43 protein-coding genes (1 of these 43 running past the window's edge) are annotated in these 57671 nt (G+C 58.5%); 32 read left to right on the plus strand and 11 right to left on the minus strand.

Going from position 1 to position 57671, the window contains the following annotated elements:
* On the plus strand, window positions 1-201 hold a 201-nt coding region (locus tag HMPREF2894_RS05860), incomplete at its 5' end, for an IS3 family transposase (protein ID WP_141754532.1).
* Window positions 202-282: 81 nt separating this feature from the next.
* Here HMPREF2894_RS05860 and HMPREF2894_RS05865 read toward each other — a convergent pair.
* From HMPREF2894_RS05865 to HMPREF2894_RS05875, 3 genes are all read right to left on the minus strand, one after another.
* A complete protein-coding gene (locus HMPREF2894_RS05865) occupies window positions 283-861 on the minus strand; it encodes an excalibur calcium-binding domain-containing protein (RefSeq protein ID WP_083309912.1) in 579 nt (192 codons plus the stop codon).
* Window positions 862-1130: 269 nt separating this feature from the next.
* On the minus strand, window positions 1131-1871 hold the full coding sequence (locus HMPREF2894_RS05870) for a DsbA family oxidoreductase (protein WP_049343015.1): 741 nt from the start codon (window positions 1869-1871) through the stop codon (window positions 1131-1133).
* 192 nt (window positions 1872-2063) lie between these two features.
* A complete protein-coding gene (locus HMPREF2894_RS05875) occupies window positions 2064-3191 on the minus strand; it encodes a polysaccharide deacetylase family protein (protein ID WP_070678218.1) in 1128 nt (375 codons plus the stop codon).
* 177 nt (window positions 3192-3368) lie between these two features.
* Here HMPREF2894_RS05875 and HMPREF2894_RS05880 point away from each other — a divergent pair, with 177 nt between their 5' ends.
* The 5 genes from HMPREF2894_RS05880 to nrdF all read left to right on the plus strand — a co-directional run bounded on the left by HMPREF2894_RS05880 (window position 3369) and on the right by nrdF (window position 9361).
* Entirely contained in the window at window positions 3369-4478 is a 1110-nt protein-coding gene (locus HMPREF2894_RS05880; protein ID WP_070678221.1) for an App1 family protein, read from the plus strand.
* A 775-nt stretch (window positions 4479-5253) separates the two neighbouring features.
* Complete coding sequence (nrdH, locus tag HMPREF2894_RS05885) at window positions 5254-5478, plus strand: glutaredoxin-like protein NrdH (protein WP_005505794.1); 225 nt, start codon at window positions 5254-5256, stop codon at window positions 5476-5478.
* Window positions 5479-5552: 74 nt separating this feature from the next.
* Window positions 5553-6083, plus strand: coding sequence for a class Ib ribonucleoside-diphosphate reductase assembly flavoprotein NrdI (nrdI, locus tag HMPREF2894_RS05890; protein ID WP_049338466.1), 531 nt, complete (start codon window positions 5553-5555; stop codon window positions 6081-6083).
* Window positions 6056-8236 (plus strand): class 1b ribonucleoside-diphosphate reductase subunit alpha, encoded by a 2181-nt coding sequence (nrdE, locus tag HMPREF2894_RS05895; protein WP_049342044.1) that lies wholly within the window; start codon window positions 6056-6058, stop codon window positions 8234-8236. Before nrdI ends, nrdE begins: the two co-directional genes overlap by 28 nt.
* A gap of 147 nt (window positions 8237-8383) precedes the next feature.
* The gene (nrdF, locus tag HMPREF2894_RS05900) at window positions 8384-9361 is read left to right on the plus strand and encodes a class 1b ribonucleoside-diphosphate reductase subunit beta (RefSeq protein WP_049338464.1); all 978 of its coding nucleotides are present in this window, start codon (window positions 8384-8386) and stop codon (window positions 9359-9361) included.
* A gap of 256 nt (window positions 9362-9617) precedes the next feature.
* Here nrdF and HMPREF2894_RS09040 read toward each other — a convergent pair whose 3' ends face one another.
* Window positions 9618-10094 (minus strand): hypothetical protein, encoded by a 477-nt coding sequence (locus tag HMPREF2894_RS09040; RefSeq protein ID WP_141749083.1) that lies wholly within the window; start codon window positions 10092-10094, stop codon window positions 9618-9620.
* Between the two features lie 13 nt (window positions 10095-10107).
* Entirely contained in the window at window positions 10108-10422 is a 315-nt protein-coding gene (locus tag HMPREF2894_RS05910) for a hypothetical protein (RefSeq protein ID WP_070604370.1), read from the minus strand.
* 586 nt (window positions 10423-11008) lie between these two features.
* Here HMPREF2894_RS05910 and HMPREF2894_RS05915 point away from each other — a divergent pair.
* The 5 genes from HMPREF2894_RS05915 to HMPREF2894_RS05935 all read left to right on the plus strand — a co-directional run bounded on the left by HMPREF2894_RS05915 (window position 11009) and on the right by HMPREF2894_RS05935 (window position 20231).
* The gene (locus HMPREF2894_RS05915) at window positions 11009-12058 is read left to right on the plus strand and encodes a zinc-binding dehydrogenase (RefSeq protein ID WP_070678224.1); all 1050 of its coding nucleotides are present in this window, start codon (window positions 11009-11011) and stop codon (window positions 12056-12058) included.
* Window positions 12059-12289: 231 nt separating this feature from the next.
* Window positions 12290-14002, plus strand: coding sequence for a formate--tetrahydrofolate ligase (locus HMPREF2894_RS05920; protein ID WP_049345552.1), 1713 nt, complete (start codon window positions 12290-12292; stop codon window positions 14000-14002).
* A gap of 1224 nt (window positions 14003-15226) precedes the next feature.
* The gene (locus HMPREF2894_RS05925) at window positions 15227-16000 is read left to right on the plus strand and encodes an MBL fold metallo-hydrolase (protein WP_049358352.1); all 774 of its coding nucleotides are present in this window, start codon (window positions 15227-15229) and stop codon (window positions 15998-16000) included.
* Window positions 16001-16141: 141 nt separating this feature from the next.
* Complete coding sequence (uvrA, locus tag HMPREF2894_RS05930; RefSeq protein WP_070678227.1) at window positions 16142-19030, plus strand: excinuclease ABC subunit UvrA; 2889 nt, start codon at window positions 16142-16144, stop codon at window positions 19028-19030.
* Window positions 19031-19058: 28 nt separating this feature from the next.
* The gene (locus HMPREF2894_RS05935) at window positions 19059-20231 is read left to right on the plus strand and encodes a GNAT family N-acetyltransferase (protein WP_070593375.1); all 1173 of its coding nucleotides are present in this window, start codon (window positions 19059-19061) and stop codon (window positions 20229-20231) included.
* 186 nt (window positions 20232-20417) lie between these two features.
* Here the strand turns inward: HMPREF2894_RS05935 and HMPREF2894_RS05940 are convergent, their stop codons facing one another.
* Both HMPREF2894_RS05940 and HMPREF2894_RS05945 read right to left on the minus strand, forming a co-directional pair.
* Window positions 20418-21899, minus strand: a complete 1482-nt coding sequence (locus HMPREF2894_RS05940) for a glycoside hydrolase family 1 protein (RefSeq protein WP_070678439.1) — start codon at window positions 21897-21899, stop codon at window positions 20418-20420.
* Window positions 21900-22091: 192 nt separating this feature from the next.
* Window positions 22092-23573, minus strand: a complete 1482-nt coding sequence (locus HMPREF2894_RS05945; RefSeq protein WP_070678230.1) for an anion permease — start codon at window positions 23571-23573, stop codon at window positions 22092-22094.
* Between the two features lie 391 nt (window positions 23574-23964).
* Between HMPREF2894_RS05945 and HMPREF2894_RS05950 the strand changes: the two genes are divergently transcribed.
* The 6 genes from HMPREF2894_RS05950 (at window position 23965) to HMPREF2894_RS05975 (ending at window position 32739) form a co-directional block, all read left to right on the plus strand.
* Complete coding sequence (locus tag HMPREF2894_RS05950; RefSeq protein ID WP_070678231.1) at window positions 23965-24663, plus strand: lipoate--protein ligase family protein; 699 nt, start codon at window positions 23965-23967, stop codon at window positions 24661-24663.
* Window positions 24664-24732: 69 nt separating this feature from the next.
* Window positions 24733-25623 carry a fumarylacetoacetate hydrolase family protein gene (locus HMPREF2894_RS05955; RefSeq protein ID WP_005505816.1) on the plus strand — a complete coding sequence of 297 codons (891 nt, stop codon included), beginning with the start codon at window positions 24733-24735 and terminating at the stop codon, window positions 25621-25623.
* 869 nt (window positions 25624-26492) lie between these two features.
* The gene (locus tag HMPREF2894_RS05960) at window positions 26493-29207 is read left to right on the plus strand and encodes a Rib/alpha-like domain-containing protein (protein ID WP_070678233.1); all 2715 of its coding nucleotides are present in this window, start codon (window positions 26493-26495) and stop codon (window positions 29205-29207) included.
* A gap of 116 nt (window positions 29208-29323) precedes the next feature.
* Entirely contained in the window at window positions 29324-29749 is a 426-nt protein-coding gene (locus HMPREF2894_RS05965; protein ID WP_070678235.1) for an ArsR/SmtB family transcription factor, read from the plus strand.
* Between the two features lie 132 nt (window positions 29750-29881).
* The gene (thrS, locus tag HMPREF2894_RS05970) at window positions 29882-31915 is read left to right on the plus strand and encodes a threonine--tRNA ligase (protein WP_070678237.1); all 2034 of its coding nucleotides are present in this window, start codon (window positions 29882-29884) and stop codon (window positions 31913-31915) included.
* 554 nt (window positions 31916-32469) lie between these two features.
* Window positions 32470-32739 (plus strand): aminotransferase, encoded by a 270-nt coding sequence (locus HMPREF2894_RS05975; RefSeq protein WP_070678239.1) that lies wholly within the window; start codon window positions 32470-32472, stop codon window positions 32737-32739.
* Window positions 32740-32827: 88 nt separating this feature from the next.
* On the opposite strand, the gene HMPREF2894_RS05980 is transcribed toward HMPREF2894_RS05975, so the two are convergent.
* Entirely contained in the window at window positions 32828-33835 is a 1008-nt protein-coding gene (locus HMPREF2894_RS05980; protein ID WP_070678242.1) for a GIY-YIG nuclease family protein, read from the minus strand.
* Between the two features lie 645 nt (window positions 33836-34480).
* On the opposite strand from HMPREF2894_RS05980, the gene HMPREF2894_RS05985 reads away from it, so the two are divergent.
* Window positions 34481-36775 (plus strand): AAA family ATPase, encoded by a 2295-nt coding sequence (locus HMPREF2894_RS05985; protein WP_083309913.1) that lies wholly within the window; start codon window positions 34481-34483, stop codon window positions 36773-36775.
* Window positions 36776-36855: 80 nt separating this feature from the next.
* Here HMPREF2894_RS05985 and HMPREF2894_RS05990 read toward each other — a convergent pair whose 3' ends face one another.
* The 3 genes from HMPREF2894_RS05990 to HMPREF2894_RS09045 all read right to left on the minus strand — a co-directional run bounded on the left by HMPREF2894_RS05990 (window position 36856) and on the right by HMPREF2894_RS09045 (window position 41472).
* A complete protein-coding gene (locus HMPREF2894_RS05990) occupies window positions 36856-39765 on the minus strand; it encodes an FAD-binding and (Fe-S)-binding domain-containing protein (RefSeq protein WP_070678246.1) in 2910 nt (969 codons plus the stop codon).
* Between the two features lie 340 nt (window positions 39766-40105).
* On the minus strand, window positions 40106-41101 hold the full coding sequence (locus HMPREF2894_RS05995) for a restriction endonuclease (RefSeq protein WP_070678251.1): 996 nt from the start codon (window positions 41099-41101) through the stop codon (window positions 40106-40108).
* Window positions 41102-41241: 140 nt separating this feature from the next.
* Entirely contained in the window at window positions 41242-41472 is a 231-nt protein-coding gene (locus tag HMPREF2894_RS09045) for a hypothetical protein (protein ID WP_141744435.1), read from the minus strand.
* A gap of 113 nt (window positions 41473-41585) precedes the next feature.
* Between HMPREF2894_RS09045 and HMPREF2894_RS06000 the strand changes: the two genes are divergently transcribed.
* The 14 genes from HMPREF2894_RS06000 to HMPREF2894_RS06065 form a co-directional block, all read left to right on the plus strand.
* Window positions 41586-43268, plus strand: coding sequence for a potassium channel family protein (locus HMPREF2894_RS06000; protein ID WP_070678254.1), 1683 nt, complete (start codon window positions 41586-41588; stop codon window positions 43266-43268).
* A gap of 493 nt (window positions 43269-43761) precedes the next feature.
* Window positions 43762-44412, plus strand: coding sequence for a hypothetical protein (locus tag HMPREF2894_RS06005; RefSeq protein ID WP_049350128.1), 651 nt, complete (start codon window positions 43762-43764; stop codon window positions 44410-44412).
* Window positions 44413-44499: 87 nt separating this feature from the next.
* A complete protein-coding gene (locus HMPREF2894_RS06010; RefSeq protein WP_070678257.1) occupies window positions 44500-45075 on the plus strand; it encodes an HIT family protein in 576 nt (191 codons plus the stop codon).
* Between the two features lie 547 nt (window positions 45076-45622).
* Window positions 45623-46804 (plus strand): hypothetical protein, encoded by a 1182-nt coding sequence (locus tag HMPREF2894_RS06015; protein ID WP_070678260.1) that lies wholly within the window; start codon window positions 45623-45625, stop codon window positions 46802-46804.
* 187 nt (window positions 46805-46991) lie between these two features.
* Window positions 46992-48275 carry a Mur ligase family protein gene (locus HMPREF2894_RS06020; RefSeq protein WP_070678263.1) on the plus strand — a complete coding sequence of 428 codons (1284 nt, stop codon included), beginning with the start codon at window positions 46992-46994 and terminating at the stop codon, window positions 48273-48275.
* The gene (locus HMPREF2894_RS06025; protein ID WP_049356834.1) at window positions 48275-49042 is read left to right on the plus strand and encodes a type 1 glutamine amidotransferase; all 768 of its coding nucleotides are present in this window, start codon (window positions 48275-48277) and stop codon (window positions 49040-49042) included. The genes HMPREF2894_RS06020 and HMPREF2894_RS06025 overlap by 1 nt, the downstream gene beginning before the upstream one ends.
* A 132-nt stretch (window positions 49043-49174) precedes the next feature.
* Window positions 49175-49933 (plus strand): YebC/PmpR family DNA-binding transcriptional regulator, encoded by a 759-nt coding sequence (locus tag HMPREF2894_RS06030; protein ID WP_049342025.1) that lies wholly within the window; start codon window positions 49175-49177, stop codon window positions 49931-49933.
* Window positions 49934-50247: 314 nt separating this feature from the next.
* Window positions 50248-50904 (plus strand): crossover junction endodeoxyribonuclease RuvC, encoded by a 657-nt coding sequence (gene ruvC / locus HMPREF2894_RS06035; RefSeq protein ID WP_070678442.1) that lies wholly within the window; start codon window positions 50248-50250, stop codon window positions 50902-50904.
* Window positions 50905-51118: 214 nt separating this feature from the next.
* Window positions 51119-51739, plus strand: a complete 621-nt coding sequence (gene ruvA, locus HMPREF2894_RS06040; RefSeq protein WP_070678266.1) for a Holliday junction branch migration protein RuvA — start codon at window positions 51119-51121, stop codon at window positions 51737-51739.
* A 205-nt stretch (window positions 51740-51944) separates the two neighbouring features.
* Window positions 51945-52931: a Holliday junction branch migration DNA helicase RuvB gene (ruvB, locus tag HMPREF2894_RS06045; protein ID WP_172855776.1), complete on the plus strand. Its 987-nt coding sequence runs from the start codon at window positions 51945-51947 to the stop codon at window positions 52929-52931.
* A 276-nt stretch (window positions 52932-53207) separates the two neighbouring features.
* Complete coding sequence (yajC, locus tag HMPREF2894_RS06050) at window positions 53208-53567, plus strand: preprotein translocase subunit YajC (protein ID WP_049345512.1); 360 nt, start codon at window positions 53208-53210, stop codon at window positions 53565-53567.
* Window positions 53568-53666: 99 nt separating this feature from the next.
* Complete coding sequence (gene secD, locus HMPREF2894_RS06055) at window positions 53667-55358, plus strand: protein translocase subunit SecD (protein ID WP_070678272.1); 1692 nt, start codon at window positions 53667-53669, stop codon at window positions 55356-55358.
* A gap of 2 nt (window positions 55359-55360) precedes the next feature.
* Window positions 55361-56557, plus strand: coding sequence for a protein translocase subunit SecF (gene secF / locus HMPREF2894_RS06060; protein ID WP_049342019.1), 1197 nt, complete (start codon window positions 55361-55363; stop codon window positions 56555-56557).
* Between the two features lie 281 nt (window positions 56558-56838).
* Window positions 56839-57671, plus strand: partial view of a RelA/SpoT family protein gene (locus tag HMPREF2894_RS06065; RefSeq protein WP_070593359.1) — the 5' portion only. It continues 1645 nt past the right edge of the window; 833 of the gene's 2478 nt are visible here — the first part of the coding sequence; its start codon is at window positions 56839-56841; the stop codon falls past the right edge of the window.

Raw genomic sequence — 57671 nt, forward strand, 5'->3', positions numbered from 1 at the left:
ATCGATAACGGTGCTACTGAGCAGGTTTTCGGTCACCTGAAGGATGAGTTTTTTCGTGGCCAAGACTGGCAGACCTTTGAGAGTTTCAAGGTTGACCTTGACGCCTATATTACGCATTGGAATACAGTAAGGCGTCAGGTGAAGCTTAGGGGCCTGACCCCGGTGGAGTACCGGGTTCAGGCCCTGCAGGAGGCCGTATAGGGGTTACTATTTATAGCGTCCAAGTTTCGGGGCGCAGTTCAAAATAGTGCGAGGGGGCTTCGCCATATCTGGGGTTGAAACTTAGTGCTTCTTCTTCGGCTCGCACGCCACGCCGTCACCATCAGAATCAAGACCGGGGCGGTAACCCGGCTCGCCACGATGCAACGGCGCCGCACCAGCTGCACGTACCGCATCACAATTCTTGTAATAAACACTCGACTGCGCCGGAGCCTGCTGCACCGGCTGCGCGGGAGCTTGCTGAGCGGGAGCCTCAGCCGCCGGAGCCTGCGCGGGTGCCTGCTGGACGGGCGCCTCCGTAGCTACCGGCGCCTGCTGAACAGGCTCAGCCTGTTGCGCGGGTGCCTCAGAAACTGGAGGTGCCGGAGCCTCCGCGGAAGGTGCCTCAGTAGCCGGCGCCTGCACGGGAGCCTCAGTCGTCGGAACCGGAGACGGGGTTACCGTCGGGGTAGGAGACTCCGAAGGAGACGCAGACGCACTCGGCGTCGGAGAAGAACTAGCAGTAGCCGAAGGGCTAGCAGAGGCAGACGTCGACGACGAGGCAGAAGGCGTCGACTCCGGAGTGCGAACAGACGAAGAGCAACCGGTCAGCAGCAGAGTACCCGCAAGAACACCAGCGGTCGCGGTGTGAATTTTCAACACAATATTCCTTTATAAAGTGAGTGGATAAGCGTGTTCACCGTAGAACACACACTCAAGTGTAAATGAAAACGGCCCCATTCGCAGGTAATATTAAGCCCCCTAAACATTTCTGACAAGGGAAGATGCAACCTGCAGGCATAACGAAGCCCCCTCGTGCCGGTTCACGCAAGAACCGGCACAAGGGGGCTTCGCTCTATTAAGGTTTCTGAATTAATTAGGGGTGCTAGGGGAGTAGCACCCCCTCCGGGACAGCTCTAGCCGGGCTGAGGCTAGGAGCAGTTGCCGTTCATATCGCAGGACGGACCCGCCTCCGCAGCATTGTTACCTGCCGCGTCACCAGCCGCGCCTGCCAGCGGGTTCAAAAACTCAACACGGTGAGTCTCCTCCCACACCTGACGCAGCGCCTGCACCAGCATCTTCGCAGGCTGCGCACCACTGACCGCCCACTTCGACTCAATCAAAAAGAACGGCACACCATTAATGCCCAGCTGGCGCGCCAACTGCTCATCAGCACGCACATCCGCCGCGTAACGGTCACTCTTCAACACCGCCTCAACCTCGGCAGTATCCAGGCCAATCTCAGAAGCAATATCCAGAATCGACTCGTGATCCTGCACCGAACGGCCCTGCGTAAAGTACGCCAGCTTAAACGCCTCCTCCGCCGCCGACGCCAAACCCTGCTCCGCCGCATAGTGAATCACACGGTGCGCATCAAACGTGTTACCGTAGCGTGCCTGACGCCAATTGAAATCCAAACCCACCTCGCGGGCACGCTCCGCCAACGACTCCTGGCTCGCAATCGCCTGCTCCAGCGACATCTGATACTTACCGGCAATCATCTCAGGCAACGAACCGGCAGGATGCTCCGTAGCCGACGGGTCCAGCTCAAAACTATGCCACACCACCTCAACCTCGTCACGGTGCTCAAACTCGGCGAGCGCCTGCTCCAGGTTACGCTTGCCCACGTAGCAGAAGGGGCACACAATATCGGACCAAATATCAATACGCATGTTATCTATTCCTCTCACACTCGGATGGGGCAACTGCCGCAACTGTACGCTCACCTAACACCCCGGTTGCCGCGCTTATTCCCCAGCGTTTATTCCCGCGTGTTTATTCTCGCCGGGTACGGCAAAGCCCCCTCGTACCGGTCCGTAGGGGAACCGGGTCAAGGGGGCTTAGCATACGCGAAATACGCGACCCTATCGGCGGGCAGCCGCCGGTGCGGTCGTGGCAGTAGCCGCGGGAGCAGTCGTAGCCGCAGGTGCGGCGGTAGCACGAGCCGGCGGAGCCGTAGTGGTTGCCGCCGGAGCGGTTGTAGCCTGCTGGCTTGCCGCTGCCTCATCCTCATAGCGGGTAGTCGGCGCCTGAGTCGGAGCCTCAGTAGTCGGCTCCTGGGTAGGGGCCGGTGCCTCCGTAGTCGCCTCGGGGGAGGGGGTGTTCTCCTCCGGGGTGGGGGTCGGCGAAGGAGCCGCCGCCTTAATCTCTTCCTCGGATGCGTCACCGTAGTAGTCACGAACCGTCACCGCAGTCAGGCCGCGGTCATCGAGCAGGCCCTTCACCTTATCCAGAATCGGGATGATCGTCTCGTAGTTCAGGTGACCCAGCACAATCTGCTGCGGCAACATGTAGCGGATACAACGCATGTAAATCACACGGGAGCTGGTCTTCGCCTCGTCGCCGGTAGTGCCGTTCCACATGACCGGGCGGGTAAAACCAATCTCACCGGCAGCCTTCAGCACCGCATCGTTGTAGCGGCCGTAGGGCGGGCGGAAGTACGGCTTCGACGAGACACCGAACATGCTCATAATCTCGTCTTCGTTACGCTGCAGCTCTTCCTTCACGCCCTCAGCATCCAGGGTGGTCAGGTCAGCGTGGCTGTAGGTGTGGTTCGCAACCTGAATCTGGCCGCTCTGAACCAGCGGGCGCAGCAACGACACATGCTCCTTAAAACCGGTGTAAGAAGCGTTAATGAAGAACGTCAGGCGAGTATTCGTACGCTTCGAGAACTCAGCGTAGCCGCGAATCGCCTCCGGGCTTGCGCCGTCATCAACAGTCCACGCAACATACTTGCCGTCACCAATGAGGGAGTTGCCGATGCCGGGCCATTCGCGCGGCTTATCAACCGGGTTGCCAGCAGCGGCAACCGTCGGCGAATTCGTGGGTGCGGGGCGAGTAGCAGTAGCAGAGGTCTCGCCGCCAGCCTGATACGGAGTGAAATTACCGCTGGTGCCGTCGTAGTCATTCGACTTCTTCGAGCAGGCAGCAATCAGCGGAAGCATAGCAGTGCCGAGCACAAAAAGTCGGCGGTTAGGCTGTGAGTGGGTCATACTCTCCAGGATAACGCCCCCACCTGCAAGGAACGAATCTGAACAGCGAATACACCCTAAATAATGTGCACATCACACCCCGCGCTCAGCACCACAGTATTAATAGGTATAAAAACTAGGTATAAGAACACAAAATCCTAAAGCCGCAAGCCGGTAACGCTCCGCTACACTAGTGGGATGGAGAATTTGGGCACTCACGAACTGCGCAACCTTGTGAACGATGCTGCCGACGAGGCTGTCAACATCGGCTACCGTGTTGCAGACCGGCTGCACAGGTGGCGCGAAAAGCGTGCCATCGCCGCCGGTCGCGAGCCTATCCTGGTGCCCACCGAAGGCTACGGACGCGCCGCCTCCGAAGGAAACCCCGGCTGGGTCCGCGTCATCGCCCGCGCACTCTACAAGACGGTCAACCTCGAACGCCTGCTACAGGTCGTAGAAGGCACCCAAGACACCGCCAACCCCATGCGCGGCTGGCGCTCCTTCACCGCCACCGCAATGTCCGACGCGCCCGTCACCATCGTCATCGACGGCACCAAGTACGAGGCGTACACCGACCGCGGTGGCGTACTCGACGTCAAACTCAGCATCGACCTGGAACCCGGCATGCACGAAGTCATCATGTACGTGCCCGGCTCTCGCGCCGTAGCAACCAGCGTCTATATCGTTCCCGAAAGCCAGAAGCTCGGCGTCATCATGGACGTCGACGACACCGTCATGGTCACCATGCTGCCGCGTCCCCTCGTCGCCGCCTGGAACTCCTTCATCCTCGACGAGCACGCACGCATCCCCACCCCCGGCATGGCGGTCATGACCGACCGTATCCGCCGCAGCCACCCGGATGCGCCGTTCATGTACCTATCCACCGGCGCCTGGAACATCACCCCGACCCTGCGCCGCTTCCTCAGCCGCAACGGCTACCCGCGCGGCACGTTCCTGCTCACCGACTGGGGCCCCACCCCCGACCGCTGGTTCCGCTCCGGAACCAACCACAAGGTCGAGTCCCTGCGCCGCCTCGCCGAGGAATTCCCGCAGATGAAGTGGATTCTCGTCGGTGACGACGGGCAGCGCGACCCGTACATCTACAACGGCTTCGCGGTACGCTACCCGGACAACGTGGCGGCAATCGTCATCCGCAACCTGACCGTGGGGGAGACCATGCTCGCCTCCGGCCGAGTGTGGAGCGACTACCGTGCCGAACAGATGATGCGCTCGCCGCTGTGGATTGAAGCCACCGACGGCGTAACGCTGAGCAAGAAGCTGCGCGAGCTGGGCCTGATTGATTTCTAAGCGGTTACTGCTCGCCGGTTGCTAAAACCAGCGCTGATACCCAGTAAACCCACCGCAGATACCGCGAAATGCCGGTATATGCGGTGGGTTTTGGTGTTTCAGCGGAATTAACCAACTTAAACCCACGACACACCGGCTCACCAAAAAGAGTTAAAAATCTTTTCTACAGCCTTAATCACATAGCTTAAAGCCGCTCGAAGGGGGTTAACCTCCGCCTTTAAGAAAGTCCGTTCTGCTTTAAAACCGCGCCGTTCCGCGCAAGAACGGGCGAGAGTTAAGATCTCTTTAAAATCAAGCCCGAATCTGCCGGGTTTTATGCCCCCAAACGCATACATGAGGTTAACTGAACCTCAACTTGGCGGGCGAATGAACCCTTAAAAATCCTGACCAACTTAAACCCCACCTGTGGATAACCCGGCACACCCCGCGAAAATACGGCGAACTAGCCCCGCGGCAGGGTGTGGATAAGCTGTAGGCACCCCCTCTTAAGTGGGTTCAACTGTGGGTTTATCGAACGAAACACGACCCTCGCACCACATCATCTTGTGGTGCAGAAAAATCTCGACACTAGATGTAGTATTAATACTCGGTTCCACCACTACGGCACTTTTAGGCGCCCTGCCCCAGCGCAGGAAACCGCCACACCCCCACTAGGAGGGGGCAGCGGACGGCACAGCGCCCGCCGTAAACAATACGTGGTGAAACACCGACGAAACACGCCAGATTCATTCACGAGATAGCCCCGCCCGAGCGGGAGAAAGTAAGAGGCACTCCCATGGTAGTGACCGTGTACACCAAGCCCCAGTGCGTCCAGTGCAACATGACCTACCGCGCCCTCGACGCGAAGGGTATCAGCTACACCAAGGTTGATATCACCGAAGACGCTCAGGCCCTCGAAATGGTCAAGTCCCTCGGCTACATGCAGGCACCCGTCGTCATCGCAGGCGACGAGCACTGGTCCGGCTTCCAGCCCGACAAGATCAACGCTCTGGCAGCGTAACAACCCTGCCGAAACCCGTACAAACGGAAAATCGGCACGGAACCACACCGGCACACGAGAATAAGGAGTACAGATTGAGTACCGCCCTCACGCCCAACCCCGTCGACGAGCACGCAGAAATCCGCAAGATCCTTCTGGATGCACGCAACGCCTCCGAGGGTCGAGCGACCGAGGTCGGACTGGACGATACGGCGCCACTCATCGTGTACTTCTCCTCTATCTCCGGTAACACCCACAAGTTCGTGGAGAAGATCCGTGCCCGCCGCCTCCGCCTGCCGCTGCGCACCGGCGAAGACACCCTCATTCTTGATGAGCCGTTCGTGCTCATCGTCCCCACCTACGGCAAGCCTGAAGGCGCCGGTAACGTTCCCCCGCAGGTGGTTAAATTCCTGAACGTGGAGCAGAATCGCCACCACATGCTCGGTGTGATTGGCTCCGGCAACACCAACTTTGGTCCGCTCTTCGGTATCGCGGCAGACATTGTCGCCAAGAAGTGCGATGTGCCCGTGCTCTTCAAATTTGAGCTCATGGGCACCGATTCAGATGTAGAAAAAGTCAACGAAGGATTGGAAGCATTTTGGACGCAAAACTGCCCTCAGCACTAGAAACTCTCGGTGCGAGCCACAACGGCAAGAGCGTGCCCGAGAAGTTCAAGGGTATGAGCTACCACGAGCTGAACGCACTGCTGAACCTCTACGATGAGAACGGCCAGATTCAGTTCGATGCAGACCGCCAGGCGGCACGACAGTACTTCCTGCAGCACGTCAACAACAACACCGTCTTCTTCCACGACCTGGAAGAGAAGATTGAGTACCTGATTGAGAACCAGTACTACGAGCCGGAACTCTTCGACAAGTACAACTTCCAGTTCATCAAGAACCTGTTCAAGCGCGCCTACGCCGTGAAGTTCCGCTTCCCGACCTTCCTGGGTGCCTTCAAGTTCTACACCTCCTACGCGCTCAAGACCTTCGACGGTCAGCGCTACCTGGAGCGTTTCGAAGACCGCGTCTGCATGGTCGCACTGCTGCTGGCAGAAGGCAACGAGAAGCTCGCCGAAGACATCGTCGACGAGATCATCTCCGGCCGTTTCCAGCCGGCAACCCCGACCTTCCTCAACGCAGGTAAGAAGCAGCGCGGCGAGCTCGTCTCCTGCTTCCTGCTGCGCATGGAAGACAACATGGAGTCCATCGGCCGCTCCATCAACTCTGCACTGCAGCTCTCCAAGCGCGGCGGCGGCGTGGCATTCGCCCTGACCAACCTGCGCGAGTCCGGTGCGCCCATTAAGAAGATTGAGAACCAGTCCTCGGGCGTTATCCCCGTCATGAAGCTGCTGGAAGACGCCTTCTCCTACGCAAACCAGCTCGGCGCACGTCAGGGTGCCGGTGCCGTGTACCTGCACGCACACCACCCCGACATCTACGCCTTCCTGGACACCAAGCGTGAGAACGCTGACGAGAAGATCCGCATCAAGACCCTCTCCCTGGGCGTTGTCATCCCCGACATCACCTTCGAGCTGGCGAAGAAGAACGAGGACATGTACCTCTTCTCCCCGTACGATGTGGAACGCATCTACGGCGTGCCCTTCTCCGACATCAACGTCTCCGAGAAGTACTACGAAATGGTCGACGATGCACGCATCACCAAGACCAAGATCAACGCGCGTGAGTTCTTCCAGACCATCGCAGAGATCCAGTTCGAGTCCGGCTACCCGTACGTGATGTTCGAAGACACCGTCAACCGCGCGAACCCCATCGCCGGTAAGGTCATCATGTCCAACCTGTGCTCCGAGATCCTGCAGGTTTCTGAGCCGTCCACCTACCACGCTGACCTCGGCTACGAGACCGTCGGTAAGGACATCTCCTGCAACCTCGGTTCGCTGAACATTGCACTGACCATGGACGGCGACGACTTCGGCAAGACCGTGGAAACCGCGATTCGTTCGCTGACCTCCGTCTCCGACCAGTCCGACATCCGCTCCGTACCCTCCATCGAGCGCGGCAACAACATGAGCCACGCCGTGGGTCTGGGCCAGATGAACCTGCACGGCTACCTGGCACGCGAGCACGTCTACTACGGTTCCGAAGAAGCACTAGACTTCACCAACATGTACTTCTACACCGTTGCCTACCACGCAATCCGCGCCTCCATGCAGATTGCTAAGGAACGCGGCCAGCGTTTCGAGGGCTTCGAGAACTCGAAGTACGCATCCGGTGAGTTCTTCGCAAAGTACATTGAGAAGGAATGGGCGCCGCAGACCGAGCGTACCCGCGAACTGTTCGCTAAGCACCACATCCCCACCCGTGAAGAGTGGATTCAGCTGGCTGCTGACGTGGCACAGTACGGCATGTACAACCAGAACCTGCAGGCTGTTCCGCCGACCGGCTCCATCTCCTACATCAACGGTTCGACCTCTTCGATTCACCCGATCGCTTCGAAGATTGAGATCCGCAAGGAAGGCAAGCTCGGCCGCGTCTACTACCCGGCACCGTACATGACCAACGAGAACCTGGAGTACTACCAGGACTCCTACGAAATTGGTTACGAGAAGATCATCGACACCTACGCTGTTGCAACCCAGCACGTGGACCAGGGCCTGTCGCTGACCCTCTTCTTCCGCGATACCGCAACCACCCGCGATATCAACCGCGCCCAGATTTACGCATGGCGTAAGGGCATCAAGACCATCTACTACATCCGTCTGCGTCAGATGGCTCTTGAAGGCACCGAGGTTGAAGGCTGCGTATCCTGCATGCTCTAGCCCGAATGCTGTGACGCATTCAGCCTGAGCTGGCACACTATAACTAAAGACTGGAAGGGGCGGTTACGGTGAACACGCAAACCGCCTGCGCGACTGGCTGGGCGCGCGTGGGACCGTAACCGCCCCTTAAGAATCGGAGAATTACTAATGAGCGAAAAGGTGAAGCTCGTCGACCACGTGGTTGAGGCTATCAACTGGAACCGTATTGAGGACGAGAAGGACCTTGAGGTTTGGGATCGTCTGACCGGTAACTTTTGGCTGCCGGAAAAGGTGCCGCTGAGCAACGACGTGCCCTCCTGGAAGACCCTGACCGAAGAAGAGAAGCAGCTGACCATGCGCGTCTTCACCGGTCTGACCCTGCTGGACACCATCCAGGGTACCGTCGGTGCAGTGTCCCTGCTGCCGGACGCTGTGACCGCGCACGAAGAGGCAGTGTACACCAACATTGCGTTCATGGAGTCCGTGCACGCAAAGTCGTACTCCTCGATCTTCTCGACCCTCGCCTCCACCAAGGAGATTGACGAGGCATTCCGCTGGGCTTCTGAGAATGAGCACCTGCAGAAGAAGGCGAAGATCGTTCTGTCCTACTACACCGGTGACGACCCGCTGAAGAAGAAGGTTGCCTCCACCCTACTGGAGTCCTTCCTGTTCTACTCGGGCTTCTACCTGCCTATGTACTGGTCTTCGCACGCGAAGCTGACCAACACCGCTGACCTGATTCGTCTGATTATTCGTGACGAGGCAGTGCACGGCTACTACATTGGCTACAAGTTCCAGCAAGGCCTGGCGAAGGAGTCCGCTGAGCGTCAGGCAGAGCTGAAGGAGTACACCTTCAACCTGCTGTACGAACTGTACGAGAACGAGGTGGCGTACACCCACTCCCTGTACGACGGTGTGGGTTGGAGTGAGGACGTTAAGAAGTTCCTGCACTACAACGCTAACAAGGCTCTGATGAACCTGGGCTACGAGCCGATGTTCCCGGCGTCCGTGACTAACGTGTCCCCGGCGATTCTGTCGGCGCTGTCCCCGAACGCTGATGAGAACCACGACTTCTTCTCCGGTTCCGGCTCTTCCTACGTCATTGGTAAGGCCGTGAACACTGAGGACGAGGACTGGGACTTCTAATAATCTCTTATAACAAGGGTGTCAGGTGAACATTTCAGATGTTATCTGACACCCTTGTTGGTTCTCCTCTCCGGGGAGGACAAACCATGAAAATTAGCCTATTTAGCGTGACAATAAGTATATGTGATGCTAAATCTTGGATTCAGACTTTGAATAACGAGTTGATAATTCAATGGCTGACTACGGTATAGCATAAAGGGGCCCCGTCACTATTAATAATGATAGAAACGGGCCCCCTTTATTTAAGCGTATTTAGTTATCTAATAGACTTTGGCTTCCACCTAAGTCCTTCCTCGGAAAGAGCAACGTCCACGATTCGCGCAGCCTTATCATAAGCATCAGCAGCATCGATAATAACTTCTCCAGGAAGAGAACCATATCTAGCATCGATTGAGGCGCGGTGTAATTGGTTATATGCCAACGCCTCTGACGGATATAGAGCTTGGATAACTTGATTTTGACCAATACCGCGACCGCTATTATGCCGTCCACTGTGGTGGGTAGCATATCTTGAATCTTGAACAAGACCAGGCATATGGACAAGGCGCATAATCTCTTCGTTGCTCTTGTCTAAGATTGGATCAGTTAGTATTGCAAACCGCATCGCATGGTATGCAGCATAAAAAGCACAAATCTGCGCAACAACTTGGTCGCTAACCTTGTACTTATTAGCTTTCCGCAGAAAGATATTTGCTTTATGACGGTGTTCTTGCAAATTAGGCTGGCTGTTCATATATAAGTAAGCCTTATGCCATCGCGTAGGTTTTACTCTTGGAGCTATGGTTTGAAGCAGCAAATACTGGTGAGTCAGCTACGAAAAATCGCAAGTCAAGCATAGTCTCACCAATATAGAGGGGTACAATCTCGTCGATGTACTTTTGGAAAATCTTTTCCATGGCCTCGTTAGATTGTTCCCACAAAGCAACATAGATGACAGCCTGCTCCAATGCAGGGGTATATTCGACAAAGAGTTTTTGAAGGTTTTCCTTACCGAAATAATCAACGCAGAGCTCACCGAGAGTAGTGACAAGTGCTTCGGATTCCGAGAGTTTGTCGGTCATCTAGCCGGTCTCCTTTCTTGGTATCTCAACGTCACTCCACACACTATGCTGTACTCTCCGAACTAACTTTCAGTGTTCGAGTTCCGTTGTCTCTTAGTAACTGTAACCTACCATAGGCTTACCTTGAGTCATCTCAGGTTACACCACCGAGACCCGATAATCCTCATTTTATTGCCGAGATTACTTTTATGTCCTACCCCTGGCAGGCAGACTTATAGCTTAACATGCACGATACGACTACCCTCTTCAACAACTACATGGAACGGGGATTCTAGTCTGAGGCATACTCAGCTTTAGCTCTGCTGTGGTTGCTAAACGTTGAGGCATCTTAACGTTGCGACCCCGTGTTTTCTGGATGGATACCCATCTGGAAGGTGCGGGGGGGGGGGCGCCGTTTAACCGGGTGCGGAAGCGGGGGAGAGGCCGCGGAGAAGCAGGGGAGTGGGAGCAGTTTTTCTGGTTCCTTTCTGGTTCCGACTGTCGGAATTTTTACCTTCACCCCGTAGCATAAAAAATTATTGATATATCGGGGTGTGGGGCGTACTCTGATACGACTAACCATCAACGCAGATTTGAAAGGAACATCATGCGTTCAGTTGTTATGGAAGCCCCCGGCAAGGTCGTCGTCAACGAAGTTGAGAAGCCGACCCTGCTCGAACCCACCGACGCCATCATCAAGCTCGCAGCATCCTGCATCTGCGGCTCCGACCTGTGGCCCTACCGCGGCGCAGACGCAAAGCCCGTCGACCACCGCGCAATGGGCCACGAATACATCGGCGAGGTCGTCGAGGTCGGCTCCGAGGTCACCACCGTAGCCCCCGGCGACTTCGTCGTAGGCTCCTTCTGCATCTCCTGCGGCGAATGCGAAACCTGCACCGCAGGCTACCCCTCCCGCTGCCTCAAGGCAATCGCGGCAGGCGACACTTACATCGGCATGCGCTCCAACGGCACCCAGGCAGAATACGCCCGCGTACCCTTCGCAGATGGCACCCTCGTCAAGACCCCCGCTGCACCCACCGCAGAGCAGATTCCGCACCTGATGGCGGCATCCGACGTGCTCGGCACCGGCTGGTACGCAGCAGACGCAGCGCAGGCAGGCCCCGGCAAGACCATCGTCGTTGTTGGCGACGGCGCAGTCGGCCTGAGCGCAGTCATCGGCGCTAAGCAGCTCGGCGCGGAGAAGATCATCATCATGTCCCGCAACCCCGAACGTCAGGCGCTCGCTAAGGCATTCGGCGCAGCCCACATCGTGGAAGAGCGCGGCGAAGAGGTCATCGCCAAGGTCATGGAGCTCACCGACGGCGTGGGCGCACACGGCGTCGCGGAGGCTGTTGGCACCCAGCAGTCCTTCGACCAGGCACTCGGCTGCGTACGCCACGGCGGCTACATCGGCTTCGTGGGCGTACCGCACGACAGCTCCATCGGCACCGATGCGCTCTTCGGCAAGCAGGTTCACCTGGAGGGCGGCCCCGCCCCCGTGCGCAAGTACCTGCCGACCCTCATCGACCTGATTTACAAGGGCGAAATTGAGCCCGGTAAGGTCTTCGACCTGGTCCTGCCCATCGACGAGGCAGCTAAGGGCTACGAGGCAATGGACCAGCGCACCGCCACCAAGGTGCTGCTGACCATGCCGTAATAGCCGCTCGTATCGCCGGTTCTTGTGCCTTCTTGTATCGGCAACCCGGCGTGTATGCGCTACTAATCCCCGCACCGATCCTGCCGCTCCACGTGAGCGTAGGGTGCCGGTTGCGGGGATTAGTGCATTAAAAATTGGGTTTATTTGCCACCTTTCGGCGAGGTGAGGGACAAATGAGTGAGCCAAGGCATAGAATAAAAGAGCATGATTCGTACAACTCGAAGGATGACAATGACGAAGAAGCCTTTCCCTTCCGACCTCGAAATCGCACTTGCCGCCGATCTTTGGCCTATTAATAAGATCGCAGCAGACAACGGCATCAGCGAAGATCGCCTTGAACCCTACGGCAAGTATGTCGCTAAGGTCCTCCTCGACGAAACCACCAACGCAGAGACCGCCCGCAAGCGCGGCTCCAAGTACATCGTGGTTACCGCAGTCACCCCCACCCCGCTCGGTGAAGGTAAGACCGCAACCTCCGTATCCCTCGCACAGGGCTTCGCGCAGACCGGCCGCAAGGCAATCCTGGCTCTGCGTCAGCCCGCAATGGGCCCGACCTTCGGCATCAAGGGCGGCGCAGCAGGCGGCGGCTACTCTCAGATTGTTCCCATGGAGAAGCTGAACCTGCACCTGACCGGCGACTTCCACGCCGTCACCGCAGCACACAACCTGCTTGCCGCCATGATTGACAACCACCTGCACCACGGCAACGAGCTGCGCATCGACCCGCGCGCAATCGAGTGGCGCCGCGTTATCGACATGAACGACCGCTCCCTGCGCAACATCGTCGTGGGCCTGGGCGAACGCATGGACGGCGTGACCCGCCAGACCGGTTTCGACATCACCAGCGCCTCCGAAATCATGGTGATTCTCTCGCTGGCAACCTCCTTCAAGGACCTGCGTGAGCGCCTGGCAAAGATTGTTATCGGCCTGAACTACGACGGCGAGCCCGTCACCGCGGCCGACCTGAAGGCTGACGGCGCAATGTCCGTCATCCTGGCGGACGCAATCAACCCGAACCTGCTGCAGACCCTGGAGCACACCCCCGCCCTGATTCATGCGGGCCCCTTCGGCAACATCGCAACCGGTAACTCTTCGGTTGTGGCTGACTACGTTGGTCTGGAGTACTCCGACTACGTCATTACCGAGGCTGGCTTCGGCGCCGACATGGGTGCCGAGCGTTTCTTCAACGTCAAGTGCCGCGTCTCCGGTCTGAAGCCGGACGCCGCAGTGCTCGTCGTAACCGTGCGCTCCCTGAAGTCCCACTCCGGCCTGTACAAGATTGTTCCGGGCAAGCCCCTGCCCGAGGGCATGCTGCAGGAAAGCCCCTCCGACGTGGAGAAGGGCGCAGAGAACCTGAAGAAGCACATCGAGATTGTGCGCAACTTCGGTGTTCAGCCGGTCGTGGCAATCAACGCCTTCCCGACCGACTTCGAGTCCGAGCACGAAACCATCCGCCGTATCGCAGAGGAAGCTGGCGCTCGCGTCGCTATCCACCGCGGTGTGGCTGAGGGCGGTAAGGGCACCACCGACCTGGCAGACGTGGTTGCTGAGGCATGTGACGACGTTTCGGACCTGAAGTACACCTACGATCTTGAGGACTCCATCGAGACCAAGATCGAGAAGGTTGCGACCAAGGTCTACGGCGCGGACGGCATCTCTATCGCTCCCGCTGCCGCTAAGCAGCTGAAGCGTTTTGCTGAGCTGGGCTACTCGCACCTGCCCGTGGTTATCGCGAAGACCCACTTGTCCATCTCTTCGGATGCAACTCTGAAGGGCGCGCCGACCGGCTGGACCCTGCCCGTGCGCGAGGTTCGCCTGGCTGCAGGTGCTGGCTACGTCTACGCTATCTGCGGCACCATGCGCACCATGCCGGGCCTGAGCAAGAGCCCCGCAGCTGAGCGCATCGGCTTCGACGAGAATGGCGTGATGGTCGGCCTGTCCTAAGGCTTGCCCTAATGCGGCTGTTCCAGCTGATTTATAGCTAGTGGAGGCGGCGCTCCTTCCCCACAGCGGGGGAGAGGCGCCGCCTTTGCTGTGCCCTATGGTGCTCTCTGTAGTGATTATAAGGGGAAGTAGAGTACCTGAAAACGGGGGAGTGAAGGATCCTGAAACCCCTAGTGGAGGGGTCTCTCAACCTTTCATTGAGGCTTCTAGTGCGCCTGTTTTGAGGGTGGAATTGGTACTTGCTGGTTAATAATTGGGCTCTATTTGTGCTTGAAGGTCAGGTTTTATTAAACAATCTATAGAGGTTGATTTTTTAGTGACACGCTGTCTTGCATTTTGTGAAAATACAGCATTGACTAGGTATTTTTCTTTTTGAAAGGGGTTTTAATGGGTGCACTCGGTGAACCTGAAGATGGGGCTGATGTTATTGTTTTGTAATAAAACCTCTACTTTAGGGGGTACCTACAGGGGTAAAACAGACCAATTGATTTTGCCCCCGCGCGAATAATTGTGCAGATTTTGAACGGTGAGCAGTACATTTTTTCCCGCTTATGAAGTTGCAAGTACTTGAAGATACTTTCACCTTAACCCTCTACTTCCGCAGAATACCGGGCTAAAACTGGGTATTGAACCTTTGGGATTGCCGAGTGTGGAGCTTAAGTTAAAGGTGCACTGAAGTGCCAAAAGAGGGAAATTCTAAAATTATTTTGAGTGAAATAAGTCACGCTAAAACTCGAAAAAAATGAAATTGGTACGTATGGATACCCTAAAAAACACCCGTTTTTATTACAGAATGATTACAATGAGGCGCGGGTCACTAAATCCGGCTCTCCGTACCAAATTGGGTGGTAAAACAGCCCCCAAAAAGTTCGCTACTATTGAGTCATCAAGTAATCATGAGATTTCCAAAGTCCTCGGGTTGCTTGTGTTTGAGTGAGTGATAGATACCCCTGGGTGTCATGAGAAGCGACTGTGTATCGATGCGCAGTCGCTTCTCTGTTTAACTTTTGAATTTCAGTGGAACCTCAGCCAGACGGGATCCAGCCGGAACCTAATCCGCGCTGAACCCAATCCGTACCGAGCATGCTCCAGAATCTGTTCCCTGTGCATCCCGCACACATGCAACCCGTACATGTATCCCGCGCGTTCAACGCCGAATGCGCTGATAGGGGAGCGAACCGCATAGGCGCATGCTGTGCGGTCACAACCCCCTACACTGGAACTATGACTACTTACCCCGAACCCACCCTCATCTTTGAGAACCCCGAACTGACCGTCCGTGCGTTCAGCGTCTCCGAGATGGACAATAGCGTCTACCTCATCACCATGCGCGCCACCGGAGAGCAGGTGCTCATCGACCCTGCAGACGACGCAGAAGAACTCTACGCATTCACTCTCGATGCGCTCCTGAACGACTGCCCGCAGCTCGAACTGGCAGATGGTGAAGAACGCCGCGTGCGCGTCATGGAGAAGGAAGAGGACTTCAACTCCATCAGGCCCCGTGCGATCGGTCTGACCGGCATTCTGGTTACCCACGGCCACTGGGACCACATCCGCGCTATTAAGGAGCTCGATCACCTCACCGGTGCCGTGACCTCCGCGGGTGCAGCTGACGCTGCTGAGATTAAGGAACTGGAAGACTACACCGTCGAAGAGGAGCTGACCGGCGGCGAAAGCTTCGACTTCTACCTCTCTGACACCGTCATCCGCGCCCTGCACGTGCCCGGCCACACCCCCGGATCCATCGTCTACACCCTCGAAACCACCTGGGAAGACGGCACTCCCGCAACCCTGCTGTTCACCGGCGACGCTCTCTTCCCCGGCGGCGTGGGCAAGACCGACTCCCCGCAGCAGTTCGGCGAGCTCTTCTCCAACGTGCTCGAAAAGCTCTTCGGCGGCTTTGAAGACGACGCCATCGTACTGCCCGGCCATGGCCGCTCCACCACCCTCGGCGACGAGCGCCCCCACCTGGAAGAGTGGGGAACCCGTGGCTGGTAAACCGCGCCTGACGAATTGCGCCTCCTAGTCCGCCTCATATAAGTACTGCACCCTCATGCCTTCACCGGCCGCATAATCCCACCGGTGAAAGGTATGAGGGTGTAGAATTTAAGTTCGAAGATTAAGACGAAAGGATTTTCGATGACACCCCGCCCGGCACACGGAAGCACCGCACTCAAAGCGAACGACCTGACCAGCATCCGGGTTCAGGGTGCCCGCGAAAACAACCTCAAGAACGTAGACCTGACCATCCCGCGCGATGCGATGGTCGTCTTCACCGGCCTCTCCGGTTCCGGTAAGTCCTCCCTCGCCTTCGATACCATCTTTGCGGAAGGTCAGCGCCGCTACGTTGAGTCGCTGTCCTCCTATGCGCGTATGTTCCTGGGCCAGGTCGACAAGCCCGACGTAGACTTCATCGAAGGCCTCTCGCCGGCGGTGTCCATCGACCAGAAGTCCACCTCCAAAAACCCGCGCTCGACCGTCGGTACTATCACCGAAATCTACGACTACATGCGTCTGCTCTGGGCGCGCATCGGCCACCCGCACTGCCCCGAATGCGGCGAAGAAATCACCCAGCAGACCCCGCAGCAGATCGTGGACATTCTGCAGGAGTACCCCGAACGCACCCGCCTGCAGATCCTCGCGCCCGTCGTCAGCGCACGTAAGGGCGAGTTCGTTGACCTCTTCAAGGACCTGCTGACCCAGGGCTATTCGCGCGCCCGCGTGGACGGTGAAACCGTGCAGCTCTCCGATCCGCCCAAGCTCACTAAGCAGTACAAGCACACCATCGAGGTGGTCGTCGACCGCATCGTCATTAAGGACGGTATTCACCAGCGCCTGACCGACTCCATCGAAACCGCGCTCAAGCTCGCCGACGGCCGCGTGCTCATCGATTTCGTGGACCGCGAGCAGGACGACCCCGAACGCACCCGCTCTTTCAGCGAACACCTCGCCTGCCCCAACAACCACCCGCTGCAGATCGACACCATCGAGCCGCGCGCCTTCTCCTTCAACTCGCCGTTCGGCGCGTGTAGCGCCTGTGACGGCATCGGCTCGCGCCTGGAAGTAGACACCGAACTGCTCGTGCCCAACCCCGACCTGACCCTCGGCGAGGGCGCTATCGCCCCCTGGTCACAGGGCAAAGCAACCACCGAATACTGGCTGCGCCTGCTCGCAGGCCTGGGGGAGGAACTCGGCTTCGACCTGGACACCCCCTTCAAGGACCTGCCCGCCAAGACCCGCGCCGCGATCCTGGACGGCAAGGACTACAAGGTTGAGGTGTCCTACCGCAACCGATTCGGCCGCGAACGCCGCTACACCTCCGGATTCGAAGGCGTGAAGGCGTACATCAAGCGCAAGCACGAAGAAACCGAATCGGACTTTGCCCGCGACCGCTACGAACAGTACATGCGCCAGGTCGCCTGCCCCTCCTGCGGCGGCGCGCGCCTGAACCCGACCATCCTCGGCGTGAAGGTCGGAGGCCAGTCCATCGCAGACATCACCGACCTGTCCCTGGCTGACGCGCTCGCTTTCGTGCGCGGACTGCAGCTCAGCGCCCGCGAAGCCAAGATTGGCGAGCAGGTCCTCAAAGAAATTGACGCGCGCCTGCAGTTCCTGCTGGACGTTGGCCTGGATTATCTGACCCTCTCACGCTCCGCCGGTACGCTCTCCGGCGGTGAGGCGCAGCGCATCCGCCTCGCAACCCAGATTGGTTCGGGCCTGGTCGGCGTGCTCTACGTGCTCGACGAGCCCTCCATCGGCCTGCACCAGCGCGATAACCGCCGCCTCATTGAAACCCTGACCAAGCTGCGCGACATGGGCAACACGCTTATCGTGGTTGAGCACGACGAAGACACCATGCGCGAAGCCGACTGGATCGTGGACGTAGGACCCGGTGCCGGCGAGCACGGCGGCGAAATCGTGCACTCCGGCAGCTTTGAGGAGCTGCTGAAGAACACCAAGTCCATTACCGGCGACTACATGGCTGGCCGCCGCAGCATTGAGGTGCCCGCATCCCGCCGCCCCGTGGACAAGAAGCGCCAGCTGACCGTGCGCGGCGCCCGCGAAAACAACCTCAAGAACGTGACTGTGTCCTTCCCGCTGGGCGTATTCACGGCGGTGACCGGTGTGTCCGGCTCGGGTAAATCCACCCTCGTCAACGACATTCTGTACACCTCCCTGGCGAACAAGCTCAACGGCGCCAAGCAGGTACCCGGCCGCCACAAGAGCATCGACGGCCTGGAACACCTGGACAAGGTCATTCACGTGGACCAGTCGCCCATCGGCCGCACCCCGCGTTCGAACCCCGCCACCTACACCGGCGTGTTCGACCACATCCGCAAGCTGTTCGCAGAGACCAGCGAAGCGAAAATGCGCGGCTACACCCCCGGCCGATTCTCCTTCAACGTCAAGGGTGGCCGCTGCGAGGACTGCTCCGGCGACGGCACCCTGAAGATTGAAATGAACTTCCTGCCGGACGTGTACGTACCCTGCGAAACCTGCCACGGCAAGCGCTACAACCGCGAAACCCTCGAAGTGCACTACAAGGGCAAGACCATCGCCGACGTACTCGAAATGCCCGTGGAAGAAGCCGCAGAGTTCTTCGCCGCATTCACCCCGATTGCGCGCCACCTGAACACCCTCGTGGACGTGGGCCTGGGCTACATTCGCCTGGGTCAGCCCGCAACCACCCTCTCCGGCGGTGAAGCGCAGCGCGTGAAGCTTGCAACCGAACTGCAGAAACGCTCCAACGGCCGCTCCATCTACGTGCTGGACGAGCCGACCACCGGCCTGCACTTTGAGGACATCCGCAAGTTGCTCGCCGTGCTGCAATCGCTGGTTGACAAGGGCAATAGCGTCATCACCATCGAGCACAACCTAGACGTGGTCAAGTGCGCCGACTGGATCATCGACATGGGCCCCGAAGGCGGTAGCGGCGGCGGCACCGTCATCGCCGAAGGCACCCCGGAACAGGTGGCTCAGGTGAAGGGCTCGCACACCGGCGCGTTCCTTGCTGAGATCCTGAGCTAGCCGAGAGCTTGAACTAGAGGAAACCTACGTGACTGATACTCAAGGAACTGAACCTAACTCGGGAGCCGAGCGCTCTGCGGGTGCTGCGGGCTTTGGCGCGCGCCGAGACACTGTGAACCGGGGTGTTGTGAATCGTGGCGCTGTGACCACTGCGGACCGTGCCCGGCACATCCTGCACACCCAGCTTGAGGCGGACTTCTGCCAGGCGCCCGGGTCGATTAGCCGCGCCCTCGAAGAGCTGCGCGACTACCCGGATGCCGAGAGCCTGCCGCTGCTCGCCACCGTGCAGCCTCCCTCCGAGAAGATGGGTGCCGCACGCCGCCGCAACGACGACATCTGGGAGTTGCGCGTCGCCAACTACGCGAGCGTTGGCATTCTCTGCGCCAAACATCCGCGTGTGCTGGAGAAGGCGATTGACTACATGCTCGGCGACCAGTCGAACTGGTTGGGCGACTACGCGCAGCTTCGCCAGCTCAACGAACTGCTCACCCCCTACACCCAGCAGGTCAGCGGCACGAGTATCTACTACACGCCCGGCCGCGCCCTGCTGAACTCGGTCGTACCGGAGGGCGTGCAGGCGCAGGAGGTCAAGTGTGCCGTGCCCGGTGTGGGTATGATGCGTCGCGTTGACCCCGCCGAGCTGAAGGCAGCGCTACTTGCCGAAATCACCGGCGAGCGCACTATTCGTAGGGAAGCAAATGCCTCCGCCGGTGCCCTTGAGGTTGACCCGGAGGACACCGAGACGCGCGTAACCCGCCTGCGCGTGGAGCTGCTGGACGCTGAGCAGATTGAGCGTTTCCGCGGGGATAAGCGCTACTCGAACGCGCTGGGCTTTAGCGTGACCCGCCCGGATGTGCTGGTGCTCGCCGCATACCCGGTGGAAGAGGATGCAGCTGATGTACCCGCGGCGGGGGAGAGCGACCCTGCGCTCGCAGACCCTATCGCCCTCGTGGGTGTGAGCGACGATTCGCCGATAATGCGCCAAATCGGTATCGATGTGCTGCCCGCCTGGCGCGGCGCCGGCATCGCCAGCGTGCTGGTGCGTGATGCCGCACGTCTGACCCTGGCGGAAGGGTACCTGCCGTTCTACGGTACGAGCCCCTCGCACATCCTCTCGCAGAGGGTCGCGATGAACGCCGGGCTGGTGCCGACCTGGTGGGAGTACGTCTCGACCAGCCTGAATGACCTGCCCATGGACTAGGTTTGCTTACAGACTAGATTTGCCCGCGCTAGGCATAACGGACATGCGCAAAAGCCCCCGAGATTCAGAGTCTCGGGGGCCTTTTGTCGCTGGTTTCGCGGGGCTCAGGCTTACGAGGGGGCCTGAGTTTCACGCGCCGTGAATTTCGCGTGCTAGTTTCGCGGGGCGGGGGTAGAACCTGACCGGTTACAGCTCCGCGCCGTTGCTGGCAATCACCTCGCGGTACCAGTGGAAGGACTTCTTACGGTAGCGCTCCAGGGTGCCGGAGCCATCGTCGTTGCGGTCCACGTAGATGAACCCGTAGCGCTTGGACATCTGCGCGGTCGAGGCGCTAATCATGTCGATGCAGCCCCATGTGGTGTAGCCGAGCACGTTCACGCCGTCCTCGATGGCTTCACGCACCGCGCGCAGGTGCTGGCGCAGGTAGTCGATGCGGTAGTCATCCTCCACGGTGAGCTCACCGTTCACCTCAACCAGTTCGTCGCGGGCGCCCAGGCCGTTCTCCACGATGAATAGCGGCTTCTGCCAGCGGTCCCAATACTGGTTGAGGACCACGCGCAGGCCGGTCGGGTCGATCTGCCAGCCCCATTCGCTGGAGGGCAGGGTCGGGTTCGCCACGCCACCGAGGATGTTGCCCTCGCCGCGCTCGCCTCGTGCCGGGTCGCCGGTCGCGCAGGTGGACATGTAGTAGCTGAACGACACGAAATCCACAGTGTTCTTCAGGTCCTCGCGGTCCTGCTCGGTGATGTTCAGCTCCACGCCCTTCTCACGCAGGGCACGCAGGAAGTAGCCGGGGTATGCGCCGCGCACGTGCACGTCACCGAATGCGAAGTTCGCCTGTTCCGTCTGCATGGCGGCGAGTACGTCGGCGGGGTCGGGGGTGAGCGGGTAGGTGGGCATGGCAAGAATCATGCAGCCGACCTGCGCGCCGGGTGCCAGTTCGCGTGCCGCAGCGGTGGCGCGTGCGGAGGCGACCAGCTCGTGGTGCATCGCCTGGTACAGGTCTGCATCGCTGAGCTGATCCGCCGGGGTGTTAATGCCGCCGGACATGAACGGCAGATGCAGCATCGAGTTGATTTCGTTGAAGGTCAGCCAGTACTTCACGCGCTTGCCGTAGCGGGCGAACACGGTGCGGGCGTAGCGTTCGTAGAAGCCGATGAGTTCGCGGCTGGTCCAGCCGTTGTACTGCTCCACCAGGTGTAGCGGGGTTTCGTAATGGCTGAGGGTGATGAGCGGTTCCATGCCGTGCTTTTCGAGCTCGTCAAGCACGCGGTCGTAGAAAGCGAGGCCCGCCTCGTTCGGGGTTTCTTCGTCGCCGCGGGGGAAGATACGCGACCAGGCGATGGAGAAGCGGAAGACCTTGAAACCCATCTCCGCGAGCAGGGCGATGTCTTCGCGGTAGCGGTGGTAGAAGTCGATGCCTTCCAGCTTGAGGTTGTCCTCGGTGGGTTCCGCGGTGCGCGGGTGCAGGCCGCCGGCGGGCAGCACATCCTGCAGGCTGGGGCCCTTGCCGTCTTCGTTCCAGGCGCCTTCGAACTGGTTGGCGGCGGTGGCGCCTCCGAAGAGGAACCCGTCAGGGAACGCGCCGAGCGGCTGCGGCTCGGTCAGCGCCGGGTTGGAGTTGGGCAAAGAGGTAGTCTGGGCGGGGATGTGCTGGTCCTGATGCACGGCATCCTCCAAGGTGCTTTAGGTCTTTCTTCTACCCTAGCGGAGGGGGTGGGGGATTGCTAGGTTATGCGCTGTTTTGGGACGTTAGCGGGCGCGCAAAAGCCCGGTGTTCTTACACGAAAATTCACGTGAGAACACCGGGCTTTCTACAGCGCTTTTACGCTGAGCTAGGCCGCCGCGGGGCCTGCGCTATTAGTTGGCGAAGCCGAGCGCGAACAGCCACGCGGTACCGACCGCACCCCAGACGACGAGGTTCACGATAGCCGCCATGAAGCCGATCTTGAACCATTCGCCCACGCTGAAGTAGCCGGAACCGTAGTACACGCCCGCCGGGCCGGAGGCGTAGTGGGTGATGCCGCCAATCAGGTTGCCCATGAAGCCGAGGAACAGCGCCGCGAACATCGGCGGAACACCGGCAGCTACCGCCGCACCGAGGAATACTGCGTATAGTGCAACAATCTGGGCGGTGTTCGAAGCGAACATGTAGTGGATGAAGAAGTACGCCAGAACCAGAATCGCGAACGCCATGGGCCATGCCATGCCGCTGACGCTGTGCGCCGCCTGCTGACCGATCCAGTCGACGACCTTGAGCTTCTTCAGGTGGTCTGCCATGCCGACGAGCACGGCGAAGAAGATGAGGGTGGACCATGCGCTGGAGTTCTTCGCCATGTCCTTCCATGTCAGGACCTTAGTCACCAGCAGAATTGCGATGCCGAAGAATGCGGCGCTGGTGGCGTCAATACCCAGGGCGGTGCCGGTAATCCACAGGACCAGCAGCAGCACGAAAGTGCCGAGCATAATCCATTCCTTGGAGCTCATGGGGCCCATTTCGTGCAGTTCCTGGCGGGCGTGCTCGGGTGCGTCCGGGGTCTTCTTGATGGTCGGCGGGTAAATCTTCGACATGATCCACGGCATCACAATCAGCGCGGCAAGACCGGGAACGATAGCGGCGAGCGCCCACGTGCCCCAGTCGAGGTTGATGCCGCGGTCGTGCGCGAACTTCTGCGCTAGCGGGTTGCCCGCCATTGCGGTCAGGAACATGGCGGAGGTGATGGTGTTGACCTGCGCCTCAGTCATGAGCAGGTAGGAGCCGAGCTTACGGCGTGATTCGGGGGTTTCGTTGGTGGAGCCGTTGACCTCGGAGAGGGAACGGATAATCGGGTAAATCACGCCACCAGCACGCGCAGTGTTGGAGGGGGTGGCGGGGGCGAGAACCAGGTCGGTGATTGCCATACCGTAGGACAGACCGAGGGAGGACTTGCCGAGCGCACGCACGAACAGCAGTGCGATGCGCTTGCCCAGGCCGGTGATGAGGAAGCCGTCGGCGATGAAGAACGCGGCAACAATAATCCAGATGGAGGAGTTACCGAAGCCGGTCAGTGCCTCGTTCTTTGCCGCCATGGTGCCGGTAATCATTGCGGCGCCCAGGCCGACGAGCGCCACGGACGGGGTCGGCAGCGGCTGCAGGATCAGGCCGAGGATGGTGCCGACGAAGATGGCGAGCATGTGCATGCCGCGCGGGTCGACGCCTTCGGGGGCGGGAACGAACCAGATGGCGAGGGTGACGGCTACGATGATGGCAACGTGCAGAATCAGCTTGTTTCGCTGTTTGCGGGCTGCGCTCACCTCCTGGCTGGGGGCAGCGGCTGCTGCTGTGTTGGTGGACTGTGTCATGTCCGTACTCCTTATGTGAAACGTACAGTTTGGTCCGTGGTGGGTGGTTCCGCCACGGTGTGTGCGTTTCTTCTGCGTTGTCATGCTGTGTTGTGTACTTATGGCAACGTGTGGGATGCCACGTAGTCTTTTAATCGTAATGGTTTGGATTCACGGAGTGAAGAAAATCGGCATAAAAAATGTGAATATGGCGGGGTGTATCGGCGGCTGGGATTCCGCGGGGCGTCGGCGATGACTTTGCACAGATTCAGAGGGAATCGGCGTGAGGCGTAGCGGGGGAGTGCCGCCTCCTGAACTACTTCCGGGCTGCCTCTGGGGCGCCTACAGGTCGCTCCTGAGACGCCCCACCGACCATGCACCGTAGTGACGGGCGTAACCGTAAAATAGGAACGTGCAGATTATTCGAGAGACCGGCCCCGAATCCGGCGATATCCTCATTCACCACGACCAGACGGTGCAGATGCTCCGCGAGGTGGCAAGCGGGCAGCGTGAAGCCACCTTGCGCATGTATCAGCCGAACCCGACGGTTGCGTTCGGCCGCCGTGACGAACTGAACCCCGGCTTCGCGGAGGCCTCCGCGGCGTGCGCCGAGCACGGCTTTGAGGTGCTGGTGCGCAAGGTCGGTGGGCACGCCGCCGCCTACCATCAGGGGTGCCTGGTCGTGGACCATTTTCAGCCCGCCACCGACGCCCGCAGCGGCAACACCCTACGCTACGAACTCTTCGGTTCCATGTACGCGCAGGCGCTACGCGAAGTCGGCGTGGATGCGCGCATGGGTGAAATCCCGGGGGAGTACTGCCCCGGCGAGTATTCGGTGCACGCGCAGCTTCCCGCCTCCGCAGGTGGCGGCCGCATTAAACTGGTCGGCACCGCCCAGCGTGTGGTGACCGGCGGCTGGTGGTTTAGCACCGGCATCGTGGTCTCTGATTCTGCACCCCTGCGGGCGGTCACCGCGGATGTGTACCGTGCCCTCGGCATGGACCTGGACCCCACCACGGTTGGCGCGGCGCAGGACGCAAACCCTGCCCTGCTCATGGAAGACCTGGAAGACGCCATCGTTGAGGTGTACGCCCAAAACGGTTTTCACTAGGTTGTTTTATTTCTGACTTTTACCCCTAACCCACCCCGAACTACCCCCACCTGAAGCGAAGGAGCATCCATGCGTTGGGCGCAGATTAAAGACTCGAAGGGCAGCCGCGCGGTCTGCTTCTTTGAAGAGACCGTGTACGAACTTCCGGCGAAGCTCAGCCCGCTACTGAATTTCTACAGCCGGTTCCGCCTGAACTTTGGCGACCCGAAGAACGCCGTGGCGATCCTGAAGGAGAACGGCGCGACCGTCATGGGCCACGGCGAGGAGTTGTGGAACTCCCTACCCTTTATTCGCCCGCTGGATAAGCCCGGCAAGATTGTGTGCGCCGGCCTGAACTACCGCGACCACGCCGCGGAAATGAACCTTGAGGTGCCCGAGCATCCGGCGCTGTTCGCGAAGTTCCCGAACGCGCTGATTGGGCCCGGTGAGCAGATCCGCATGCCCGCCGCCGACGGCACCGGCAGCACGAAGGTCGACTGGGAGGTTGAGCTCTGCCTGGTCGTGGGCGCTCGCCTGCGTAACGCCACGGAGGAGCAGGCGCTTGAGGCTCTGATGGGGTACACGGTCATGAATGATGTGTCGGTGCGTGACTGGCAGGGCCGTTCCTCGGAGTGGTTCCAGGGTAAGAACTGGGATGCGATGACTCCGTTTGGTCCGGTGATTGTGAGCCCCGATGAGGTTGACCCGGTTGCCGGTCTGGAGCTGGTCTGTGAGGTGGACGGCGTGGTGCGTCAGCGCGGCACGACGGCGGATATGGTGTTTACCCCGGCGCAGCTGCTGTCCTATATTTCGCGGTTTATGACCCTGGAGCCGGGTGACCTGGTGGCGACGGGTACCCCGGCTGGGGTTGGTTTGTCGCTACATCCGCGTCAGTGGTTGAAGCCGGGTCAGACGGTGCGCACCCGTATTGAGGGCATTGGTGAGCTGGTGAATGTCTGCTCGGAGGCGGGCGCCCTGTAGCTATCCGGTAGCTCTGTGAGTAATCGCTATTGAACCCACCTGAACCCACGGAGGCGGGTGCGGCACCTGCTATTGGGTGCACCGCAAGGCACCCACAAATGAATATCTATGCACCCCGCATGTGTTTTTGAGGCGCATGCGGGGTGTTTCTATGCTTTCTAAAGCTCCCGGTGGGCGGCTTGGAATTCTTGGAATGTACAATGAAGGGCGTCCTGCGTGGGGGAGTGTGGTGCATGCATGGTTACACACTGACAAACACATAGAAACTTTGAACTTTTACGTGAATTTTAGGGTTTTGGGTGGGTTTTGTGGGTCTATAGGGGTGAAACAAGGGGGTGCTCCCGGTGGTGATTGCGACTCAAAAATGGTTGACGGGGCTCACAGAAGCCCCTGTTTCAGTGACTGAGACCATATCTACCTTTGGTGCGGAATCCCAAATTGTGGTCAGGTGTGAGAAATTCAACAGACCGTTTTGGCGCGTCATTCCGGGAACTTTGAGGTTGAGGGTTTAGTTTCCCGTGCGCATTTTTCGTTTTTCTGAAGCTATACTCGCTTGACTAGGGGTAAAGCATAAACACTGCGGTGCAAATTCCGAAAACCTGAACATCTATCAATGCACACAGGTGTAAAGAAATATGAGTCTAAACCTGAACCTTTATCAAAAAATCGGTGCCCCAAATCACAAACTCGTTTTGCGTTCGCCCAAAAGACTATGTAGGGTATGGGGATTATCTGAGAGTTTCCTGAGAATTCCTGCCAGAAGATCGGGACCCACCCGGGCACACCCTCAGATGCATATTTCACTCACGTCCGTGTTTGTTCATACAAACGCACTCACTCAAACAAGCCGACACGAACGGAAGAAAAACATGACCACAACTGCAACCAAAAACCCGGCACAGCGCCCGGCAAACCGCCGCCGTGCCACCATCGCTGCCTCCGCAGCACTGGCAACCGTCATCACCGGCGCGAACCTCCCCGCGACCTTCGGTGCCACCGCCTCCACCCGTAACGTATCCGGTACCACCTGCGTCGACGCAGGCTACCGCACCGTGCCGACCCTCGCTAACATCACCAACGTCGCGCCCGGTCCGACCTGCTACTGGAACCCCGACCAGCAGGCACAGACCATCGACACTCTCGCACCCGTCAACTCCTCCCTCACCAAGGAGCAGCTGACCACCACCGAGAACACCTCGCCCCTGAGTGGCAAGCTCGCCAGCGACTCCTTCGCAGCCCAGAAGCTCACCGGCACCGAAGCCGTCGCGCCCAACAGCAGCGAAATTAGCCGCACCTTCCTCGAATACAGCGGCGATGCGGGCAACCACCCCGTCACCACCGCCATCAACGGCGGTACCCTCAAGAAGATTCGCACCCAGACCGTCGGCGGCCACGAGAATATCCCGACCCTCGCCGTGAACTCCGCGAACCCGCACCAGGAGTACGTCGAGGTTGTCTCCCGCGATGGCCGCGTCAACGCCAACGCAGAGAACAAGCGCATCCTCACCGGCGGCATCCCGATCCCGAACTGGCTTGCCGAGGACCACGGCCTCTCCGGCGACCAGTCCGTCGCCCTGTACGACGAGGCGACCGGCATCTGGCGCTCCTACTTCAAGTTCGTCAAGGATGCAGACGCACAGACCTACACCAGCGCCGCCCGTGTGCAGGTCGGCGGCGGCAACGCGTCCACCCCCAAGAGCGCCAAGATTCAGTACGACAACGTTGGCCACGGCAACGCAGGCCAGACCGTCACCATCAAGGCGCCCGTCAGCATTGACGTGAAGTCCGGCAACGCCCGCACCTCCTACCCGATTGCTCGCGGTGCGAAGTTCCGCCTGGCGAAGAACGTGCCCGGCGCGTCCATCAACGAGACCACCGGCGAGATTACCTACAAGATTCCCGCAGGCACCCGCGGCACCGTGGACATTCCCGTGGCGGTTGACTACCCGGCAACCTACCACGTGTCCTCCGGCGGTTACATGCTCGCTAAGCCGAACTTCGGCGGCGTGGGCGAAGACAACTACTGGCTGACCCTCAAGAACGGCACCTCCTCCGTGGTGGGCCTGGCAAATGAGCTCACCCAGATTGGTGTGGACGAGCTCAAGGCCGGCAAGATCAACCACATGGTGTCCATCACCGCGGCTGACTACGCTGCACTGGTCTCCTCCTTCCCCGCGAAGGGTACCGACGGCAAGATTGACGCGAGCAAGTACCCGAACGCACCCCGCGCAGGTCAGCGTGGCTTCCTGCCCGCAAGCTTTGATGTGGAAGAGCACCTGGCAAACACCGGCCACGCTGACGACCAGCTCACCCGCATGATCCTGACCGCAATGAAGGAATACGGCTTCATCCTCACGGACCACAACCTCTTCACCAACGCATTCAACCTGGAGGCGGCAAGCTCCTACGCGCCCTACGCCCGCCAGGGTAAGAACGTGTACAAGGAAGACCCGCAGCTGGCGGCAATGTTCGCGAACTTCGTGCCCAGCGGCTTCACCGGCAACCAGTTCCCCTGGCAGCAGGTGCAGTGGATGCCCGTGAACTACACCGAGTCCGCTGAGAACACTGCACGCCGCGAGGGCACCCAGGTTCTGCCGCAGAGCAACAACCAGGCTGCCGACTCGAACGCTGACGCGCACAAGATTGCACGCCCCGTGACCGTGCGCCGCTCCGCCGTGCGCACCCCCAAGGCCGTGCGCATCAGCGACGCCGAGACTCAGAACGCGGCAGTGAACCAGGCTTCGGACGCCGTGAAGTTCAAGTACCCCTCGGATTCCTACGGTAAGACCGGCACCGGCTCCGGCGTGTTCTACCAGCCCGCCGAGCACCACGCCACCGTCTACTCCGGCGAGACCGCAGTCGCGCAGAGTGTTCACCAGTCGCACAAGGTTTCCCCGAACTACCGTTACGCGCGCGACTACAACTTCCAGGAAATCCAGCAGACCCCGAACTTCCGCCCCAGCCGCTGGGTCAACAAGGAGAAGGTCAACACTGCTGGCGGCCAGTTCTCCAGCGCGGAGACCGGCATCCGCTTTGCCTCCAACGGCAAGACCGGCACCTACTCGATCGACCTGAACACCCACGACGTTACCGGCACCACCTGGGATCTGCGCCGCGACAACGGCACGAACATCACCGTGAACCGCACCGGCAAGGCACCCGCACGCATGTCTGATGTGAAGGCGAAGAGGGGCTCCGCCGCGCAGCTGTACTCGATCCCGCTGAAGGTTCACGTGGTCGATAAGAACAGCCCCATCGCGCGTGAGGACTCCGTCTCCCTGTACTCGGGCACCACCCAGAACGTGGCTGTCCTGAACAACGACGAAGCATCCTTCGGCGCATACAGCCGCGGCGAAACCGTGAAGAAGCTCGAGCTGCTCAACCAGCGCGGCCAGGCCGTCAGCGCATACAGCGACGAATACGGCACCTACCGTGTGGTGACCCTGCCCGACGGCACCCAGGGCATCGCGGTATCTGCTAAGAATAAGCAGGGCTTCGCACCGCTGGTCCGCTACCGCGCAGTGACTGACAAGGGCGTAAAGTCCGCTGAAGGTTACCTGCAGGTGGCAGTCGCTAACCGCTAGCCGGACGCACCTGCAGTATTAGTGCACATAGGGGAGAGGGGCACGTCAAGAAAGCACGCCGCACAGGCGTAACTTCCTTGACGTGCCCCCTTTCCTGTACATAAGGTGAAAATACTATGACTCAGAGCCAGCACACAGACCAGACCGAAACTAACACCACCCACACTGACCATGCCCACGAGCATGCATCGGACCATACCCACGAGGCGCCCACCAACGCGCCCCTCCTCGAAGGCAACAGCCCCAAAGACTGGGAGGAACAGTTCGGCGGATCCGTCGCGATTTTCTCGGCGCTCGCGAACCCGCTGCGCCTGGCGATTGCGCACCACCTGATGCACCGCCCGCACAGCGTGAGTGAACTGCACACCTGCCTGGGTATTTCGCAGCCGCTCGCCTCGCACCACTTGCGCATCCTGCGTGAGGCGCACGTGATTGACCGTGAGCAGCAGGGCCGCACCACCATTTACCGCCTGAAGGACGACCATATTAGCCACATTGTGGTTGACGTGTATGAGCATACGCGTGAGCATCATGCGGACTAGTTTGCCCTCAAGCTGAGCGTTGCCTGGGAGCCGTTGTAAGATGGTGTGTGTCCGTGCACCAGTACAGTGCGGAATAGTATGCGCACCGGCGGCGCCCCGAGTGGCACGCTTGCGCCTGAGTTAAGGAGACTTATGTCTGCCGCTGATTCTTCAGCAATTGTTATTAGCGTTTCTGGTGAGGAGCGCGAGGTCACCGCGAAGACTGCCGCTGAGCTGTTCGCTGACGACCCGAAGATCGTTGTGGCACGCGTGAACGCCGTGCTTGTTGATCTCTCCCACGAGCTGTCTGCTGGCGACTCCGTTGAGCCGGTTTTCATTCACGAACCGGACGGCCTGAACGTTCTGCGCCACTCTGCCGCGCACGTGATGGCGCAGGCGGTGCAGGAGTACCGCAAGGACGCCAAGCTGGGCATTGGCCCGTACATTACTGACGGCTTCTACTTTGACTTTGATGTGGCTGAGCCGTTCACCCCGGAAGATCTGAAGAAGATCGAGAAGTCGATGATTAAGATCATCAAGTCCGGTCAGCTGTTCCGCCGCCGCGTGGTCACCCACGACGAGGCTGTCGCCGAGATGGCGAACGAGCCGTACAAGCTGGAGCTGCTCTCCCTGACCCAGGGCCCCGGTTCTGGCGCGGACGCTGCCGAGGGCGCATCCGTGGAGGTCGGCGAGGGTGAAATCACCATCTACGACAACGTGCACCCGAAGACCGGCGAGACCGTCTGGAAGGACCTCTGCCGCGGCCCGCACCTGCCGAACACCAAGCTGATCGCTAACGGCTACGCCCTGATGCGTGCCGGTGGCGCGTACTGGCGCGGTTCTGAGAAGAACCCCATGCTGCAGCGTATTTACGGTACCGCATGGCCGACTAAGGAAGAGCTGGTGGCGTACAAGGAGCGCATCGCTGAGGCGGAGCGCCGCGACCACCGCCGTCTGGGCCGTGAGCTGGACCTGTTCTCCTTCCCGAAGAACATTGGTCCCGGCCTGCCGGTGATTCACCCTAAGGGTGGCGTGATTAAGCGCGAGATGGAAGATTACGTGCGCACCCGCCATATTCAGGAGGGTTTCCAGTACGTCAGCACCCCGCACATTTCGAAGGAAGACCTGTTCTACACTTCCGGTCACCTTCCGTACTATGCGGACGGCATGTTCCCGCCCATGGAGCTGGATAACGGTAACTACCGCCTGAAGGCTATGAACTGCCCGATGCACAACGAGATTTACCGTTCTCGTGGCCGCTCGTACCGTGAGTTGCCGTTGCGTTTCTTTGAGTTCGGCACCGTGTACCGTGATGAGAAGTCCGGCGTGTTGCAGGGCCTGACCCGTGTGCGCATGATTACCCAGGACGACTCGCACTCGTATGTGACCAAGGAGCAGGCACCGGACGAGGTGCGTCACCTGCTGAAGTTCATGCTGAGCCTGCTTGAGGACTTCGGCATGACCGACTTCTACCTTGAGCTGTCGACCCGCGACACTGAGGGTGATAAGAAGGATAAGTTCATCGGTACTGATGAGCAGTGGGAAGAGGCTACCGCGGTTCTGGAGCAGGTTGCGAAGGAGACCGGCCTGGAGCTCGTCCCGGATCCGGGTGGTGCTGCGTTCTACGGCCCGAAGATTTCGGTTCAGGCGAAGGACGCGATTGGCCGTACCTGGCAGATGTCGACTGTTCAGTACGATTTCAACCAGCCGAGCCGTTTCGGTCTGGAGTACCAGGCTGCTGACGGTACCGTGCAGGAGCCGGTCATGATTCACTCGGCGAAGTTCGGCTCGATTGAGCGCTTCCTGGGTGTGCTGACTGAGCACTATGCGGGTGCGTTCCCGGCTTGGCTGTCGCCGGTTCAGGTTATTGGTGTGCCGGTGGCTGAGGCGTTCAACGACTACATGACCGAGATTGCGGACAAGCTGCGTGCGCACGGTGTGCGTGTTGAGGTGGATTACGGTTCGGATCGTTTCACGAAGAAGATTCGTACTGCGTCTACTGAGAAGGTTCCGTTCATTCTGATTGCTGGCGGTGAGGATGCGGAGCACGGCGCTGTTTCGTTCCGTTTCCGCGGCAACAAGCAGGAGAACGGCGTGCCCGTGGATGAGGCTGTGGCACGTATTGTGGAGCATATCCGCAACCGCGTGAACGAAGACCCCAAGCCCAGCACCGAGGCTGCTGAGTAGTAGCGGTTTAGGCTTCTAACCTAGCCATATAGAAAACCACCCCCTTTGTGGCGACAATGAACTGCGGAGGGGGTGGTTTTTGTATGCATTGAGGAGGCGAGAGTAGGGGAGTGTGGTTGGGTGCAGAAAGTTGTGTCGCGGGCTAGTTTTTAGCTCCAGAGTGCTAGCGTGGTAGTAAGGCGAACGTCCATAGTCATTCAGAAAATGGGTAGCTGGATGGTTCTGAAAATAATGTATCGCTGTTGATTATTGAGGGAGCACGAGCGTATGAAGTCGAATAAGTATGTTCCTGTTGGGATGCTGTTCTTGATCCTGGCAATTATCTTGAACGTAGTGTCAAATGTCAGCGACCTAGTGCTTGGAATTCTCTACGGCGTCTCGATAGCAGTATTGATTATTGGACTATTTAATAGTCGAAAATAGGTGCTGCAACTGACAAAAAGGACCCGGCAGGCTATCCATCAGATAGCCCGCCGGGTTTTTCGGGAAGCAAAGTTCGTCCACGAAGAAGTAGTAGACTTTGCTGTTGAAGTGTATTTTGAAAGGATTGAAGAATGGCAAGCATCGAAGTGATGAAAGAACGAGCTCGCATCGCGGGACGCTTCAACCTGTCTGCCCGCCGCAATCCAGAACACCAGGCACTCGTAGCGCTCACTGCGCAGAAGGCAGGAGGGGAGTGTCATGTTATTCCCGCTGCTCCCGGCGAAGAAGAGGCTGATGTGCTCCGCCGCGCACGCAAGGTTGCGGGCGGTAAGCCGGTCATCATTGTGACCGAGGCTGACGGGGAGCTTCATGCTCGTCTCTTCCACAGTGAGAGCAATTAGGCGGGGTAATCCTAAAACTATTAGAAGACCCGGCGGGTACTACAGAAGTAGTATCCGCCGGGTCTTTTCATACACAGTAAACAGGGGATTAGCTCTGAGAACCCTCAAGGTTCTGCAGGAACACACCCAGCGAAATGTTCGGATCAGTTTCCAAAACCCAATCTGCATTACCGCTCGAAGCGCCACCCAGAACAAAACGAGAAGCAGCAGACTGACTAGTAAACTCAATCGGCTTTACGATCTTCAACCCCTCGAGGTGGCCGGCGGCAACCTGCTCGGCGCGGGTAGCCTCCAATGCCTCCAAATCCTTCAGGTAACGGGTCTCTGCCTTCTTTGGCGCACGCACAGGCAGAATCTCACCCTCAAATACCTCAACGCCCACACGAGTACCAGAGATATTGACAATCCGCGCGCGAGCCGGATGCTTCAACTCCTTGCGCTTAATACGGAATACCGCATCAGTCAAAATGGCAGGGAGCTGAGCTTCTTCCGATTGAGAAATAGTAGAAGAACCAACAGCCGGCGCATTCGCCGTTACCTCTGTACCCGTCGACTTAGCCTTCTTAGAGGTGGTGGGCTCAAACATGCGGTGACCACTCGCGCGTAGCATCAGTAGAACTTCAAGCACGAGAGAACGCAGAATTGCTTTCTTCACTTTTCCGATATTTCCGGCGAAGGGGATAATGCCATTCTCCAGGCTATAGCTACCAACCTTCTGAGCCTCACGGCAGAACGCGCTTTCCAGATAGTTGAGCTCTGTCGCTTCCCAAGAATTGTCGGTGGAAGTAATCAGAAATGCGGTATCCCAGAAATCCTTGTAACGGTCATGCTCACGAATACGGCCGATGAGACCGTTTCCGTTCAGGCGTTTTGCCGCCTGACCAATGTATAGACGGGGGCCGTTTGTTGAGGAATTCGTGAGGAAGTAGATACCGGAGAAGTGCAGTTCCTCTTCGTCTTTGTATTTCTCAAGCAGAGTGCGGGGGAGCTTATCAATCGTGATATTTCGGTTATAGAGCTGGTAAGTAACACGCTCTACAACATCGCCCTCCCAAAGAGTTGTATATAGCTGAACAGTAGTCGGGGTGATAGACACGGTGCTCCTTCGCTGCCGTCGTGAGTGAATAATCCAGATGAGACCCTCATAGGGTTCCTGACTAGCAATAATACAGGGTTATCGATTTCTACGAGATACTTTAAGTCACCAAAAAGAGACCCGGCGGACTATCCATCAGATAGCCCGCCGGGTCCCTTCTTTATACCGCTATGCGCTCAGCCTTTTAGCGGGTGGTGCGTTCCAGCAGCTGCAGCACGTTCTGGTAGCTGTGGCCGGTGCGGGCTGACTGCAGTTGACTGTGGCCAGCTAAGCTAGTGAACTGGCACCGAGCCTATATATAGACCCTCTGCGGCGACAGGCTGCGGAGGGGGTGGTTTCTTTGTGCGCTTTGAGGAGGCGAGAGTGGGGAAGTGTGGGTGGGCGCAGAAAGTTGTGTTGTGAGGGGAGTTTTCCCTAGTCCGGGTGAGTATCGTCATGCTAATGTAAGTGATGGCGCTAACGTTCGTTGCCGTTCGGAGGTGCCGGTAATTGTACGATTCGGATAAGGACGTCTGGGTGCATCATAAGGGCTCTTCAGGCATTTATGTTGCCGAGCGTATTATCCACAGATTTGGAAGGGATCTTTATCGAAAAGTAGTAGATATCTTATTATTATTCAAATTTTTAGACTGAGAGGATTCTGCAGTGGCAAAAAATAAACCAGTGGTTTGCGTAGAGTATTTGGAGAACTATACCTCCAAATCTTTTGTTAATTTTACAAATAAAAGTACTCCTTTTTGGGGGGTTAATTATATATATGGAAATAATGGTGCCGGTAAGAGTAGCTTGGCGCGAGGGATCAGCGAGAAAGGAAATAGTCTAGGCAAGGGGGTGGCCCTATTTAATGCAGATTATACGCGAGAAAATCTCCTTTTTGAATCTAATCCAAATCTAATTTCCGGTGTCGAGGCAACATTTGGTTCAGAGAATATCGATACTAAAAATAAAATTGCAAAGATTGAGAGTGAGATAGAAGAGATTAAAGGTAAAATTGAAATCAATAACAAAGATATAGTTTCCAATTCTGAAGTAATTAAAAATAAAATTAAATCCATCTTTGATGAAAATAAGAAAGACTCTAAAATTAGGAATAAATCCATTAAACTTGAGGCTTATGAAAATGGTTCCGAATGGATTAATAAGTTAAAAGAAATATATAGTCGAGATCTTAATAACAGTGTTAGCACGGACACTCTCGAAGATGTAGATAATATTCTGTCGTGCGGGATTGACGAGGCGAATAAGAGGATTACTTTGCTGGAGAGGTTGACCTCAAATCTTCCTGGCTTATCTGGAGATTCTTTTGATTTTGATAAAGTTATTTCTATTTTGGAAAAAGAATATAAAATCGGTGCATCCATGCCTAGGGATATTCTTGATTGGATAGCCGATGGTTTAAGAATCCATAATGAAGGTGATGAATGTAAATTCTGTAGTAGTAATGAAATTAATATTGCAGAAATAGAGGAAAAATATAATTCCTATAGAAATCAGGAATGGTCGAGAGACCAGTCTGCCTTGAATCGTTTGGAAAAAGAGTTTAAGGATAACATAAAAAGTTATGAATCTGCTTATACTCGCCTCTTGGAGCTGGCTCAAAAAAGCGGCATTGAACTAAATGTATCAATTAATCTAGATACTGATGATATGTGCGGTGTGTTGGGTGAATTATTGGGTAGGAAATTAAATTCTCCTGAGGCGTCAATCAACTGTCAAAAGCTGGCAGAAATCTCTAAAAAATATAGCGATGGATATCGGGATATGCGTTCTGCTCTAGATGCAATGCGTACAACCATGGCAGACGAGAAGAAAAAATATCATAAATATGTTAATAATATCGAAGAGTATGAAAAGAAGAGTGTCGCCCAAGGAGTTCTAAACGAATTAAATGAGGGTAGTTTGAAACTTAATGTTGAGAAAATAGAGAATTGTGTGGAAAACAATAAAGAATATGAAATCTTGATATCCGAGAAGATCGAGGAGAGGGACGCTATAAAAAGGAAGGTGTCGCGGTATAGGAAATTTATGGAATACCTCAATAGTGAACTTAAAAACATTGGAATGCCATTTCGCTTGCATGAGGAAGACATTAATAGTGGAAAATATTTAATTAAAAATAATCAAGGTGAAAATATTTCGATTCACGATGTTAGTGAGGGGGAGAAGCACGTATTGTCTCTCATGTATTTTTACTATACCTTGTTTGATGATGAACATCTTGAAGTTATAAAGGATGATATTGAAGTCATTGTTATCGATGACCCTGTATCTAGTTTGGATGAGGGGAATAAGTTGTATATTTTAAATATGGTCATTGGTTTAGCTAATATGGTTGGGAGAGAATATAAAGAAGGATGTAAAGAAAAATTGGGGTTGAAAAAACAAATTTTTATTCTAAGTCATTCTTGGGAGGATTATACTGTGCTGAGTTACCATAGGAATCAAGATATCTCGGAGCAGTTTGAAGTTTACAAGCAGATGAACGATTTGGGTCAGCTCTGTACAACTATTCGAATCATGGGTGAGAAAGAAACAACAGGTTCGTATGCAAGATTATTTAAGGAAATCTATGAAATTAGCAAGTTAAAAGATTTGTCGGATATCACTGAGTGTCAAGAAAACCACTCATTAAATAGCATGCGAAGGGTATTTGAAGAATATCTATCATTTAAGAGTAGGAGTGTTCTCCTTCCTCAGTATAATAACATTGATAGAATTGTGGATATTTATGAATTGTCAATAGCTGAGGGTGATGCTAAAAAGGGTTTAATTAGTAACAATTATCGTTCTAAATTGAGTACTTTTTTGAGTGATATCAATGTTGGGTCACATCGCATAGCAAGTGTTGATGGAAAATCAAAGATTATACAATATGCAAAAACGCTGATGAAGTATATACAAGATACAGATAAGGTTCATTATAATGCGATGAAACAATAAATATAAAGAGGGACCCGGCGGACTATCCATCAGATAGCCCGCCGGGTCCCTTCTTTATACCGCTATGCGCTCAACCCTAATTAACGGGTGGTGCGTTCGAGCAGCTGCAGCACGTTCTGGTAGGTGTGGCCGGTTGCCTCCGTCATGCCCTGCTCACAGGTGCGGTTAGCCGAAATGTATGCGGCGAACTGCTTCTGCTCGCTCAGCTCCGCAGCCTCAGCCTCCGTAGCGCTCGCAGTCAGCTCGGGGTGCAGCATACCGCGGTCACCCGCATAACCACAGCAACCCCAGTGCTTCGGCACGTACACGTCGTCACTCATCGCGTTCGCAATCTTCTCAAACGCAGGCTGAGTACCCAAGTGAGTCATGGAGCAGGTCGGGTGCAGAGCAATCGACGGCAGGGGAGCAGACACGGTCAGCTTGTCCAGCATGTTATCGGCGGCGAACTGAACCGCATCGTACATGCGCAGACGCGAGTAGTCCGGCTCACCCGGCTTCAGGCCGTTCACGATCTTGTGCTCAAGCGCCTTAATAACCTTCTCGCGCATCACTTCAAGGCCCTCAGTACAGGACGAAGCGTCACACACGACCGGCAGGCGGCCACCGTCAGTAGCCTCCCACAGGGACTTCAGCACGCGGTCGCTCATAATCGAGTAGCCGTCGGTGAAGCCCTTCGACTTCCACGGGGTGGAGCAGCACATCTCACCAATATTGTCGGGGATGCGGTACTTCACGCCCGCACGCTCGCACAGGCGGATGAACGCCTGGGTTGCGTTGACCGGGTCGTGCTTGCCGTCGCCATCCACACCGCCGAACATGGAGTTCACGCAGGCGGGGAAGAACACAATCTCAGCGGTTGCGTCCTTGTGCGGCTTACGTGCCGGGCCACCGACCGGCAGGTCCTTCTTGTAGGAAGGAACCGTGTCGTCGCCCATGACCTTACGGGCAATGTTGGTGGTGCCGTGCACCACGGGGAACGGCAGCTTCTTAGCCACAGTCAGGGACTTACCGGCAACCTTATCCATGATGCCCCACTGCTGTGCGGCGATCTTCCAGCCGGTAGCGGCCAGCTTGTCCTGGTTCTCAGAACGCAGGCGGCGAATCAGGTCACCGGTGTTGATGTTCACGGGGCAGCGGGTCTGGCACATGCCGTCCACAGCACAGGTCTCAATGCCGTAGTACTCGTACTCCTTACGCAGGCGCTCAGCGAGCTCGTGATCGCCGTTCACCTCAGCGGCAGCAATCTCACGGCGCAGCACAATACGCTTACGGGGGGTCAAAGTCAGGTTGCGGGAGGGGCAGACCGGCTCACAGTAGCCGCACTCCACACAGCGGTCGACTTCTTCCTCGACGGTTTCGGCGACCTTCAGGTCGGTCACGTAGTCGGTGTCCGGCTCGGCAAGCAGAACGCCGGGGTTCATGAAGCCCTTCGGGTCAATGAGGCGCTTAATCTGGCGCATCACGTCGAAGAGTTCCTCACCGAACTGGCGGCTCACGAACGGCGCCATGATGCGGCCGGTACCGTGCTCAGCCTTCAGCGAGCCGTCAGCGGCAAGAATCAGCTGAACCATTTCTTCGGTGAACTCGCGGTAGCGGTCCAGCTGCTTCGGGTCGCGGAACTGCTCGTTCAGCATGAAGTGGATGTTACCGTCCTTCGCGTGGCCGAAGATCACGGAATCCTTGTAGCCGTGCGAATCGAACAGCTTGGTCAGGTCGCTACAGGTGTTACCCAGAACCTCGACGGGCACAACCACGTCTTCGAGCAGTGCGTTGGTGCCGGAACGGCGGTTACCCGCCACGGTGGTGTACAGGCCACGGCGGGCAGCCCACAGTGCGTTACGCTCAGACAGCTTGCTGGTCATCGACACCGGCGACGCCACGGGCAGGCTCTTAAACATGGGTGCCGCAGCGGCAGCCAGGTCGTTCAGCTCCTGCTCGGAGTTGCCCTGGAACTCAACCAGCAGGGCGGCGTGGTCCTTCACGTCAATGGCGGCGAGCGCCTCCGCAGCCTGGCCGGTACGCTGAGCCACGCGGATGCTGGTGGCGTCCATCAGCTCGACGGTGGCCAGCTTGTTGGCAACCAGCTCGGGTACGGAGCGTGCAGCATCAATCAGGTTGTCGAACACGAGCAGGCCGGTGGAAATGTTCTTCAGAATCGGCAGGGTGTGGTAGGTAGCCGAAGCAACAAAACCGAGGGTGCCTTCCGAACCAATCAGCAGGTGCTGCAGAATGTCCACGGGGGTTTCAAAGTCGACCAGGGAGTTCAGGCCGTAACCCATGGTGTTCTTCATGGAGTACTGCTGGCGAATCTTCGCCATGGATTCGGGGTTCTCAAGCACGCGCTTGCGCAGGCGCAGCAGGCCCTCGTGGAGTTCAGGTTCGAGGGAGCGCAGCTTCTGGTCGGCGTCCGGCTCGGCGGTGTCGATGATGGTGCCGCTGGGCAGCACTAACACCATGGAGTCGAGGGTGTTGTACGTGTTGTACTTGGTGCCCGAAGACATGCCGGAGGAGTTGTTCGCGACCACGCCACCGATGGTGCAGGCGGACCAAGATGCCGGGTCGGGGCCGAGCTTGTAGCCGTAGGGTGCCAGGTAGTTGTTGACCATCATGATGGTCGCGCCGGGCTGCACGCGCACCTTCTTGCCGTCTTCAAGGACCTCAATTTTCTTGAAGTGGCGGCGGGTGTCGACCATGAGGCCGTCGCCGCTGGACTGGCCGGAGAGGGAGGTGCCGCCGGAGCGGAAGGTCAGCGGCAGACCGAGGTCGCCGGCTGCGCGGAAGATGTTGGCGACGTCTTCGGCGGAGTCGGGGCGGACCAGGCCGGCGGGCACGAGCAGGTAGTGGGATGCGTCGTGGGAGATTGCCAGGCGCTCGAGTTCGGAGACGCTGGATTCGACGGCTTCTGCGCGCGCATCGGAGAGTAGACGCTTGAGGGTGTCCTCGTAGGGGGACTTGAGTGCTTTGGAAGTGTTTGACACAACGGTGGTCATGATGAATCTCCTTAGTGAGACTGTCTTACCTTTCAGTATGTGCTCTTGAACACCGTCTTTTCCGCTTAGCTATGGCTAAGCTTGGCGACTACTTGTCACCATAAAGGGGGTGGGTTATACACCGTGCTGATGCGGTGGTTTGCCGCGTATTTGCTGGCTTTCCGGGGGAATACGCCCGGGCCTGCGGAGGCGCACCCACCACACTCTGAACGCCGCGGTTGCTCTTAGGCGCGGCTGCCGAGGGTTGTAACATTCCAGCGGCTAACCCAAAAGGCGGCTAACCCAAAAGAAAGCGTGGGGCAGAAAGCTACATGCTTTCCACCCCACGCTTGTGTAACGTTTAGGCTTCGTCGAAGAAGTCCTCATCAAGCTTCATGATGGTGTACGTGCGTGCCACCTGTACGCCAACACCGTACTTAATCATGAGGCGCGCCAGGTGCTCACCATCAATCAGAACGAGGGAAACTCCGCCACCAAGTTCCTCCGCATAGCCGCGTGCGTCAGACGTATAGGAGCTCGACGTGATGAACACTCCCTGCGTTGCCTTGCCATGCAGTGCGCCCACAAAGCTCTGAAGGGCAGGGCGTCCCACCACATTGTCCTTGGCGTAACGCTTAGCCTGGACATAAATCTTTGAAAGACCCAACGCATCCTGGTCAATGATTCCGTCCACGCCGCCGTCATTGGAAGCCGGAGTAACGGTGCCGCGTCCTGCCGGGCCGCCGTAGCCCATCGCCAACAGAACATCCACCACCAGATGCTCAAAAGCAGTCGGAGACATTGCGCGGACGCGTTCCAAAATATCGTGCGTCAGCGCGGACTCAATCTGAGTGATGCTTTCATCAATGAGTTCCTGCGGGGTGCTATCAGACACCTCAGAGGGTGCAGTCGTGACGGCAACAGTCTTGGTAGCGGTCTTCGGGGTTTCCTGCGGGTCCTGCTCGGAACTATCAGACTGGGAACGCTCACGCGTGCTGCGGGCGGAACGAACGATATGCGCGACGACATCATCGGGGATGCTCCCAGGATGAGCCTCAATCAGCTTCAAGCCTTCGTCAGAAATAACCTGCTGACCGCGGCGAGGGGAATCAACCGCACCGAACATCTTGAGATAGGTCAAGCCCCAACTAATGCGGTCCACATAGACGGGACGCTTGCCGTTCGGCAGGTAGGGTAGTAGCTGCTCGTCAGAAAGCGGGTAGCGCTCTGCTACAGCGCTATAAATCTCTTTATTGGTGCGGGAGTTGCCGTCAGATAGGTAAGCAAGAATGCTGGGAATGAATTCGTAGAACTTGGGAAGTTCAACCTCAGTGGTATCAGGCGACTGAGCGGTCATCGGTGTATCTCCATTGATTGATAACGGCTGGTTAATAACGGCGGGTAGTCCGTTCTTAATATACCTCTAATACAAAAGATAATCGTTACCAGAGGTGCCTGTTTTCCCTTGTGCAGGCTTTATTAGCGCCGCAGCTGCTCTTAGGCACGCCCGCCGAGGGCCGTAACATTCCAGCTAGCAGTACTATCAGAAGTCACCACACCACAAAACAGGGGAGAACCCGCCGAAGCACGCACCCCCAAATCCTCCACAAACACGCGGCCACCCGCAGGCACACTACGCTCCTTACGATCCACACCCGCACAATACACCGTCATCTTCGCACCCGAACGGTTCTCCACCGCAACCGAACCGCCGCCCGATTTCGACACAGTATCGTGCACAAAACCGCGGTGTAAAGACCGCCGCCCAAAGGTCACAGCACAAGGTCACAGTGCAACGAAATAGAAACGCAAACGCAACGGCGTGGAGTATCATTCACACTATGGATAAGGCAGAACAGAACCAGACAGACAACACGGTAAAGAACGGCACAGCACCCAATACCTCGGGGAATACCTCGGGCAATATTCCGGGGAACAGCCCGGTGGGTGCGTCTGCGCGCCCTGAAACTGTTGCATCTGAAACTACCGCATCTGAAGCCGCCGCTGAGAATACCACGAAGGCTGGTTATACCCAGTCGGCACCGGCAGAATCCAGTGCCGCCAAAACTAGTGCTGCAGCAAGTAGCCCCGCAGAGGCTACCGCCCCCGGCATGGAGGCAGTACAGGTTGATGCCGTGCAGATTGATAGCGCCCGCCTGGACAGCACCCACTCCGTCTACTCCACCGACCTGGACCCCGACGACTACGAAGAGGTCGTCGAAGAATACGCCACCACCGACGCGCCGGACGGTACGCACCGCGAGGAGCGTCGCATCACCCGCACCACGCATCACCCGCACGGCAAGGGCGACCAGAAAGCGGGCACCCAGGGTAACCCCGATGGTGACGCCGAGATTATTGATGTAGGCGAACCTGAAACGCACACCACGACTATCCGCACGGTCACCCGCACCGTCACGGACCCGCCGCGTCGCGCCCCGCGCACCCGCCTGTTCCGCACGCTCAGCAAGTACCGCGGCGAGAAGAACCTGGCGGCGTGGGAGGAACGCTCCTCCACGCCCATGTTCGTGGCGTCCGTACTGTACCTGCTCGCGTTCGCCGCGCCCATCATGAGCACACGCATTCAGGAGCCGTACGACGCGTACCTCAACATCATTCAGATGATCCTGTGGGGCCTATTCGCCGCCGACTACTGCATTCGCCTGTACTTGGCGCCGCGGCGACTCTACTTCATCACGCATAACCTGATGAACCTGGCGATTGTGCTGCTGCCCGCGTGGCGTATTGTCAGCTTCCTCTCCATGATTTATATGACCGCCAACCGCCAATATAAGAGGCTCTCAGAGCTGGCGGTGAAGCTCTTCGGATACACCGCGATCTTCATCATCATGTTTGCCCTGTCGATCTATTCGGTGGAGTCCTCCGAGCCGGGCGCGATGATTCGTGACCTGCCCACCGCCTACTGGTGGATGTTCACGACCCTCTCCACGGTCGGCTACGGAGACGTTTACCCGGTCACCGGTATCGGCAGGGTCATCGCCGTGATCGTCATGCTGTACGGCGGGGGCTTGGTCGCGGTTGCGACCGGTGCGCTCGCCAGCTGGATTATCGAAAAGTTTGGTGGCAGGGAGGAGCAGGAGTACCCCGCAACCAAGGCTGACGTGGACGATCTTCGCCAGGAGATTTCTGAGTTGCGTGCCCTGCTGGCTCGTGAGTATGCGCGCCGTGAAGCCCGCGACTACACGTTGCGTGAGGTCGTGGATGAAGACGGTGTGCACCCGGTTCCTTCGGATGCGGAGGCGGCACGCCGCGCCGGTTTCAGCGCCGCCGCGGGCTTTACTGCCCCTGGTACTCCTGGCGCTCCGGGTGCTGCTGCGGCAGCTTCTGCGGAGGCTACCCCGAACACCGCGCCCGGCGCCGCGCGGGCTGGTGAACCTGCCGACTCCTCGGCATCTCATGAGGTTGCGGTGCGCGAGCAGGAGCCGGTCGCCCTGCTGGAGGAGACCCGCCAGACGTTCACGATTATTCGTGAGAAGTCCTCGCTACGTTCCCGCAAGCAGTAGTCCGCTCGCAAATACCCTGCGGACAGTAACCGGGCTGTAGCGGCTCGGTTGCGGTAGCGCAGATAGCAGCGCAGATATAACAGTTCAGTTGAGGCTTGGCGCTCAAACCCACACCGCATACTTATTGAAGCGGTGGGTTTGGGTGCCGAGCCCACGCGAAGGCAAGACGAAGGCAAGAAAATTGCCGCCCACGCCACCGTGCGGGATATTTCGCCTTGTCGAGGCAAAATTAGCCCGTGGAGAGTGCAAATTGGGGCTCGTGTGCGCGAAAAACTCCTCAACTTAAGGTCTAATGTGACCAAACTATCATTTAAAAATGATCGCTACTGGTGAAACTCCTAGCCAGAGCCTATAAACTATCTACCGTGCCGGTTATCGAACGCCCTGTAGCCTCAATGCGCTACGGGGTGTTGTCGTATCCCCACCTCACTCACGGGGAGGCACCACTCAACTCACAAACTCACTCAAACACATACTCTGTTAGGACACGTTCGTGGCACCTAAGTCCACTCTGGGCGCGCTCGCTCTACTCGTCAGCGCGCTCTCCCTCACCGCGTGCGCACCCGCACCGAATAACGCCTCCGCAAGTGCGGTTGTTGACCCCGCAGCTTTTGAAACCGTCGAGCCCAGCGCCGTTCCCGCCCCCGGCGACGACAGCACCGGAATTAAGGCGGCGGTCAATACCTCGCAGGACCCGTCGATTCACCCGACCGCGACTCAGCCCACTGAGACCCCCGCGCCGGACAACACGAGCAACCAGGAGCCTGCCGCATACACCGCGGCGCCCATGCCTTCCTCTGCAGCCGTTGCGCGCTCGCAGAAAATCATGGACGGCACCTGGGTTCAGCAGGACTCCACCAACCTTGAGAACTACATGGACGCCGTCATTCACGACGGCATTATCGAGGTCACCTACCACCTGAACCACGAAGAGCTGGCAACCCCCTTCTGGACGGGCACTTTCGAGGCGAAGACCGGCAACTTCAGCTACATTTCGCGCGTGGACCGCGCGAAGCTGAGTCACGCACCGTACGCCTCCGATAAGGAAACCAAGGAATTCGTCATGGAGGACGGCGTGCTGAGCTTCCCCATGACCTTTGAGGGTGCCACCCGCATCATTCACCTGGAAAAGCAACACAGCTAAGCGCGCTGCCGGGGGAGTTATCTCATATCTGGCACGCACGACGGACGGGGCGTTCCCGTTGCCGCGTGCGGGCTATAGAATGGGACTATGAGCGAGAACACGACCCCCGAGCATGGCACCGCAGCCTCGGTGCAGGATTCCTTCGAGCTACCCAGCGCACCGGACCAGTTCCAGCGCCTGTGGACCCCTCACCGCACCGCCTACGTGAGCGGTGGCCAGAAGGACTACACCGAGAAGACCTGCCCCTTCTGCACCGCGCCCAGTCGCAGTGACGAAGAGTCGCTGATTGTGCACCGCGGCGAGCATGCCTTCGTGATTCTCAACCTCTACCCGTACAACCCCGGGCACCTGCTGGTCTGCCCGTATCGCCACATCCCGTTTTACGATGATGCGACCGAGGCAGAAACCATGGAGATTGCGCAGCTGACGCAGCTCGCCATGAAGGTTCTGCGCGAGGTGTCGCATAATGACGGCTTCAACATTGGCATTAATCAGGGCAAGGTGGGCGGAGCGGGCATTGCTGATCACCTGCATCAGCACATTCTGCCGCGCTGGAGTGGGGATACAAATTTCCTGCCGATTATCGCTCACACCAAGACAATGTCCCGCACGCTGGATGATATGCGCGTGGCTATTGCGGAGGGGTTTGCTCGCCTCGGCTAGATGGCGTGGATCATCCGTCAGATAGTCCGGCTGAGCGGCTTGGTGATTTTGAAATTTTGCACTAATTGCTTCAATTTGCCAGCTAGTGCATAGAAATTCTGCTTCATAAATGCGCAGATTAGGCAGTCGACGCGTATTTGAATGATGTTACGTCTGCTATGTATGGCAAAGTTTTAAATGCAGCGACGCTGCGGGGAAGCTTCCGGCTTCCATGAACACCGCATAGCTCACCGAAAAATAGCGGTCACCGATCGTTTTCGGGCTTGGCAGGGTAAGCGCCCTGCCTCAACCACAGAGGTCAGCGCCTCAGCTGAGAACCCACCCCGCCGTGCGTGAACGCACGGCAACACTGCGGGGGTGCGGATCAGCGTGAAGGACGCTGGCCTCTTTTTGTGTTCTGCGGATGCGCGTGGCAGATGCGTGTGGGGGCGAGCGCGCGGGGAATGTGCGGAACGTCTAGGGTGAGCCCGCCGGTCGTGCCACGAACCCGCCAGACCCGCTAGATTTGCCAGCACTAGATGTACCAGACCCGTTAGAGTGGAATGCTATGGACTACCCCAACCTGCTTGAGACTGCTTTCGACGAGTTTAGTGCTGCGCCCGCCGCCGGTAATAATGCCGCTGTCGGGGATTCAGCAGGCGCGCCGCAGCTGCTCATCTGGAGGCAGATCCGCTGGTCCAACCGCCGCCCGCTCATTGAAGTGGAACCGGTCGTGCCCGGCGGGGTCGCGGAAGGAACTCATAACCGGGCGTCTCAAGCGGCGGGGGAGAGCGCCCCTAACCAGGAAAGCAACCCTGCGCAGCGTGGCGTTCCGAGCGGGGTTCGCATCCAGATTCCGCTGACCCCCGGCGCCTACCTGGGGCTGCGCATTCCGCGCGATAGCGAGGGGGAACTCTACCGCTACTGCGCCGGCTACACCACCGGTACGAGCAATGACGCCGCCCCCGAATCCGCGGGAATCCGCCGCGTACCCTGTCCCGAAGGTGCCCGCATCCAGCGTGGCCAGCAGTGCCCGCGCTGCACCGCCCGCGACGAATTTACCGCCCTGCACAGTGCGCACCTGTACCCCGGAACGCTCACCGAATCCATGCGCGCCTACGCCATGCTGGAGCATCGCCTCTACATCGCGACCTTCCCCGACGGCACGCACAAGGTCGGCACGAGCTCCCTGCATTCGACCCCGCGCCGCCTGGACGAGCAGGCGGTCGCCACCGCCACCTACATTGCGCTCGCACCCGACGGCCTTGCCATTCGCCGCGCCGAAGACGCCGTGACCGCCCTCGCGAAGATTCCGCAGGTCAAGCAGGTAGCGAGCAAGTACCGCGCCTGGACGAACCCGTTGCCTGGCGCGCAGCTTCGCTCTGCCCACCAGGAGGCGGTTGCCCGCGCCCGCGAAGCGCTCGCCGAACTGGCGCGCACCGAGCCGGAGGTGCCGCTCACCGCCCTGGATGAGCCGTGGATTCCGTCGCTTGCCATGAACCGCCCGTATGCGGCTCTGCGCGCGCAATCGCCCGAACCGCTGGCGCCCTGTGAATCTGGTCTGGGTGGTTCCGGTACTGAGAGCGGGGCGGCTGGCTTCTTCTGCACGGGCGCGGCGGGTCAGTTTTTGAGCGCCCACACCGGCGATGCTGACGCGGCGTTCCTGGTGAATACTGCCGCGTGGCGGAATGTGCTGGTGGAGCCGGCGCAGGAGTTCACGCGGGTGAGGGTGCAGGGTTCTCTGTTCTAAGCGGGCTTGCTCTTCTAAGCGGGCTCGCTGTTCTAATACCCCCGGCGCTTCGCCCTAGCCGGAGCCCCGCACCAAACCCCACCCCGCCCGAACCAAACCCCGCACCAAAACCCCAGTAACCCCGCCCCGTCCGGCATGAGCGAACGAGCCCGGCGGGCCATTCAGCCGCTGGCGTGCGTGTACTAAAATGGTAAGCATGTCCAAACCCCTCATTCGTCTTCTCGGCCAGGGCGTACGCGCCGCGACTAAGCTTCGCGGCGGCGGCTCCGCCTTCCCCGGCCTTGTCATGGAAAAATTGCACCCCGACTTCGTCGCTGAAGAGCTCGCGAAGCTGCCCTACGGCGTGGTTGTTGTCTCCGGCACGAACGGTAAGACCACCACCACGAAGATGGCTGTGCAGCTGCTTGAAGCTCAGGGTCTGAAGGTTTTCACTAACCGCACCGGTTCGAACTTTGTGCGCGGTGTCGCTGCGGCACTGCTGGGCGAGATGACCCTCGGCGGCAAGCTTGATGCTGATATTGCTGTGCTTGAGCTGGACGAGGCGCACGCCGTGCACTTCGTGAAGGCAGTCAAGCCCGATTACGCTCTGCTGCTGAACGTTCTGCGTGACCAGCTGGACCGCTTCGGTGAGATTGACACGACCCGCCGCATGCTGGCGACCGTCGCCTCCGCAACGACCGGCACCGTGGTGCTCAACCGTGAGGACCCGCGCATCCGCTCCCTCGCTGAGAACGTGCAGCCTGGCGTGACCGTCAAGTACTACGGCCTGGATGAGTCCCTGCGTTCGTACTTCCCCTCGGACGATGAGATGCGCGGCGGCACCGTCGCGAAGGCAACCCTGCCCGACGCAGACGTCACCCTGACCGCTTTCTCCGGCACCTCCGCAACCTTCGACCTGGCGGGCGTAGAGCGAGTCGGCGAAATCAACCTCTACGGCATCTACAACATCTTCAACGCGGCTGGCGCTATGGCGCTGACCCGCGCCGTCATGGGCGAAAAGCTCAACGAAGATAAGCTCATCGCGGAGCTGGCGAAGATTACCCCCGCCTTCGGTCGCGGTGAGACCCTGAACGTGAACGGCCGCCCGCTGCAGCTGCTGCTCGTGAAGAACCCGAGCGGTTTCCGCCTGTCCCTGGCGAGCGCGAACGCTGACGACTACGCCACCATGATCACGATTAACGACCAGTACGCTGACGGTCGTGACGTGTCCTGGCTGTGGGATGTTGACTTCGACAGCTTGAAGAAGACCGGCGTGCAGATGGTTTCGGGTGTGCGCGCCTGGGATATGGCGCTGCGTCTGGAGCATGACGGCGTGAAGGTTGACGATGTCAACGAGAATCTCGCCGATGCGCTCAAGGGCTTCATCGCCTCCAGCGGTAACGCGCCCATGCGTATTTTCTGCACCTACACCGCAATGCTGGCTCTGCGTGAAGAGCTCGCAAAGATCACTGACGTTGAGAGGGTTTCCTAATGACGGCAACTCACACTTTTGAGGGCACCCCGGCGCCCGGCCCGAACAACGGCAAGACGCTGCGCATCGTGCAGCTCTACCCGCTGGACATGAACATCTACGGCGACTGGGGCAACACCCTGGCGCTGGCCCGCCGCGCGCAGGCACACGGCTTCGACGTGCAGATTCTGGACCACAACCCCGGCCAGCCCTTCCCGGAAGATGTTGACATTATTCTGGGTGGCGGCGGCCAGGACTCCGGCCAGTCCGTGATTCAGGACGACCTGCACGCTAACGGTGACACGCTGCGCTCGCTGGCTGAGGCTGGCGTACCGATGCTCGTCATTTGTGGCCTGTACCAGCTGTTCGGCAAGGAGTTTCGCACCCGTGAGGGTGAGGTGCTGAAGGGTATCGGCATTTTTGATGCGCATACGGTCGGCGGCGATGACCGCCTGATTGGCAACATTGTTGAGGAGTCTGAGGAGTTCGGCACCGTGATTGGTTTTGAGAACCACTCGGGCCTGACCTACCTGGGCCCCGGCTGCACCCCGCTGGCTACCGTCACCAAGGGTGAGGGTAACAACGTGACCGATGCGTATGAGGGTGCGCGCGTGCACAACGTGATTGGCACCTACCTGCACGGTTCGCTGCTGCCGAAGAACCCGAAGATTTCGGACTACCTGATTGAGCAGGCGGCTAAGCGTAAGTTTGGCGAGTTCACGCCGAACACGATTGACGACTCGCTGGTGGAGAAGGCGCGCGCTTCGGCTGCGTCCCGCCCCCGCTAGCCTATTCCTGGCGGTGGCGTGCACTTTCTGAGGTGGTGTGCGCCTCCGCTACGGTATAGTTATGTGAGTACAGTACGGTGCGTGGGACGTTTCGCCGTGCCCGCACGGAGGTTTTGACTAAGGGAGATACGAATGTCGGGTCACTCTAAATGGGCGACTACTAAGCACAAGAAGGCTGCTATCGACGCTAAGCGCGCGAAGGCTTTCGCGAAGTTCATTAAGGCTATTGAGGTTGCGGCACGTATGGGTGGCGCCGATATCGCCGGTAACCCCGCTCTTGACCTTGCTGTGTCGAAGGCGAAGAAGAACTCCGTCCCCAACGACAACATCGACCGCGCTATCAAGCGTGGCGCCGGCCTGACCGGTGAGACCATCGACTACACCGAGATTATGTACGAGGCACGCGGCCCGCAGGGTACCGCCCTGTACATCGAGTGTCTGACCGATAACCGTAACCGTGCAGCGTCTGAGGTTCGCCTGGCTGTGACCCGTAACGGCGGCACCATGGCTGACCAGGGTTCGGTTGCGTTCCTGTTCGAGCGTAAGGGCGTTGCTGAGGTCACCAAGACCGACGGTCTGACCGAGGACGACGTTCTGATGGCTGTTCTGGATGCAGGTGCCGAAGAGGTTCTGGACGAGGGCGATATTTTCACCGTTGTTTCCGCAGCGACCGACCTGCCCGAGATCCGTAAGGCACTGGACGAGGCTGGCCTGGAGTACAACAACGACGACCCGGTCTTCCGCCCGACCATGCAGGTCGACCTGGACGCCGAGGGCGCCAAGAAGTTCCTGAAGCTGGCAGACGCTATTGAAGAGCTCGACGACGTTCAGAACGTCTACTCGAACGCTAACGTCTCTGACGAGGTTATGGCAGAGCTGGAAGCTGAGTAATCACTCGGATTCTGATATCTGATGCTTGAAGAAGCCGCTCCTTTAACCGAGCCGCCGTAGGGTGGCTGGTTGGGGGAGTGGCTTCTTAGCGTCTTGGGGCTATTTGGGGGAGGCGCTGGGTACTTTTCGCGGGGCACGCGGTGACTGTTCTCGCGGTGACCGTGCTTGTAGTGACTGCTCTTGTAGCGACCGTGCTCGTGGCACACCCCAGTGCCGGGTGCTAGGATTCTGAAGGGCTAGAATCTAGAGATTCTATAGGGAGTTTGTCGAAAGGGGAGATGATGGCCGCCGCTCAACCTGCCGCACGCGATAGCATGCGCGAGAACCGTACCGCCGCCGCTGTGGAACGTGTGCCGGGTGCGACCCGCATCATGGGTGTTGACCCGGGTCTGACCCGCTGCGGCTTCTCCATGCTCGATATGACCGCCGACCGTAAGGCGCACTTCGTGAACGTGGGTGTTGCCGGCACAATCCCGGCGGAGTCCCTGGACCAGCGTATTCTCTGGATTTTCAACGCCGCCTCCCACTGGCTGGATACCTATAAGCCGGATGCCCTGGCGATTGAGCGTATCTTTGCGCAGGAGCAGGTGAACACGGTGATTGGTACGGCGCATGCTTCGGGCGCGGTGATTTCTGCTGCGGCGATGCGTGGCGTGCCGGTGTTCTTCCACACCCCCTCGGAGGTGAAGGCGGCGGTGACCGGTAGCGGCCGCGCCGATAAGGCGTCGGTGGGCCGTATGGTGACCCGCATTCTGGGCTTGAACGCCATGCCGAAGCCCGCGGACGCGGCCGATGCGCTGGCCATCGCCATCTGTCACGGCTGGCGCGGCGGCGGCATCGGTTCGGGTATTAACATGTCGGCCCAGACGCAGACGCACCAGGGATCGCGGCCCGCGAAGGCTCGCCGTGCGGGTTCGCTGACCCCCGCGCAGCGCGCCTGGATGGAGGCGGAGGCGCGCGCTCGCCGCTAGAGGTGCCGTCGTGGGCTCCGGTGCCCCTCGCGCTGACTCTCGTATATTCGCTAAGAAGTTCGAATATATGCTTGATTTCAGAAGAAATATTCTAATATACTTGTAGTGTCTCCCCGTTGAACTGGGGGAGTGCGTTCTGTGGGTGCCGGAGTGCCCGGTGCCCTCACACTGCCGCGAGCCTGATTCGGGGCGCGGTGTTGAAAGGTGGAGAGAAATGATTGCATCCCTGACCGGTCGTGTGGCTCAGGTGGGCCTTGATCATGCGGTGATTAACGTGAACGGTTTCGGCATGCTCGTGTACGCTACTGCGCGTACTCTCTCCAAGCTGCGCACCGGCGAGGAAGCTACCGTGCTGACCACCATGATTGTGCGTGAAGAGTCGATGACTCTGTACGGTTTTTCGGAGCCTGCCGAGCGTGAAGTGTTCGATATGATGCTTTCGGTTTCTGGTATTGGTCCGCGTATTGCTCTGGCGGTGTTGAGTGTTCACACTGCCGCTGAGGTGGAGCGAGCCGTGGCCACCGGTGACGACAAGGCCTTCACGAAGGTTCCGGGCATCGGCCCGAAGGGTGCCCGCCGCATCGTGCTGGAGCTTGCCGGCAAGCTGATTCTGAGCGACGGCCAGACCGACGAGCTACCGCTGAGCCAGGGCATCGTGTGGAAGCCGCAGGTGCTGGATGCGTTGACCTCCCTAGGCTGGAGCGAGAAGGACGCCTCCGCCGCCATCGACGCGTACGTGAAGCACAATCCCGCCGCCGAGAGCGAGCCGGTGGGCGTGGCTCTGCGCGGTGTGCTCGCATCCCTGGGTACGCAGAACACGGTAGGTCGCCACTAGGGCCGCTCGCCGAGCCCTTGGCTGACCCCGGCCGATTTTGGCGCGCCCGTTACCTCGCGCCTCACTCACTCCACGAAAGAAGAATTTTATGACCCAGAATCCCTACGATCCCCAGGCCGCGGCGTCCCTGGTTTCCGGCGGGTATTTTCCCGGTCAGGTGCCCGGCACTCAGGCGTCTTCAGCTCCCGCCCAGCGCCTGGTGGCGATGGAAGAAGAGCCTGAAGAGAAGATGATTGAGGCGGCACTGCGCCCTAAGTCCCTGGATGACTTTGTGGGTCAGCGCCGTGTGCGTCAGCAGCTGTCCCTGGTGCTGGAGGCTTCGAAGATGCGTGGTCGTAGCGCCGACCATGTGCTGCTGTCTGGCCCTCCCGGTCTGGGTAAGACCACTCTCGCGATGATTATTGCGGCAGAGATGGAGGCGCCGCTGCGCATTACCTCCGGTCCGGCGATTCAGCATTCGGGTGATTTGGCGGCGATTCTGTCTTCGCTGACTCCCGGTGAGGTGTTGTTCCTGGATGAGATTCACCGTATGAGCCGCCCTGCTGAGGAAATGCTCTACATGGCGATGGAAGATTTCCGTGTGGACATTGTGGTCGGTAAGGGTGCGGGTGCGACTTCCATTCCGCTGGAGCTGCCGCAGTTCACTCTGGTGGGTGCGACGACCCGTGCGGGTCTGCTGCCGGGTCCTCTGCGTGACCGTTTCGGCTTTACCGGTCACTTGGAGTTCTACTCGGTGGAGGAGCTTGAGCTGGTGCTTCGCCGCAGTGCGGGTCTGATGGATATGCAGATTACCTCCGAGGGTTTCACCGAGATTGCCGGTCGTTCCCGCGGCACGCCGCGTATTGCGAACCGCCTGCTGCGTCGTGTGCGTGACTGGGCACTGGTCAACGGTGTGGACCGCATCAATGCGACCGATGCCGCAACCGCGCTGGACATGTACGAGGTAGATTCGCGCGGCCTGGACCGTCTGGACCGCGCCGTGCTGGAGGCGCTGATTCACAAGTTCGGCGGTGGCCCGGTGGGTCTGTCCACCCTCGCCATTGCGGTGGGTGAAGAGACGGAGACCGTGGAGACGGTTGCCGAGCCGTACCTGGTGCGTGAGGGCCTGATTGGTCGCACCCCGCGCGGTCGTGTGGCTCTGCCCGCGGCGTGGGAGCACCTCGGCTTGGAAGCCCCGGAGATTCAGCTCTAGATCCGTATCAGCTTTAGGTCGGCACCAGCTGATAACACTGTAGTAGCCCGTGGGAGGTATCAGTCTCCCGCGGGCTTCTCTGTAGCTTCTTCTGGGAACAGAAAATTACGCCGAGAGAGTCCAAAACTCAGGTTAACCTCACAAAAACGCTGGTTCGGGGCGCTAAAGCTCATGCTCTCGCGTAGGATGGATACGTACTGTATCTACGATTCCACACCTTCTGGTACGCTCAACCCTCGCGGTGAGCGGCACGGGTGCGGATGTGAAAGTGAGACCATGGATTTTAACCTCCTGATTATGATTGCCATGATGGCGCTGCTGGCATGGATGATGTTCTCCGCCCAGAAGCGTCAGCGTAAGCAGATGGAGGAACTGCGCGCAATGCAGCAGTCTCTCGTCCCCGGCACCCAGGTGATGACTGGTTCCGGCATCTACGGCACCGTTGTCAGCACTGACCTTGAGAACAACAAGCTGCAGCTTCAGATTGCGGACGGTGTTGTTATCACCCTGGCACTGAACGCGATTATGACTGTCGTTGAGGAGGAAGCCCCCGCGGCACCCCTGACCGAGGACGTGTACGAGGCTACCGCATCCGAAGCTCCCGCTTCCGATACCTCTTCTGATACTGCTAAGTAATTCAGCGCGTATGAGCCCGGCGCCCCATGAGCGGCGTCGGGTTTTCGCGTTACGGAATCTGTAGAACACTCAATTCTATTCACACGAAGAAGGAACATTATGGCTAAGCGTTCACCGCTTGCAGCCGCGCGAGGGGCGCTCCTCTCGATGGTCCTGCTCATGGTTGTTATGGCTGCCGGTATTTTCGGTAGCACCTATTCGGGAGGTTCTTGGGCACCGAAGCTCGCCCTGGACCTTTCGGGTGGTACTCAGATGATTCTTTCTCCGAAGGTTAACGGCTCTTCGGATGAGAACGTCTCCCAGGAGCAGTTGAACCAGGCGGTTGAGATTATTCGTCAGCGCGTTGATGGTGCTGGCGTTTCGGAGGCGGAGGTTACGACCTCTTTCGGTTCGGGTAATAATGTGGTTGTTTCGGTTCCCGGAACGATTAGCGCTGAGACTCGTCAGCTGATTCAGGCGTCTGCAAATATGACGTTCCGCCCGGTTCTTGTAGCTGGTGCCGGTACTGCGGTGGCTGAGGATGCCCGCACTGCGGACGATAAGCTGCCCAAGCCCTCCGCGGAGCCGACTGATGGTTCGGACCGTAACTGGATTACTGCGGACCTGTACAAGCAGTACGAGGCGAAGGACTGCACCGCGGCACGTAATGAGGACGCCGATAGTGCGGACCCGACTAAGCCGATGGTGGCGTGTTCCACTGACGGTCAGGAGAAGTACATTCTGGGTCCTGTGGAGCTGAGCGGTAGCGATATTTCTACCGCAAGCCACTCGCAGGAGACGACCGGTCAGGGCGTGACTACGGGCCGTTGGGCTGTGAACATTCAGTTCAACGATGCTGCTCGTGAGAAGTTCCAGAATATTACTTCTCGCCTGAACGCGATTCGTGCACAGAACGCAAACGATCCGCGTGCCCGCTTCGCGATTCTGCTGGACGGCAAGGTGCTGTCCTCCCCGGTGTCGCAGGCAGTGATCTCTGACGGTAAGCCGCAGATTACCGGTAACTTCACCGAGCAGGAGGCGAAGGCTCTCGCCGATCAGCTCAAGTACGGTGCTCTGCCGATTAGCTTCACGATCCAGTCGGAGCAGCAGATTTCTGCGACCCTGGGTTCGGAGCAGCTGCGTGTGGGTCTGCTGACCGGTCTGATTGGTCTGCTGCTGGTGTTCGTGTACTCGCTGTTCCAGTACCGTCTGCTGGGCTTTGTCACGATGATGTCGCTGGTTGTGGCTGGCATCATTTCGTATGAGGCGATTGTGCTGCTGGGTTGGGCGTTGAACTACCGCCTGTCCCTGGCTGGTGTGGCGGGTCTGATTGTGGCGATTGGTGCTACGGCTGACTCGTTCATCGTCTACTTTGAGCGTATCCGTGATGAGATCCGTGCGGGCCGCACGATCCCGTCGGCGGTGAACCACGGTTGGCAGCGTGCATCCCGCACTATCCTGGCGTCGAAGGCTGTGAACCTGCTGGCTGCTGTGGTGCTGTACGTGGTGTCGGTCGGTTCGGTGAAGGGCTTCGCGTTCACCCTTGGTTTGACTGCGATTGCTGACCTTGTGGTCGTGTACCTGTTCACCCACCCGATGCTGACTCTGCTGGCGAATACCCGCTACTTCGGTGAGGGTCACCGCCACTCGGGCTTGTCGCCTGAGTCGCTGGGCGCTACGCCGCTGTACCGTGGTGCCGGTCGCCTCCGCAGCCCGGAGGAGAAGCAGCTGAGCATCGCTGAGCGTCGCCGTGCAGAGCGTGCTGCCGCTGAGGCTGACGAGTCTGCTTCTGATGAGAAGAAGGAGAGCTAAGCATGGCTACCGATGTGAAACCTAATGCTTTTGCCCGCTTCGGTAATGACCTGCATTCGGGTGCCCGCTCGTACCCCTTCGTGGGTAAGCGCCGCCTGTGGCTGCTGCTTGCGGCTGTGCTGATGGCGGTTTCGGTTCTGATTCCGGCTGTTGGTGGCGGCTTCAACCTGGGTATTGATTTCCGTGGCGGTTCGGAGTTCGTGGTCTCGAAGACTGCGCACGTTGATACTGCTACGGGTGAGCGCATTATTCACGAGAAGGCGAAGGACGCTTCGGATGTTCGCGTGACCAATATTGCGCCGGGTACGATTCGTGCCCAGATGAGCAAGCTCAGCGATGATGAGACTCTGCAGGTGAAGGCGGCTCTGCAGGAGGGTTACGGCGTCTCTGAGAATGACGTGACCTCTTCGTTTGTGGGCCCGACCTGGGGTGCGGATGTGACCCGTCAGGCGTTCTGGGGTCTGGTCGCGTTTGTGGTGCTTGCGCTGATTGGTATGGCGTTCTACTTCCGTACCTGGAAGATGTCGTTGGCGTCTATTGCGGGCCTGTTCTTCACCGTGGTGGTGACGGTTGGCCTGTACGCCGCGTTCGGCTTCGAGATCACTCCGAGTGCAATTATTGGTTTCTTGACGATTCTGAGCTACTCGCTGTACGACTCGGTGGTGGTGTTCGATAAGATCCGCGAGAATACCGAGGATGTGCTGGAACGCCGCGACACGACCTTTGCCGAGCAGATTAACCTGGCGGTGAACCAGACCCTGGTCCGTTCGATTAACACCGCTATTGTGGGTGTTCTGCCGGTGGGCGCGATCCTGTTCATTGGTGCGTTCATCCTGGGTGCGGGTACTCTGCAGGACCTGTCCCTGTCGCTATTCGTGGGTATTCTGGTGGGCATGTTCGGTACGCTGTTCGTGTCTGCTCCGCTGTATGCTTCGCTGCGTTTGGGTGAGCCTCAGATTCGTGAGCACACCGCGAAGGTGGAGAGCGGCAGCTTCAAGGACGCTGAGGATGCTGACGAGGCTGAGGGCGACTCTTCGGAGGAACCCGCCGAGGCTGAGAAGGCTGCGAAGTCTGAGAAGTCCGCAAAGTCTGAGGAATCTGCTGACAAGGCGACCGAGGACGAGAAGGCACCCGAGAAGCCCGCTAAGAAGCCGGCACGTGCAACCATTGAGATTCACCGCGTGAACCTGAACGGTTAGCCAGCGTTCCGCCAGCGCTACTGGCGTTGCTAACGATAGGGGAGTCGATACCGAAAGGTGTCGGCTCCCCTTTAGCGTGCCCAAATATTTCCCACACAACGCGCTCTGGTGTGTTAAAACGTCGCATAGTTTGGCGCGTTCCAGACCGCTGGGTAGGATAAGAAGTGAAGATACTGTGCGCTCGCGTTTGAGCCTGCTGATGGCTGGTTTGGCCGGTATAGCCCTCAACGATGAGGAACCTGAGTGTGCGGCTGATTATCTTGAGTCCGAAGGAGCCCGGAATGAGTGCAGAACCTGCCGTGAACACCAACGCTGAGAACCCTGCAGGGACCGCCGAGAAGCCCGCGGTTCGGCCCGCTGGCCCGATTCCTCTGCCTGAAACTGATTCGTCTGATGCGAAGAAGAAACGCGGCTCGCACCGCGTCATGGCTGCTGGCGGACGTGTGCCGAACCGCCTCGTCTTCGGCAGCCGCAGCAGCAAGATGGAAGCCTCCGACTCGAACGGCGGCACCATCCGTTTCTCCCCGATGATTGCGCCGGTTGTACGTGCCGTGCGCCGCTACCACCCGGACGAAGACATCCAGGTGCTGCAGCGCGCCTACGAGGTGGCGAACCGCTGCCACGAGGGTCAGAAGCGTAAGAGCGGTGACCCGTACATCACGCACCCTGTCGCTGTGACCGCGATTCTTGCGGAGATGGGCGCGACCGGCCCCGTGCTCGCCGCCGGCCTGCTGCACGACACCGTGGAAGACACCGACTACACGATGGAGCAGCTCACCGAAGAGTTCGGTGAAGAGGTCGCCTACCTGGTCGACGGCGTGACCAAGCTGGACAAGATGACCTACGGCGAGAACGCCTCCATTGAGACGATCCGCAAGCTCGTGCTGTCCATGAGCAAGGACATCCGCGTGCTGCTCATCAAGCTTGCCGACCGCCTGCACAACGCGCGCACCTGGCGTTTTGTGCCGCAGGCTTCCGCCGCGAAGAAGGCGGAGGAGACCCTGAAGATTTACGCGCCGCTCGCGCACCGCCTGGGCCTGAACACGATCAAGTGGGAGCTGGAGGACCTGTCCTTCGCCGCCATGAGCCCGGAAATTTACGCCGAAATGGTGCG

This window comes from Rothia sp. HMSC066G02 (assembly GCF_001813145.1).
Lineage (GTDB): Bacteria > Actinomycetota > Actinomycetes > Actinomycetales > Micrococcaceae > Rothia.

Excerpts from the sequence above, each read along its gene's own strand:
- HMPREF2894_RS05870 (WP_049343015.1), bottom strand. The coding sequence starts at position 1,871 with ATGCGTATTGATATTTGGTCCGATATTGTGTGCCCCTTCTGCTACGTG.
- HMPREF2894_RS05875 (WP_070678218.1), bottom strand. The coding sequence starts at position 3,191 with ATGACCCACTCACAGCCTAACCGCCGACTTTTTGTGCTCGGCACTGCT.
- HMPREF2894_RS05880 (WP_070678221.1), top strand. The coding sequence starts at position 3,369 with ATGGAGAATTTGGGCACTCACGAACTGCGCAACCTTGTGAACGATGCT.
- nrdH (WP_005505794.1), top strand. The coding sequence starts at position 5,254 with ATGGTAGTGACCGTGTACACCAAGCCCCAGTGCGTCCAGTGCAACATG.
- nrdF (WP_049338464.1), top strand. The coding sequence starts at position 8,384 with ATGAGCGAAAAGGTGAAGCTCGTCGACCACGTGGTTGAGGCTATCAAC.
- HMPREF2894_RS09040 (WP_141749083.1), bottom strand. The coding sequence starts at position 10,094 with ATGAACAGCCAGCCTAATTTGCAAGAACACCGTCATAAAGCAAATATC.
- HMPREF2894_RS05910 (WP_070604370.1), bottom strand. The coding sequence starts at position 10,422 with ATGACCGACAAACTCTCGGAATCCGAAGCACTTGTCACTACTCTCGGT.
- HMPREF2894_RS05915 (WP_070678224.1), top strand. The coding sequence starts at position 11,009 with ATGCGTTCAGTTGTTATGGAAGCCCCCGGCAAGGTCGTCGTCAACGAA.
- HMPREF2894_RS05920 (WP_049345552.1), top strand. The coding sequence starts at position 12,290 with ATGACGAAGAAGCCTTTCCCTTCCGACCTCGAAATCGCACTTGCCGCC.
- HMPREF2894_RS05925 (WP_049358352.1), top strand. The coding sequence starts at position 15,227 with ATGACTACTTACCCCGAACCCACCCTCATCTTTGAGAACCCCGAACTG.
- uvrA (WP_070678227.1), top strand. The coding sequence starts at position 16,142 with ATGACACCCCGCCCGGCACACGGAAGCACCGCACTCAAAGCGAACGAC.
- HMPREF2894_RS05945 (WP_070678230.1), bottom strand. The coding sequence starts at position 23,573 with ATGACACAGTCCACCAACACAGCAGCAGCCGCTGCCCCCAGCCAGGAG.
- HMPREF2894_RS05955 (WP_005505816.1), top strand. The coding sequence starts at position 24,733 with ATGCGTTGGGCGCAGATTAAAGACTCGAAGGGCAGCCGCGCGGTCTGC.
- HMPREF2894_RS05960 (WP_070678233.1), top strand. The coding sequence starts at position 26,493 with ATGACCACAACTGCAACCAAAAACCCGGCACAGCGCCCGGCAAACCGC.
- HMPREF2894_RS05965 (WP_070678235.1), top strand. The coding sequence starts at position 29,324 with ATGACTCAGAGCCAGCACACAGACCAGACCGAAACTAACACCACCCAC.
- thrS (WP_070678237.1), top strand. The coding sequence starts at position 29,882 with ATGTCTGCCGCTGATTCTTCAGCAATTGTTATTAGCGTTTCTGGTGAG.
- HMPREF2894_RS05975 (WP_070678239.1), top strand. The coding sequence starts at position 32,470 with ATGGCAAGCATCGAAGTGATGAAAGAACGAGCTCGCATCGCGGGACGC.
- HMPREF2894_RS05990 (WP_070678246.1), bottom strand. The coding sequence starts at position 39,765 with ATGACCACCGTTGTGTCAAACACTTCCAAAGCACTCAAGTCCCCCTAC.
- HMPREF2894_RS05995 (WP_070678251.1), bottom strand. The coding sequence starts at position 41,101 with ATGACCGCTCAGTCGCCTGATACCACTGAGGTTGAACTTCCCAAGTTC.
- HMPREF2894_RS06000 (WP_070678254.1), top strand. The coding sequence starts at position 41,586 with ATGGATAAGGCAGAACAGAACCAGACAGACAACACGGTAAAGAACGGC.
- HMPREF2894_RS06010 (WP_070678257.1), top strand. The coding sequence starts at position 44,500 with ATGAGCGAGAACACGACCCCCGAGCATGGCACCGCAGCCTCGGTGCAG.
- HMPREF2894_RS06015 (WP_070678260.1), top strand. The coding sequence starts at position 45,623 with ATGGACTACCCCAACCTGCTTGAGACTGCTTTCGACGAGTTTAGTGCT.
- HMPREF2894_RS06020 (WP_070678263.1), top strand. The coding sequence starts at position 46,992 with ATGGTAAGCATGTCCAAACCCCTCATTCGTCTTCTCGGCCAGGGCGTA.
- HMPREF2894_RS06025 (WP_049356834.1), top strand. The coding sequence starts at position 48,275 with ATGACGGCAACTCACACTTTTGAGGGCACCCCGGCGCCCGGCCCGAAC.
- HMPREF2894_RS06030 (WP_049342025.1), top strand. The coding sequence starts at position 49,175 with ATGTCGGGTCACTCTAAATGGGCGACTACTAAGCACAAGAAGGCTGCT.
- ruvC (WP_070678442.1), top strand. The coding sequence starts at position 50,248 with ATGCGCGAGAACCGTACCGCCGCCGCTGTGGAACGTGTGCCGGGTGCG.
- ruvA (WP_070678266.1), top strand. The coding sequence starts at position 51,119 with ATGATTGCATCCCTGACCGGTCGTGTGGCTCAGGTGGGCCTTGATCAT.
- ruvB (WP_172855776.1), top strand. The coding sequence starts at position 51,945 with ATGGAAGAAGAGCCTGAAGAGAAGATGATTGAGGCGGCACTGCGCCCT.
- yajC (WP_049345512.1), top strand. The coding sequence starts at position 53,208 with ATGGATTTTAACCTCCTGATTATGATTGCCATGATGGCGCTGCTGGCA.
- secD (WP_070678272.1), top strand. The coding sequence starts at position 53,667 with ATGGCTAAGCGTTCACCGCTTGCAGCCGCGCGAGGGGCGCTCCTCTCG.
- secF (WP_049342019.1), top strand. The coding sequence starts at position 55,361 with ATGGCTACCGATGTGAAACCTAATGCTTTTGCCCGCTTCGGTAATGAC.